Genomic DNA, 55,359 nt, shown 5'->3' with positions numbered 1-55,359 from the left:
GCGTCTCGCCACCGAATCCGTACGCCAATGACAAATTAGTTTGATATATGGAAATCATTTCACCGGGGAAGCGTGGTCCGTTCCGGGAGGTCGGGCCGCGCAAGGCCGGCGCCGCGCGCCGTCACCGGGAGGAAAGAAGTGAGCCACCGTCCTGACCACCGCCGCCGGTCCGGCGCCGGAGCGGGAGGCGCCGATGTCCGCGCCTGACCTGCTTCTTGAAATGCACGGGGTGACCAAGCTGTTCCCCGGCGTGCGCGCGCTGCACGACATCACCTTCGACGTCCGCGCGGGCGAGGTGCATGGCCTCGTCGGCGAGAACGGCGCGGGCAAGTCCACGCTGATGGGCGTCGCCTCGGGCGCGCTTTTCGCCACCGAGGGCCAGGTGCGCATCGCCGGGCAGGACATGGCGGGCGACCCCGAGCTGGCCCGCGATCTCGGCCTCGCCATCGTGCGCCAGGAACCGGCGCTGATGCCCGACCTTTCGGTGGCCGAGAACCTCTATCTCGGCCTGCCCAGATCCCTGCGCCCGCCCCTCGCCGGCCTCGCCGACCGGGCCCGCGGGCTGCTGACGCACTGGAGCGCGGACGTCGCCATCGACCCGCGCGACCATGTCGCCGCCCTCAACCCCGAGCAGCGTTTCATCGTCGAGATCGTGAAGGCGCTGGAATGCAAGCCGAAGGTGCTGGTGCTGGACGAGCCGACCGAGCGCCTGGCGACCGAGGACGTGGCGCGCCTGTTCGAGCGGGTGCGCGCGGTGACCGCCCGCGGCGCCGCCGTCGTCTGCATCTCGCACCGCATCCGCGAGGTGCAGGCCATCGCCGACCGGCTGACCGTGCTGCGCGACGGCGAGGGCCAGGGCGCCCATGACGCGCGCGCCCTGTCCGAGGACCAGATCGTCTCGCTCATCGTCGGCGGAGAGCTGGACCGCACCTTCCCCGCCAAGGCCGCCCCGGGCGAGCATCGCGTGGTCCTGTCGACCCGCGACTTCTCCGGCCCCGGCTTCTCGGGCGTCTCGCTCGACGTGCGCGAGGGCGAGATCCTCGGCCTCGCGGGCATCGACGCCAACGGCCAGCGCGAGTTCATGCGCGCGCTGGCGGGCATCAACCCGGGCCGCGGCGGCGTCGCGCTGGGGGGGCGCGCCGGTCTCGATCCGCTCCAGCCAGGGCGCCAGGGGGCTGGGCATCGCCTACCTGCCCGGCGACCGCCACCGCGAGGGGATCTTCGCCGAGCTGTCGGTGCGCGAGAATTTCTCCATCCGCTCGCCGCGCCAGGACGTGCGCGCCGGGCTGATCAGCGGGCGCAGCGAGGCGCGCTGCACCCGCGAGGCGATCGCGCAGTTCGCGGTCAAGACCCCGGGCGGCGAGACGCCGATCGGGTCCCTCTCGGGCGGCAACCAGCAGAAGGTGGTGCTGTCCAGCGTGCCGGCGTCGAAGCCGCGGGTGCTGCTGGTGGACGAGCCGACCCAGGGCGTCGATGTCGGCGCGCGGGCCGAGATCTACCGCAACCTGCGCGAGACGGCGCGCAGCGGCGTCGCCGTCATCGTCGTGTCCTCGGACGCGCAGGAGGTCGCGGGGCTGAGCGACCACGTCGCCGTGTTCTCGCGCGGGCGGGTCGTGGACATGCTGTCGGGCGACCGGGTGAGCGAGGACGAGATCACCGCCTCGGTCCTCAAGTCCACGGAATCGCGCGACAGGCGCCGCAAGACCGTCGGCGCCTTCTGGAAATGGGCCTCGGGCAATGTCGCGCCGCTGGTGATGGCGGCGGCGGCGATCCTGCTGCCGGGGGCCGTGGCGGGGACGTGGAACCCGTTCTACGTCTCGCCGCGCAGCCTGTCGGGGATGATGACCTTCGCCGCCACCCTGGCGCTGGTCGCCTATGGGCAGCAGCTGCTGATGATGGTCGGGGGGATCGACTTGTCGGTCGGCCCGCTGATGGGGCTGGTGCAGGTGGTCGCCTCGTTCTTCCTTCTGAAGGATGTCGGGCTCGGCGGGCAATTGCCGGGCTGGGCGCTGATGCTGCTGGTCGCGGCGGGGGTCGGGGTCGTCAACTGGGTCCTGGTCGAGGGGCTTCGGATGCACCCGATGGTCGCCACGCTGGCCACCTTCATGGCGGTGCAGGCGGTGTCGCTGATCCTGCGCCCGACGCCGCAGGGAATGATCGACGGCGCGATCATGAAGGCGCTGGGGACCAGGATCGGCATCTTCCCGGTCACCTTCCTCGGGGCCGCGGCGCTGGCGGTGATCCTTGAATTCGCGCTCTATCGCCGGGCGCTCGGCGTGTCGCTGCGCGGGCTCGGCTCGCGCCCCGAGGCGGCGCGCACGGCCGGCATCCGCCAGCTGCGCGCGCGGCTGCCGGCCTATGTCGGCCGCTCGGTGCTGACCGCGGTCGCGGCGATCACGATGATGGGCCAGGTCGGCATCGGCGATCCGCGGGCCGGGATCACCTACACCCTCGGCTCCATCGCCGCGGTGGTGATCGGGGGCGCGAGCCTGTTCGGCGGGCGCGGGTCCTTCATCGGCGCGCTGCTGGGGGCGATCTTCATCGTGCAGGTCAACTCGGTCACCGTGTTCCTGCGCCTGAGCCAGGAGTGGCGGCAATACCTGCTGGGCTTCCTGATCCTCGCGGCCGTGGCGCTCTGTTCCAAGAGCCGAGAGAAAGTGGTGCAGGCATGAGCATGACCCTTGAGCGGACCGAGCCGCGGGCCGCGCGCCCGCTGGACGGCCTGAAGGCGACGCTGTTCAACGAGTTCTCGTGGATCTGGGGCGGGACGGCGGCGCTGTTCCTGCTGTGCGTCGTCGTGGCGCCGGGGGTGGTGAAGCCCGCCGCCATCAGCTCGATGCTGCCCTTCGCGGCGATCCTGGCGATCACCGCGGTGGGGATGACGGTGGTGATCCAGCAGCGCGGCCTCGACATGTCGCTGCCGGGGACGATGACCATCGCGGGGCTGCTGTTCGCCAAGATCGGGTTCATGACCGGGTCGACCCTGCCGGCGGTTCCGCTGACGCTGCTGATCGCGCTGGCGATCGGCATCGTCAACGGGCTGCTGGTGGCCAAGGTGAACATCACGCCGATCGTGGTGACGCTGGCGACCAACGCGATCCTGATGGGCGCGGTGCGGGCGGTGTCGGGCGGCAGCCCGATGACGGCGCCCGAGGAGCTGGCGGTGTTCTCGCACTCGACGCTGCTCGGGGTCCCGATGACGCTGATCCTCGCGGTGCTGTTCATCGTGGTGATCAGCGTGGCGACGCGGCGCACGGTGTCGGGGCGGCGCTTCGTGGCCGTGGGCGCGAACCCGGCGGCGGCGACGGCGGCGGGGATCCCGATCCTGCGCTGCCAGGTGGCGACCCATGCCGTCGCGTCGCTGTGCTTCGCGGTGGCGGGGATGCTGTTCACGGGCTTCATCGGCTCGGCCTCGCAGACCGCGGGCGTCGACTACCTGCTGCCGGCCATCGCCGCGGTGGTGGTCGGGGGCACGCCCTTCTCGGGCGGGCGCGGCAGCGTGATCGCCAGCGGCGTCGCGGCGCTGTTCATGGCGCTGCTGGGGCAGATGGTGCTGGCGCTGGGGGCCGGGACGGCGGTGCAGCTGCTGGTGCAGGCGCTGGCGATCATCGTCGCGGTGTCGGTGCGGGGCCTGCCGACCTTCATCCGCGCGATGCGGGCCTGAGGCGCCGCGCCCCGGCGGCCCCTCCCGCCGCCGGGGCGCCTCCCCTGCCCGCCCCGGGCCCGCCTTGGGTCCGCCCCGGGCAAGCCCCGGGCCCCCCACTGCGGCGCCGTCCTGCGCGGCGGCGCCGCCTTTTCCCTTTTCACGACCCGACGACCGGAGACGCCGATGCTCTGCGCCATGGCCCTTCTCAGCACCGCGACCGACCTGACCGACGCCGCGGTGGACGCCGCCGCGGACGCCCTTGCGCGCCGCGGCGATCCCGGCGCCCAGGTGCTGGGCCGGGTGTTCAACCAGGTCGTCGACCGCAGCCAGAAGGGCATCGACCATGCCCGCGGCGGGCTCGAGGCCGACGCCATCACCCAGCATTTCTTCGCCGACCTGTCGGCGAGCATGACCGCCGCGCATGGCGGCGCGGTGGACATGGCCATGGGCCTGTCCGGCCCTGCGGTCGCCGAGACGAACCTGCTGCTGTGCCTGCAGAACACGGTGGCGCCGCCGCCGCCGCCGGGCGCGCATCTCAAGCGCATGTCGATCCTGCGCAAGCGCCCCGACGTGTCGCCCGAGGCGTTCCAGGAGCAGTGGTTCGAGCTGCACGCCCTTCTCGTCAGGCGCCTGGCGGGGCTGAGCGGCTATCGCCAGAGCCTCGTGCTCGACGGTCCGCGCGACGAGACCGGCGCGCTGCTGGCGGACGGGATGGTGGAGCTGTGGTTCCCCGACGCCGCCGCCATCGAGGCCGCGTTCCGCTCGGATGTCGGGACCACCACGATGACCCATGCGCGCGAGTTCATCGCCGAGATCTCCACCTGGCTGGTGCGCCCGGTGACGGTGTCCGGCGTCTCCTGACCCGGGACCCTGCGCAGGCGGGGGCCTGCGCGGGGGACCCGGCGCGGGGGGCGGCCGAAAGCGCGGCCGAAAGCGCGACGGAGGGCGCGATGACCCCGGATCTTCTGTTCTACGCCGTCGCCGCGGTCGCGGTGACGATCCTCGGGCTGTCCAAGGGCGGCTTCGCCGGAATCGGCATGGTCAGCACGCCGATGGTGGCCGCGGCGACCGACCCGATCACGGCGGCGGGGTTCATGCTGCCGATCATGCTGGTGCATGACCCGGTGGCGATGGCCATGTACCGGCGCAGCTTCGACGCCGGATCCTGCGCCGGATGATCCCCGGCGGCGCGCTGGGGGTGCTCGGGGCGTGGCTGCTGGCCGATGTCGCGCCCGAATGGGCGGTGCAGGCCGTGCTGGGCGCGGTCTCGCTGGTCTTCGCGCTCTGGCAGGGGGTCTTGCAGCTGCGCGGGGCGCCCGGCCTCGCGGCCGCGCATCGGCACGAGCGGGTTCTCGCCCTGTCCGCGGGGGCGGCGGGGGGCTTCACCAGCGCCATCGCCCATGCCGGGTCCCCGCCCTTCCAGATCTACGTCATGCCCAAGGGCCTCGCGAAGGAGGTCTAGGTGGGCGCCAGCGTGATGTTCTTCGGCGCGCTCAACGCCATGAAGGTGCCGAGCTTCGCCGCCCTGGGGCTGTTCTCGGCCGAGAGCCTCGCGGCCAGCGCGCTGTTCATCCCGCTCGCCCTGGCCTCGAGCTGGGCCGGCGCGCGGCTGGTCCGCCGGATCGACGCGCGCAGCTTCAACGCCGCGATCAACGTCATCCTGCTCGGCGTCGCGGTCGTGCTGCTGGCCCAGGCCTGGGCGGGGGCGCGGGCGGCGGGGGCGGTCTGAGGGCGCCCCGCGCCCCTGCCCCGCGCCCCTGCCCCGCGCGCGCGCCCCAACGCCAAGACCCAACGCGAAAAGGCCGCGGCGATCGCCGCGGCCTTTCCCGTTGTCCCGTCGCGCCCCGAAGGGGCCGCCCGTCACTGGTTGAACAGGGCGTTGAGCTTCTCTTCCGGCATCAGCGAGGACAGGTCCGCATCCGGCGGCGCGGTGTCCGAGCACTTGGGCATCACGCCGGTGGTGCTGTCGGCGTAGACATAGGGCGCCACGCCCAGCGGCTCGTCGAACTCGACCCCGTTATGGGCGGCCAGCGCCTGGCGCAGGGCGAAGCGCACATCGGCGGTGGAGCCGTCGACCGCGAGGTATTTCCACGCCGCGCCCGCCTCCGCCGCCTCGGTGTACATGCAGTTCAGCTCGTTGCTGGTGGCGATGGTGGCGATGGCGGGGACCCGCACGCCGGCCTGCTGGAACGCCTTGATGGTGGCCAGCGAGGTGACGCCGTAATCCGAGGCGATGGCGTCGATGCTGTCGCCGTACTTGGCGATCAGGCCCGCGGCCGCCTTCTGCGCATCGGCCGGGTTCCAGTTCATGGCGATGAAGTCATCGTCCAGCAGCTTCAGGCCCGGATACTGCGCGAGCCCCTCCTTGAACCCCTTGAGGAACGAGGCCGAGGAGGCCGCGCCCGCCGGGCCGCCCGACATCAGCACGTCGCCCTTGCCGTCCAGCGCGGTGTCGAGCCAGTCGGCGTATTGCCGGCCGATCGCCTCCGAGTCCTGGTACGGGTTCACCGCGTAATCCACGCCCGGGGTCCCCGACAGGACGCCGAAATACGGGACCATGGCGGCGCCGCCCTGGTAGGCCGCGCGGTAGGCGGGCATCGCCGCGTCGCCGAAATCGGTGAAGGCGAGGACGATTTCATAGCCCTGCAGCGAGTAGCCGTTGATCGCCGCCGCGTAGGTCTGCTGGTCGCCGCCCGCGTCGGTGTGGTCCTCGGCCGTCACGTTCGGGCACTTGGAGGCTTCGTCCTGCAGCTCGGCGAAGGTGATCTTGCGCCAGGTGTCCCCGCCCCAGCCGTCGACCAGCGCGACGCGGATCGGCGCGTCGCCGCAGAGCGGCGCGATGTCGGCGCCCTGGTCGACGCGGATCGGGCCGTCCCCGGCCATCGCGCCGCCCGCGGCGAAGGCCGCCCCCGCGACGGCCGCCAGCGCGGTTCCGCCCTTCAGCATTTTCATGGTTCCGGCCATCTGTTCCTCCCTGGACCTGATCCGTCGTGTCACGCCGCCGCCTTGATCATGTCCGCCGCTTTCTCGGCGATCATGATCGTGGGGGCGTTGGTGTTTCCGCTGGTCAGCGTCGGCATCGCCGACGCGTCCACCACGCGCAGGCCGCCAAGGCCGTGCACGCGCAGCGCGTCATCGACCACCGCCATGGAATCCGAGCCCATCTTGCAGGTCCCGACCGGGTGGTAGACGCTGTTGCAGTCGCTCTTGATGTAGGCGTCCAGCTCCTCGTCCGTCTGCTTGGACAGGCCGGGCGCGTATTCCTCGCCGCGGATCGCGTCGAAGGCGGGCTGGGACAGGATCTCGCGGTGCATCCGCAGCGCGTCGCGCAGCACCCGCAGGTCGTCCGGCACGGACAGGAAGTTGGGGTCGAGCAGCGGCAGCTCGAACGGGTCCGCCGATTTCGCCATCACCGTCCCGCGGCTCTGCGGGCGCGAGATGTTGAAATAGGGCATGCAGCCTTCCACCGGGATGATCTCCCGCCCGTGGTCGCGATACATGATGTTGTTGAAATGCGTCTGCACGTCCGGCGCGACGAGGTCCTCGCGGGTCTTGAGGAAGGACATCACCTCCACCCCGTGCCCCGCGACCGGGCCCTTGCCGGTGGTGCAGTGCTGCATGAGCGCGAGCGCGGCGGCGTAGGGCTTGGTCTGGCCGAGCGGCGAGACGGGCTTCGACAGGCTCTGCTTGACCGAGCTGGCGAGGTGGTCCTGCAGGTTGCGCCCGACGCCGGGCGGCGCGTGCACCGTCTCCACGTCGATCGAGGACAGGTGCTCGGGATCGCCGATGCCGGAGATCTGCAGGAGGTGCGGCGAGTTGAAGGCGCCGCCGCAGAGGATCACCTCCTTGTCGGCATGGACGGTCTTCTTCTCGCGCCCCTGGATGAATTCCACGCCGACGGCCCGGCCGCCCTTGACGATGATCTTCGAGACCATGGACTTCACGTGGAAGGTCAGGTTCTTGCGCTTCCTGATCGGCTTGATGCAGCAGCGCGAGACGCTGGAGCGGATGCCGTCGCGCACGGCGCCGTCGCAGGGGCCGACGCCGTATTGCTCGCCGCCGTTGAGGTCCTCGTTATACGGGACCCCCATCTGCAGGCAGGCGTCGCGATAGGCGACGCAGGGCTCGGCCAGGATGTCGTTGCGGGTGGTGGCCAGCGGGCCGTCGAAGCCGTGCTCGTCTTCGTCGCCGCCGCCGCCCCAGTTCTCGGCGCGCTTCATGTAGGGCAGGATGCTCCGGTAATCCCAGCCCTTGTTCCCCAGCTGCGCCCAGTGGTCGTAATCGGTGCGGTGGCCGCGGGTGTAGATCATGCCGTTGACGGTGGTGCAGCCGCCGATGCTCTTGGCGCGCGGCACGAACATGACCCGGTTGTCGACGTGCTTCTGCGGGACCGTGTGGTAGCCCCAGTCGAGCGCCAGCGTCTGCATCAGCCGGAAATAGCCCATCGGCATGTGGATCCAGGGGCTGGTGTCCCAGCCGCCGGCCTCGATCACCGTGACCTGGACGTTCGGATCTTCCGACAGGCGATTGGTCAGAACCGCGCCGCCGGATCCGGCGCCGATGATGATGCAGTCCGCCATTTGGCTCCCTCCCCGGAGGCCGCGCTCCCAGTCTGCGGCCCCTCTCCCTTTGGTCCGCATGCGCCGTGACGCATGACGTGCAATCTGTTTTCCTGATGCAAATCTTTTCGCCAATAATGAATGACCTGGCCAAGGAGCCCGCCGCCGGGGCGCGGGGCGGGCCGTCCGCGTCCGCCCGCCCGGCGCAGGGCGGTCGGCGGCGCGGGCGGGCCGGGCGGCCTGGCGCGGATTCCGGCGGCGGCGCGGGGATTTCGGGGGTTTCACCGGCGCTTCGGCCGCTTCCGGCGCCCGCCGGTTGCAAAATTCGCCCGGGGCGGCGGCGGCGCTTGCAGCCCGCGCCCGCGGGTCTATGCTCGGGGAACGCGAGGACGGGCCCGGGCGGGAAGGGCGCCGCGGACGCGGCGAATCGATACGCTGGATGATAATTCCGGCGCCATGAGCGAAGGGGGAGGAGAAGCGGCATGCGGGACGGCGCGCGCGGCATTCAGTCGATCGAGGTCAGCGGGCGCATCCTGCGGGCGCTGGTCGGCGAATCCGAACCGATGATGCTCAAGGACCTGGCGAAGGCGGCCGAGCTGGCCCCGGCCCAGTGCCATGCCTACCTGACCAGCCTGCGCCATGTCGGCCTCGTGCAGCAGGACCACGACACCGGCCGCTACCGGATGGGCCGCTTCGCGATGCGCCTCGGGGGGGCCTGGCTGCAAAGCTCGCCCCGCCCCGCCGCCGCCATCCGCCTGCTGCGCGCGCTGACGGACGAGCTCGACGCCATCACCATCCTCGTGGCCTGGGGCGCGATGGGCCCGACCATCGTGCATGTCAACGAGGGCGCGGACCCGACCGCGCTGAACCTGCGGCAGGGCGCGCTCTATCCCGTGACCGGCGCCGCCTCGGGGCGGATCTTCGGCGCCTTCATGCCCGAGGCGGAGACCGCGCCGCGGATCGCGCGGGAGCTGGAGGGCTACGCCCCCGACGCCGCCGCGCAGATGCGCGCGCGCTACGAGGAGCGGCGCGCGGCGATCCTGCGCGACGGCTACGATACCGCCGACGGGGCGCCGATCCCCGACATCAACGCCGTCTCGGCCCCGGTCTTCGACGAGGCGGGCGCGCTTGACTTCGTGATCTCCGTGATCGGGCGGCGCGGCAAGCTTGATGTCGGCCCGGACGGGCCCGCGGCGACGCGGCTGGCCGAGATCGCCCGGACGGTGTCCGGCGCCCGGTCCCATGCCGCGGCGGACTGAGGAAGGCGTGCGAGAGATGAGTGCAAGGACCGAAACCGCCGCGGCCGGGACCGGGGCGAGCAAGCCCGGACCCGCCCGCGGCCGCGCCGCCGCGACGAAATCCGAGGGCCGCGGCGTGCAGTCGATCGAGCTCGGGGCGCGGCTGCTCGCCGCCCTGGCGGACGAGGCCGAGCCGCTGATGCTCAAGGACCTTGCGCAGCTTGCGGGCGTCGCCCCGGCGCAGGCCCACGCCTATCTCGTCAGCTATCGCAAGATCGGGCTGGTGGACCAGGACGCGGAGACCGGCCGCTACCGGCTGGGGCGCTTCGCGCTCGATGTCGGGGTCGCGCGGATGCGCATGTCCGACCCGATGCGCCTTGCAAGCACGGCCGCCATCGAGCTGTCGGAGCGCACCGCGCTCAACGTCGCGCTGGTGGTCTGGGGCTCCTTCGGGCCGACCGTGGTGCAGGTGCAGGAAAGCGGCGCGCAGCTGAACATGAACACCCGCCCCGGGGTGGTCTATTCGATGACCGGGACCTCCTCGGGCCAGGTGTTCCACGCCTTCCTGCCGGAGAAGGTGGTCAAGGACGCGCTGCGCGCCGAGAAGCACGATGCCAAGGAAGATCGGCGCGTGGGCGAGGAGCGCTTCGTGTCGAAGAAGGACCTGGAGCGGATCCGCGCCCTCGGCTACGCGGCGATCGACAAGCCGCCGGTGCCGGGGATCTCGGCGATCTCGGCCCCGGTCTTCGACCATGCGGGGCAGATGGCGATGGCGATCACCATCATCGGCCAGGATCACTACCTGCTGCCGCGGGCCGAGGCGGAGTTCATCCCCGCGCTGCTCGAGGCGACGCGGGAGCTGTCGGCCGAACTCGGCTACGCCCCGGCGGGCTGAGCGGAGGGGCGGGGCGCGGGGGCCCGGCCCGGTCACGCGATCCCGGTCAGGCGATCCCGGTCACGCGATCCGGCGGGTCTCCACGAAGAAGGGCGTGATCTCCTCGAGGAAGCTCTTCGCGTGGACCTGCGTGCGCGCCACGATCTCGCTGGCATAGAGGCGCGCGGCGGTCGCCTCGTCGCGGAACCGGAACGCGACGATCCCGTCCACCGGCACGGCGTCATAGGGCGCGCTCTCCTCCCGCCCGCCATGCCAGCGGTCGACGACGACGTTCTGCGCATAGCCCGGCACGTCCGGCCAGTCGCGCACCATCGCGGCGTGGACCTCGAGCCATTCATGGCGGAACTCGGCGACGCTCATCCCCCGCTTGCGGCGCAGCAGCGTGAGGCGGGTCACGCAGGGCCCGTCCCCGGCGTCGAAGGGCACGACCTCGTGCGTCTCGCAGGCCACGAGATGCACGTCCCCCAGGAACGCCGCCTCGTCCTTGAGCGCGCCGCCGAAGGCGGGCGAGGCGATGGCGGCGCGCATGGCGCCGAGGTCGTCGAAATGCAGCTCGGACAGCCCGTCGAGCTCCCAGGCCCCGCGGGCGGCGGAGATGCCGAACTGGTCCCGGTTCACCACCCGGTGCTGCTGATAGGCGCGCAGCCCCGGCATCCGCGCGGCCAGCGGGCCGTGCGCCTCGCGCCAGTGGCGGTCGAACTCGGCCTCCGGCAGCCCGGCGGCTTTGCGGAGCAGTCCGAACCGGGCGATCACGCCCCGCCCCCCGCGGCCGCGTCTTCCAGCAGCCTGCGCATCACCGGCTCGCGCTTCGACAGCCAGGCGCCGTGCCGCTCGGGCCAGGCGCCGAAATCCGCGGCCCCCGACAGCGCCCGCGCAGCCTTCGCGGGCCAGTACGGATCCTCGAGCGCGGCGCGCCCGATGGCGACCAGATCGGCGCGCCCCGCGGCCACGATCTCCTCGGCCTGCCCCGGCGTGGTGATCAGCCCCACGGCCTGCGCAAGCACGCCCGCCTCGGCCCGCACCCGTTCGGCGAAGGGGACCTGGAAGCCGAAGCCGCGCGGCACGTTGGAGCGGCGCGTCTCCTCGGACAGCCCGCCCGAGGAGCAGTCGATCACGTCCACCCCCCGCCGCCTTCAGCGCCGCGGCCAGGACCACGGTGTCGTCCATGCCCCAGCCGCCCTCGGCCCCGTCGACGCAGGAGAGGCGGGCGAAGAGCGGCTTGTCCGCGGGCCAGGCCGCGCGCACGTCGCGGGCGATCTCCAGCGCCAGGCGCATCCGCCCCGCGCGGTCGCCGCCATAGCCGTCGGTCCGCCGGTTGGAGAGCGGCGAGAGGAAGCTCGCCGCCAGGCAGCCATGGCCGTAATGCAGCTCCAGCACGTCCATCCCGGCGGCGTCGGCGCGGCGGGCGGCCTCGACATGGGCGCGGCGGATGTCGTCGATCTCCGCCGCGCTCAGCTCCCCGGGCACGGTCCATTCCGCGCTCGCCGCGATGGGGCTGGGGCCGACCCGCCGCCAGGGACCCCCCGCGGCGTCGATCTCCTCGGGGCGCATCGCCTGCCCGCCATGCCAGAGCGGGTGCGACCAGGCCTTGCGGCCCGAATGGGCGATCTGCACGCCCATCAGCGCGCCGTTCGCGTGGACGAAATCGGCGATCCGCTTCAGCCCCGGCACGTGCGCGTCGCTCCAGATCCCGAGATCGGCGACCCCGACCCGGCTGCCCGAGCACACGGCCGCGCTCTCGGTCAGCACCAGCGCCGCGCCGCCGGGCGCGAACTTGCCGTAATGCACGAGGTGCCAGTCGGCGGCGAAGCCGTCCGCGCCCGCGTGCTGGCACATGGGAGAGATCACGACGCGGTTCTTCAGGGTGCGCCCGCGGATGGTCAGCGGGCGCAGCACGGCGGGGGCGGGGGCGTCGGGCATGGCCGCGTCTCCTTGGTCTTGTCGGTTCAGCGCATCGCCAGCGGCAGGTGCAGCACGATCGAGGGGACCGCGATCACCAGCGCCAGCGCCGCGACCTGGATCAGCACGAAGGGCGTCACGCCGCGATAGATCGTGCCGATGGAAATGCTCGGGTCCACGCCGCGCAGGTAGAACAGCGCGTAGCCGAAGGGCGGCGTCAGGAACGAGGTCTGGAGATTCACCGCCAGCGCGATGGCGAACCGCAGGATGACGTGGTCGGCCGGCATCCCGAAATCGAGCCCCGCCACGATCGGCGCCACGATGGGAATGACCGCCAGCGTGATCTCGACCCAGTCGAGGAAGAAGCCCAGCACGAAGACCAGCGCCATGATGACCGCGAAGGTCACGTAGGGGCTGACATCGCCGAAATGGAACAGGTCGGCCGCCATCGCGTCGCCGCCCAGCTTGCGGAACGCCAGGCTGAACACCGTCGCGCCGAGCATCACGAAGGCGATCATCGCCGTGGTCTTGGTCGTCTCGTACACCGCCCGCCGGAACGCCGCGAAGGACAGCCCCCCGGTGACCAGCGCCAGCAGCGTCGCGCCGAAGGCCCCGATGGCGGCCGATTCCGTCGGCGTCGCAACCCCCGCGACGATGGTCCCCAGCACCGACAGGATCAGCAGCATCGGCGCGGCCAGGTCGCGCAGCAGCGCCAGCGCCGCCGCCCCCGCGCCCAGCGTTTCGGTCCGCGCGGGCGCCGGCGCCCGCCCCGGGGCCAGCAGCGCCACCAGCGCCAGGTACCCGAAATACAGCCCCGCCAGGATCAGCCCCGGCCAGATCGCGCCCATGAACAGGTCGCCGATCGGCACCCGCAGCTGGTCCCCGAGGATGATCAGCATGATCGAGGGCGGGATCAGGATCCCCAGCGTCCCCGAGGCCGCCACCACCCCCGTCGCCGGCCGCATGTCGTACCCGGCCGCCTTCATCGCCGGCAGCGACATCATCCCCATCAGCACCACCGAGGCGCCGATGATCCCGGTCGAGGCCGCCATCACCACGCCGATCACGATCACCGCGAAGGCGTAGCCCCCCCGGCAGCCTCCCCGCCAGCGCGGCGAGCGAGCGCATCAGCCGCGCCGCGATCCCCGAGCTTTCCAGCATCGGCCCCATGAAGACGAAGAGCGGGATCGCCGCCAGCAGCCAGTTGGTCAGCGTGCCCGAGTAGATCCGCTGCACCCCCATCGACAGGAACACCGGCGGCACGTCCGCCAGCAGCGCGAACAGGATGCCCGCCCCCGCCAGCACGAACCCCACCGGGTAGCCCGTGAACAGCAGCGCCACGAGCGCGAGCAGCATCGACAGCGGCCAGGCGTATTCAGCGATCATGATCGGCATCCAGGTCCACGAGCCGCCCGCGCAGCAGCGCGTTCAGCACCATCCCCGCGCGCAGCAGCGCCCCCGCCCCCAGCGGCGCGAAGGCCGCCGGCAGCGCGCCCTTGATCAGCCAGTGCGCCGTCAGACCGCCCTGGTTCGACCCCTCGCCCGTGCGGAACGCCACCGCGGCGAAATCCGAGCCGTAGCGCACCGCCAGGATTCACAGCGGCGGCAGCAGGACGAGGTCCCCGAAGACCGAGATCGCGGCCCGCGTCCGCAGCGGCAGCCGCAGCGCGATGAAATCCACCGTCACGTGGCGCTCCTCGAAAAACGCCCAGACCCCGCCGAACAGCACCAGCAGCGCGAAGATGTACCATTGCAGGTCCACCAGGCTGTTGACCGTCAGCGCGCCGCCGACCACCGGCGCGCGCCCCTCCCAGTCCAGCAGCGTCGACAGGCCCGCCTGCGCCGCGATCACCGAGGCGACCACCGACAGGACCAGCGGCACGATCAGCCACGAGACGAGCTTGCCCGGCAGGCGCAGCAGCGCCGCGAGCCGTGATTTTCCAGGCGACATCGGCCCCTCCCCCGCATCCACGCGCGTCGCGGCGGACCCGGCCGGGCCCGCCGCTTCTGTCGTCACTCCGCGGGCGGGACCGCCTGCAGCGCGGTCCACTCGCCGACCGTCGCCATGTAGGCGCGCAGCGAGGCCAGGGCCTCGGCGAAGACCGGGTCGCCCGCGGCCATCTCGTCCATCACCGTGTTCGCGGTGGTGCGCAGGCCCTGCAGCACCTCGTCCGGGAAGCGGCGCAGCTCCGCTCCCGCCTCGCGGATCTTCGCGATGGCCGCGGCCTGCGCGTTCACCTGGTCGGCGAGGTTGAAGGTGACGTTGGCGCGGCAGGCCTCGATCATCGCGTCCTGCTTGGCCTCGCCGAGTTTATTCCACACATCCATGTTCACGATGATGGAATACCATGCGGCCTGCTGGTGCCAGCCGGGGAAGTAGTAGTACCTGGCCACCCGCTGGAACCCCATGCCGACGTCGAGCGAGGGGGCCGAGAACTCTGCGGCGTCGAGGCGGCCGGTCTCGAGGCTCAGGTAGATCTCGCCGGCGGGGACCATCCGGGTGTTGGCGCCAAGCGCGGCGAGGGTCTGCCCGCCGAGGCCGGCGATGCGCATGTTCAGCCCCTGGAAATCGGCGATCGTGTTGATTTCCTTGTTGAACCAGCCGCCGGCCTCCTGGACCGCGAGGTGGCAGGGCAGGAACTTCACCCCGAACGGGTCATAGGCTTTCTGGATGATCTCCATGCCGCCGCCGAGGAACATCCAGCCGAGCGCGACCTCGGGGGCCGGGCCGAAGGGCATGGAGCCGACGATGTTGGCGACGGGGATTTGCCCGGCCCAGTAGCCGGTCCAGTCGAAGCCCATGTCGAGCGCGCCCGAGCTGACGGCGCCGAACACCTCGAACGGGGGGCGCGAAATCGCCGGCGCCGTGGACGTCGATCTTCACCTCGCCCGCGGTCATCGCCTCGACGCTTCGGGCGAAATTCTGCGGGCTGTAGCCGATGGACGGCACGTTCAGGCCGAAGGTGCTCTGCAGCTCGTAAGTGTCGGCGTCGGCGGGGGCGGCGGCCATCAGCGCGGCGGCGGCGAGCGCGGCGAAGGTCTTCATGATCGGGTCCTCCCATGGATCCAGGCGCGGCCGTCCTGCGCATCACGGGTGGCGGCTCGTCTGGATTTTGATTATCCAAAAGCGAACAGAATTGCAAATGTTGAATCGGGAGACTCCCCTTCGCCCCGCGCGCGGCCGCCATGCCGGCCATGCCCGCCCGGCCTTCAGGCCCGGGGCGCCCGGGCGATGCCGGGCCAGGGGGGCGGGGCCCGGGATCGCCCCCCGCCCGCCCGCCGCGTCCGGCGCTTACGACCTGTTGACCTTTTTCGGTGCAGCTTGGGGGATGGCCGCCCCGCGCCCATCGCCGCCGCCCGCCGGGTCAGGCCCCCCGTTCCGCCCGCATCCCGCGGGCCGGCGGCCGCGCGCCCGCGCGGCGACCTGGCATGGCGACAGCGGGCATGGCGACAGCAGGACCCGGCGCAGGACATGGACCAGATGAGCGATCCGGCAGCCCGCCCCGGCGGCGACCCGGCCGCGGCGCCCGCGGAGGCCGTCGCCGCCCCGTTCATCCAGGCGGACCCGGACGCGGCGCCGACCGACGCGCCGCGGGACCGCAGCCGCCTCTACGGCGCGCTGATGCTCCTCATCAGCTGCGGCGCGCTGTTCGGCGCCCTCGCCGCGAACCTGCAGGATTTCCGGACCATGCGCGCCAAGGCGCAGGACCGGCTGGAGCGCATCGTCGAAGGCGCCGCGCTGCGCGTCGGCGCCGAGGTCGGCGCGACGCTGCGCCTCTCCAGCCTCGCCCTCCAGGGCGTCGCCGACGACTGGATCGACGACCCCGACGCCTTCGCCGCCCGGCACCAGCGGACCATCGCCTCGATCACCGCGACGCTCGAGACGGTGGATTTCATCGTGATCCTGGACGCGCGGGGCCGCATCCAGTGGTTCAGGAGCCCGAAGATCATCGGCCATGACCGCTCGGACCGCGCCTATTTCGCCGCGGCGATGCGCGGCGAGGTGTTCTTCGGCGACCCGCTGACCGCGCGCATGACCCGGAAGCGGGTGATGCCGCTGGCCGCGCCGATGCGGGACGCGGACGGGCGCATCCGCGGGGTGCTCGCCATCGCGCTGCAGACCGAGACCTTCGCCGCCGCCTTCGCCCAGCTCCTGGCCGAGTCCGGCGCCTCGGTCACGCTGCTCTCCTCGACCGGAGAGGCGTTCATCAGCCTGGGCGGCGACGAGACCCCCGTCTCCGAGCAGGATCGCGCCGGGCACGGAACCCGGGCCGAGCTGCTCGCCGCCCTGGCGCTCGGCCCCGACCTGCGCTGGACCGCGCGCACGGCGGTTCCCGAAAGCCCGTACGAGGTCGTGGCGGTCCATTCCGCGGCCCATGCCGCCGCCGACTGGCGCCGGACCGCGCAGCAGCGGCTGCTGTTCGCGCTGGCCCTCGCCGCGCTGGCGCTGTCGAGCTGGCGCGTGGTGAAGCGCAGCGAGGCCGCCCTGCGGGAGAAGATCCGCCTCGCGGGCGCGGCGCTGTTCGCGGCGCGCCAGAGCCACGCCGCCATCGACGCGCTGCTCGCCTCGGTCGGCGACGGGGTGGTGATCTCGGACGATGCGGGCGGCGTGCTGCGCGCGACCCCGCCGGCGCTCGAGCTGCTTCGGGCGCGCGACCCGGAACAGGCCCTGCCGCGCCTGTCCCGCGCGTTTCCCGAGCTGGGCAAGATGGGGCGCGCCGCGCAGGCGGACTTCCCGCCCCGCCCCCTGACCGTGCGCGGCGGGGCGACCCGCGACGTCGCCTGCTCGGCCCACCAGGTGTTCCTGCACGGGCGGGTCCTGCGGCTCTGCATCCTGCGCGACGCCTCCAACGCCTCGCGGATCGAGCGCAACCGCGCCGAGTTCATCGGCGCGATCCAGCACGAGATCCGCTCGCCGCTGCAGGCGATCATCGGCGGGATCAGGATGCTCAGGACGCTGCTGGGACAGGATGCGGGCGAAAAGCCGGCCAGGGTGCTGGACATCTCGGACCGGAATGCGCAGCGGCTGCTGAACCTCGTGAACGACCTGCTGATGCTGCACACGATCGACGAGGTCGGGCTGACCGTGGAGCTGCGCCCCACCCCGCTCAGGGCGGCGCTGGCGGAGGCGGTCGAGAGCATGGCCGGCTATGCGGGCGGCCTCGGTGTGACGCTCCGGCTCGATCCCGGCGCGGCCGAGGCGTCGGCGCTGGTGGATGCGGAGCGGCTCCAGCAGATCCTGGCCAACCTGGTCTCCAACGCGGCGAAATACACGCCCGAGGGCGCGGCCGTGGAGCTTTCGGTCCAGGCCTCCGACCGGGACGCGACGATCTCGGTGGCGGATCCCGGGCCCGGCATTCCGCTCCACCTGCGCCCGGTGCTGTTCGAGCGGTTCTCGCGCGAGCGGGGGGCGGCGGATGAAAGGCGGCCGAGCACGGGGCTGGGCCTCGCGATCACCCGGCAGTTGGTCGAGGCGATGAACGGAACCATCGCCTTCGAGACCCGGACGCGCGACGAGGCGGCGCAGGGCGCCACGGGGACGGTGTTCCGCGTGACCTTCCCGAGGGCGCGGGAGGCTGCAGGCGACGCGGCCCCCGGGGCGCTCGCGCCGTCCGCCTGACGCGGGCCGCCGGGGGATGACGCGCAAGGGGGCGCCGCGCCCGGGGGCGAGGGGGCGCCCCCGCCGCCCCCCCCCCCCGCGCCACCGCCCTTGACGCGGCGCCCCGGGCGTGGAGTGCACCTGCATTGATCTCGGCGTTCAATCGCTCGACGAAGATGCGTGCGCACGGGAGGGCGGCGATGATCGGCGGCCTTCGGGCCCGGGGGCCGAGGCTCCTGGCCTTCGGGCTGGCGGCGCAGGCGATGTGGACCGCCGCCTTCGGCATGTAGGAGGCGGGGCCGCTCCGGGGCCTCCTCCTCGGCGCCGCGATGCCGGCGATCCTGCTCGACCCCGCCTTCTCGGGCGCGGCGAAGGACGGCTCGGCGCCGCGAAGCGGGCGACGCCTGGTGATCGGCTTCGCCGCGGGCGCCATCCCGGCCCCGCCGGTGAACCTGCCGCTGCTGAAGGACGCGGCGCTGCTGGACCTCGCCGCCGCGGGGCGCCGCGCGCGACAAGATCCTCGAGGCGGCGGAGCGGCTCTACGCCCTCAAGGGCGTCGACGCGGCGTCGATCCGCCAGATCAACGCCGAGGCGGGGCAGAAGAACGGCTCGGCCGTGCACAACCATTTCGGCTCGCGCGAGGGGTTGATCGACGCGATCCTGGAATTGCGCACCGGCGCGCGCGACAAGCTGCGGCTGGAGATGCTGGACGCGCTGAAGGAGGGTGCGGGCGACGCGCTGCCCGCGATCCGCGGCGTGGCCGAGGCGATGGTCCGCCCGCAATTCGAGGAGCTGACCCTCGGGGCCCGCACCTGTCACCGGCGCTTCGTCAAGCAGGTCCACCAGCGGCACGAGCTGATGGACAAGGTGCTGTCCAACCGCCACGACCTCGGGCTGCGCGACTGCTTCCGGCTGATCCGCCGGCGGCTGCCGGAGGCGCCGACGCCGATCCTCCATCACCGCTGCATCCACGCCAACGCCAACGCCATCGACAGCGCCGCGAACCTCGAGGAACGGCTCGACATCGACCCGGACTCGCTGACCGAACAGCGGATCGCGCTGCACATCGAATGCTGCATCGATTCCATCGCCGGGGTGTTCACCGCCCCGATCTCCGCGGCCGCGGCGGCGCTGGTGGGCGACCGCGACAAGGCCTCGCCCGCGCTGGAACGCTGGCGCGACCGGGCGGTGATGTAGGGGGGGGCAAGGGGGGCGCGGCCCCCCCTTCGCTCAGAGGTCCCGGCGCTTCAGAGGTCCCGGCCCGGCGTCGGCTCGACGATGTTGAACACCGGCTGCGGCGCCGCGATCCAGCCCGACAGGCGGCGCAGCGCCCCGAGGTCGCCTTCCGCCGCGATCTCCCCCGCCTCGACGCTGTCGGGCAGGCTCCGGTCGCCGCAGACCGCCGCCGCCAGCGCCGCCTTGTCCATGCGCAGCGACAGCGCCGCCCCGGCCCGCGCCGGCCCCGGCGTCCAGGTCAGCGCGCCATGCTCCAGCGCCAGGACCCAGTCCTCCCCGAGATCCTCGAGCCGCAGCGCGATGCGCAGGCTCTCGTGCTGCGCCGCCAGCCCGTCGCGCCGCACCGCCAGCACGCCGAAGAGCTGCGCCGGGGTCAGCGCCGGCGCCGTCTCGCGGCTGATGGTGGAGTGCATGCGCAGCCCCGGCGGGCCGATCCGCAGCTCCTGCGCCGCATTGAGATACGCGTTGCGCCAGGCGGCGCTTTCGCAGCCATAACCCAGCTGCTCACAGGTCTCGGCCAGCAGCGCGCGGATGCCCGCGTGCCCCGGCTCGGCCAGCAGCGCGCGGTCCGGCGCCTCGGCGGCCCGGCGGTATTCCCCCGCCTCCACGTCCGCGCGCGCCCGCGCCAGCACCGCGTCGGCGCCGCCCATGTCGTCGAGCATCTTGCGCCCGCCCGCCCGCGGCGGCAGCGGGTCGGGATGCGCCGGGCCCGGCGTCATACCAGCCCGGGCAATGCTGGTAGATCGCCTTGGAGTTGCAGCGCAGCGCGCCGGAATAGCCGCGGGGGCGCCAGGCCGCCTCGATCGCGTCGGGCAGGCGGATGGTCTCGGCGATCTCGGTCGGGGCCATCCCGAGATTCATCATCCGCACCGCCTGGTCATGCACGAACCTGCAGAGGTCGCGCCGGATCTCCAGGTGCTCGCGCACCCGCGCATTGCCCCAGTTGGGCCAGCGGCGCCGGCCGACCAGCCCTCGGCCGCGTCCCCCCACATCGCCGGCGCCTCGTTGATATGGCCCGACCAGTCGAGCGTGTTGCGCACCTGCGCCCCGCGCAGCGGCAGCAGGTTGTGGAAGTTGCGGCAGGCGTTCTCGGCCATGTTCAGGACCTCGAGGTCCGGGGCCCAGATATGCATCTCCGCCGGGGCCCCGGTGTCGGGCGCCATCTGGAATTCGAAGCGCACGCCGTCGATGGTGCGGGTCTCGCCCGTCTCCCGGACCAGGTCGTTGGGGGCGAGCAGCGCCCAGGCGCCCATCGGCGTGGCTTTCCCGGGGCCGTTGTCCACGCGCCCCGGCGGCCCGGGGCGCAGCACGTGGCCGAGCTGGACATGCCCGCGGCGCAGCATGGCGGTCCCGACGGCGACGTTCTCGGACACCGCTTCTTCGAGGAACCGGTCCGGGGCGATGACCGGCGCCTTGCCCGAGGCGACGTCGGCGGGGTCCACCACCGCCTCGGCGGTTTCCAGCGAGGTGAGCGTGTCGATCAGGATCACGCCGGTTTCGCCCTCGACCAGGGTCATGTTCGCAAGGTCGGGCCCGCGGACCTGGCAGACCCCCGGAACCACCTCGAACAGCCCGTGGATGGCGTTGAGCCGCGCCTGGCGCCAGGGGCCGGGGTTGACGCTGTCGGGGGCGGTTCCGGCGTCGAGGAAGGCGCAGGGGCGCATGTCCCGGGCGGGGCGCTTGCGCGGGCCCTGCACGGCGCCGCCCTCGAGCGTGCCGAGGAAGCCGCGGCGCGCGTCGGCGACGTCCTGGCCGTCGTCGCGCGGCATGGGGAAGGCGGCGGTGCGGGCCGCCGCGTGGCGCGCGGCGGGCCGGGGGCGCGGCGGTCTCCGGCGCGTCGCTCCGCGGAGCGGGAGGCGTGGCGGTTCATGCTGCGCTCTTGGGGCTGGAGCGCCGACCACCTGCGCGCCGACGACCCGGGCGCCGACCACCTGCCCGCCGCCGACCCGGGCGCCGACGACCCGGGCGCCGCCGCCCGGGCGCATCGTCGCGCAAGGCTCAGACGAGGCCGACGCGGAACCGGTCCAGCACCTCGCCGAACCCCGCCGCGTCAAGCAGCGGCCCGCGCGCCTCCGCCGCCAGCCCGCGGGAGATCGCGCGCTCGAACACCACGATGTTCTCGCCCGTCGTCAGCCGCGAGGGGTAGAGCGCGCCGTCGAAGCCGCGCGGATCGGCGTGGATCTCGGCCCCGAGGCGCCGCCCCTCGGCCTGGTCGCGCGCGCGCACGGCGTCCGAGGCGATCCGGGCGCGCAACGGCGCGTCGCCGGTCAGATCGACCAGCGACAGGGCCCGGACCCGAAGCTCCACGACAGACCAGGCCTCCAGCTCGGCCATCGCCACGGGAAAGTCCTGCGGCCGGTCCACCGCCTCGTCGCGCAGGATCGTCTCGGCGAAGGCGGTCGCAAGGTCCCGCGCGGCATAGAGCGCGCGGAACGCCTGCCCGCCCGCCGCGCCCGGGGCGGGCACGAAGCGGCTGCCCCCCGGCCCGACGCCGAGCGGGTCGGGATGCGCCCAGCGGACAAGCCGGAGGAAGCGTCGGTCGGTGATCTCGATCCGCGAAAACGGCCGCGGCGGCCCGGCGGTCATGCGCGCGGCCCCGGGTCACCCGAACGCGGCATGGCCGCGCGCGGCGGCCTCGGCGATGATCCCGTCCGTCTCTCCGCGCGCCAGCGCCTGCCAGCGCGGCGCGCCATCGGCGCCCGGCCCGCCCAGGAACCGCCAGGCGGCCCAACCGTCCCCCAGCGCGGCGATGACCTCGGAAAGGCCCGGAAGCGGCGCGCCGGTCGCGTCGATCTGCCAGTCGGGATAGCGCAGCCGCCGCGCCCCGCCCGAGAGCGCGAACAGCCGCCCCGCCTTGCGGTCGAGGTCCACCGCCTGGCGCGACTTGCCCATGCGGGCGCCGAGTTCCGCGCCCGTCAGCATCCCCGGCCCCGCGAGGATCCGCGCCGCGGCCTCGGCCCCCCGGGCGCGCGCGGCGGCGAGCGGGTCGGGCGCGTCCGCGCCGCCGTCGAGGTCGATTTCCACCCAGCCGCCGTCCAGCTCCAGCGCCAGAGTCTTCGCGTCGATCCGGCGCGCGGCGTCGGCGAGGGCGTTGATCCGCTCCTTCTGCGCCCGGGTCATGCGGCGGTCGGCGAGCAGCGCGGGAAGCCCGTGGCGGGTCGTCTCCCGGGGCTGCGCGTTGGACTGTCTTTGCATCGGGTGCGCTCCGCGTTGGAAGGGGCCTCGGGAACAAGGTGGGGCCTCGGGCGCGTTTCGTCAAGTTCGTCAAGCCGCGGCGGGGCCCCCGGCAAGCGACCCCGAGAGGCGCCCCCCGGCACGCGGCGCCCGATCAGGCCGCGCCGCCCGGCCCCTCCAGCAGCGCCTCGGCGGTGTCGGCATCGGTCACCAGCTCGGTCGCGTAGCCGCCGGCCAGCGCGGCCCGGATCGCCGCGCGCTTGGCCGGGCCGCCGGCGATGCACAGCCGCGCCGGGATCGCCTTCAGCTCGGCCAGCTCCAGCCCCATGCGGCGGCCGGAAAGCGGGCCCTGCACCTCGGCCCCGGCCGCGTCGATGAAGCGGCTCATCACGATCCCCACCGCGCCCGCCTCGAGATAGGCGGCGGCGATGGTCTCGGGCATGTAATGGGGGTCGACGAAGCCCAGCTCCCGGTCCATCTCGCCCACCCCGAACACCACCGCGTCGCAGCCGCGCGCGGCGGCCAGCTGCCGCGCCACCCCCGGCTCCCGCGCCAGCGCGTCGCGCATCTCGCGGCTCGAGAGCAGCGCCGGCGCGTCCAGGTTCTCGGCCCGCGCCCCGGTGCGCGCGGCGATCAGCGTGGTGCAGAACTCCGGCGAATGCTCGGCATTGGACTGGGTGCTGCCCGCCACCTGCACCACCCGCAGGCCCGGCGCGCGCATCTCGGGCAGGCTCAGCGCCATGCGGCTGACCGTGCGCCCCCAGGCGACGCCGAGCGCGGCCCCGTCCCGCACGTGGCGGGCCAGCGCGTGGCCCCCGGCCAGCGCGATCCGCGCGCGCTGCGCCTCGGGGTCCGGGTCCGCCGGGACCACGTGCGCCCCCGCCAGGCCCCAGCGCTCGGCCAGCCGCCGCCCCAGCCCGACGCCGGTCAGCAGGTCGGGCGCCAGGCTGATGCGCACCAGCCCGCGGCGGCGCCCCTCGGCCAGGTAATTGGCGATGGTCGCGCGGCTCAGCCCCAGCGCGCGGGCGACCTCGTTCTGGGTCCGCCCCTCGCCATGATACAGCCACACGGCCCAGGCCACGGCGTCGCCGCCGAATTCGATCGGCGGCAAGGGCGCGGAGGCCGGGGAGGAGTCGGGGGCGGGGGCGTCGGGGCTGCTCATGCCCATGTTTCTGCCGCGGCGGATGACAATGGTCAACCCCGGCTGGCATTTGCAGTTGACATATGCCACCCCCTTCCGACATTTTCCACCGGACGCCGCGACGGGGCCGCCGACCGCCCTGCGCCCCACCTGGCAACGGAGGACGCCATGACCCCCCAGGAAACCGCCCTGCGCGAAGAGATCGTCGCCCGGGCCCGCGAGATGAACGCCAACGGCCTGAACCAGGGCACCTCGGGCAACATCTCGGCCCGGCTCGACGACCGGATGCTGATCACCCCCTCGGCCACCCCCTATGACACGATGACCCCCGACATGATCGCCTCGGTCGGCATCGACGACGCCTCGGGCAAATGGGACGGGCCGAAAAAGCCGTCGACCGAGTGGCGCTTTCACCAGCGCATCCTGCGCGAGCGGCCGGACATGCAGGCCGTGGTCCACGCCCACCCCAACTACTGCACCGCGCTGGCGATGCAGCGCCGCGGGATCCCGGCCTGCCATTACATGATCGCCGCCTTCGGGGGCGTGGACGTGCGCTGCTCGGGCTACGCCACCTTCGGCACCGAGGCGCTGTCGGACCTGGTGCTCGAGGCGCTGGAGGGCCGCACCGCCTGCCTGATGGCCAATCACGGCATGGTCGCGCTCGGCGAGAACCTGGCCAAGGGGATGTGGCGGGCGGTCGAGCTGGAGACCATCGCCCGGCAATACGTGACCACCCTGCAGCTGGGCGAGCCCCGGATCCTGTCGGATGCCGAGATCGCGGACACCATGGCCGGATTCTCGACCTACGGGCTGCAGACCGAGGACGCCTGAGCGCGTCCCCCTCGACCGCTGACGGCCCCACAGGGCCGCCGGCCGCGACCGCCCCCGGCACGGGCCGCCGGGGGCGGTTTTTTGTGTGCGAACGCCCCCCCGCCCCCGGCACGGGCCGCCGGGGGCGGTTTTTTGTGCGCGGACGGCCCCGCCCCGGCACGGGCCGCCGGGGGCCTTTCGCGCGCGTCCGGTGAGGCGCCGCACCGGCCGCCGGGAGCGGCCTTCCGTGCGCGAACTCCCCCGCCCGACGGCCCGGCGCCGACTCGGTTTCCTCCTGAAACCACCCCCGCGCCCCGCCGAAACGGCGCCGCGAGGCCGCCCCAGGCGAGAAAATCTTAACCCTTTCTCGCCGCCCCCGGGGCGCGCGAAGCCTGCATTTCCAAGCACCTGCGCGCTCTAACACTCCTGTAAGACATTATTTTGCAACGCAAAATTCAATCTCCCCCATTGGCGGCCAAATCGCCGCATGGAAGAAATTTCCCTGCCTGCAAAAAAATTCACTCCGCGCAGACGAGGGAAACGAGGGGCGACCAGGGAGGAGAACGGCATGGCGCAGGGTGGGCGTGGAGACGGGGATGACGGGCTGTCGGTGCGCGCCGCGTGGCTGCACTATGTCGGCGGGCTGACCCAGGCCGAGACCGCGCGGCGGCTCGGCGTCACCAACGTCAAGGCGCACCGCCTGATCGCCCGCGCCGCCCAGAACGGCGCCGTGAAGGTGGTCATCGACGGCGAGATCGCCGATTGCGTCGCCCTCGAAGCCCGGCTCTCCGCCCGCTACGGCCTCGACTATTGCGAAGTCGCCCCCGAGGTCGGCCCCGAGGACCCCGAGGCCCTGCCCCTGCGCGCCCTCGGCGCCATCGGCGCGCGCTTCCTGCAGCGCCAGGTCGCGGCGCAGGAGCACGCGCTGATCGGCATCGGCCATGGCCGCACCCTCGCCGCCGCCGTCGCCGGCCTGCCGCGCATGGGCGCCGGGACCACCAGCTTCGTCTCGCTCCTGGGGGGGCTGACGCGCAACGACGCCGCCAACCCCCATGACGTGATGCACCGCCTGGCCGAGAAGACCGGCGCGACCGCCTATGTCATGCCCGTCCCCTTCTTCGCCAACACCCCCGAGGACCGGGCCGTGTTCCTGTCCCAGCGCGGGGTGGCCGAGGTGATGGAGATGGCCGAGACCGCGCCGCTCAAGATCGTCGGCATCGGCTCGGCCCAGCCCGCCGCGTCCCTCGTCGCCGCCGGGATGGTGCGCGCCGAGGAGATCGAGGCGATCCGCGCCGAGGGCGGCGTGGGCGAGATGCTCGGCGTCTTCTACGCCGCCGACGGAACCCCGATCGAGACCGCGCTGACGGCCCGCACCGTCGCGGCCGGGCTCAGCGATCCCGGCCCCGCCCGGGTCGTCGCGCTGGCGGGCGGCGCGCAGAAGACCGACGCGATCCGCTCGGTCCTGCGCAGCGGCCGTCTCGGCGGCCTGATCACCGACGAGAGGACCGCAAAGGCCCTCGTCCAGGACTGACGACATCCACAGGGAGGAACACTGGATCTACGACAAGGAAAAGTCGCTTGTAGACGCTTACTTGCGCGGCACGGTCAGCCGCCGCGGGCTGCTGCGGGGCCTCGGGGCCATGGGCGTCACCGCCGCCGCCGCGGGAACCCTGGTCAACGCCGCCGCCACCCGGGCGCTGGCCCAGAACGGCTTCGACTGGAAGAAGCACTCGGGCAAGACCGTGAAGCTTCTGCTCAACAAGCGCCCCTATCCCGACGCGATGATCGCCAACCTGCCGAATTTCGAAGCGATGACCGGCATGAAGGTGGAATACGACGTCTTCTCCGAGGACGTGTATTTCGACAAGGTCACCGCCGCCCTGTCGTCCCGCTCGACCGAGTACGACGCCTTCATGACCGGCGCCTACATGACCTGGACCTAAGGCCCCGCGGGCTGGATCGAGGACCTGAACGAACACATCCACGACGACGCCAGGACCAACCCGGACTACAACTGGGACGACATGCTCGAGGGCGTCAAATCCTCCTGCGCCTGGAACGGGCGCCCGGGCGGCGCGCTGGGGTCGGACGACGCCAAGCAGTGGTGCATCCCGTGGGGCTATGAGCAGAACAACCTGACCTACGACGCGGGCGTGTTCAAAAAGGCCGGGCTGTCGGTGCCCAAGAACATGGACGAGCTGGTCGACACCGCCGCCGCCGCGGGCAAGGCGATGGACGGCGGCTACGGCATCGGCGTGCGCGGCTCGCGCTCCTGGGCGACGATCCATCCCGGGTTCCTGTCGGGCTACGCCAATTTCGGGCAGAAGGACCTGAACGTCTCGGGCGACGGGATGCTGTCGGCGGCGATGAACACCGACGTGTCGAAGAAATTCCACGCCCAGTGGGTGAAGATGATCCAGGACTCGGGCGCGCCCGACTGGTCGACCCACACCTGGTACCAGGTCGGCGCCGACCTCGGGGCCGGCAAGTCGGCGATGATGTTCGACGCCGACATCCTCGGCTACTTCATGAACGGGCCGGGCAACGCCATGGCCGGCGAGCTCGCCTTCGCGCCCTTCGCCGCCAACCCCGAGGCCGCGGGCCCGACCCCGAACATCTGGATCTGGTCGCTGGCGATGTCCTCCTATTCCAAGAAGAAGGACGCCGCCTGGTACTTCCTGCAATGGGCCACCGGCCCCGAGCACGCCCTGTTCGGCGCGACCCAGATGGATTTCGTCAACCCGGTGCGCAAGTCGGTCTGGGCCGATGCGGGCTTCCGCGACAAGCTCTCGAGCAGCTATCCGGGCTATGTCGACATGCATGACAGCTCCGCCCCCGGCGCGTCGATCAAGTTCACCGCCCAGCCGCTGTTCTTCGACCTGACCACCGAGTGGGCGGCGACGCTGCAGAAGATGGTGGCGAACGAGGTCCCGGTGGACGAGGGGCTCGACATGCTCGCCGAAAGCGTCGACCGCCAGCTGAAGGAAGCGGGCCTGGGCTGATCGCCCGCCCGCGCGGCCTCTCCATTTCCGATCCGACACATGCCGTCCCGGGCGCACGCGCCCCGGGACACGGGAGCCCTGTCCCATGACCGACGCGACCGCGCCCGCCCCTGACCGACGGGGGTTCCGCATCAGCCGCCGCTGGCTGCCCTATGTCCTGAGCCTTCCGGCGCTGCTCACCTGCATCGGCATCCTGGCGCCGTTCTTCACCGCGGTGGTCTACTCGCTGCAACGCTGCCGGCTGTCCCAGCCCTGGGCGCGCAAGTTCAACTGGGGCGAGAATTACCTCAACTTCCTCTCGGACCCGGCCTTCTGGAACACGCTCAAGGTCTCGATGACCTACGCGTTCTCGACCGTGGCGCTGGAGCTGCTGCTGGGCCTCGGGATCGCGCTGCTGCTGCAAAAGCGCACGCGGTTCAACAACTTCGTGTCGATCATGCTGCTGATGCCGCTGATGACGGCCCCGGCGCTGGCGGCCTTGATGTGGAAGCTGATGACCAACCCGGGCTTCGGCATCCTGTCCTATCTCGCCGGGCTGATCGGGCTCGAGGACTTCCGCTGGGCCTCGGACCCCGCCACGGCGATGCTGACCGTCGTGCTCGTGGACATCTGGGTCTACACGCCCTTCATCATGATCCTGCTGCTGGCGGGCCTGCGCTCCCTGCCCCGCCAGCCCTTCGAGGCGGCGGCGCTCGACGGGGTCCCGCGCCTCTTCGTCTTCTGGCGCATCACCCTGCCGATGCTGACGCCCTTCCTTCTGACCGCGACCCTGTTCCGGGTGATCGAGAGCATCCAGCAGTTCGACATCATCTACGCGATGACCCAGGGCGGCCCCGGCGACAAGCTGACCGTGTTCCAGGTCGAGGCGTACCTGAACTTCTTCCAGTCCACCAATGCGGGCCGCTCCGCCGCGCTGCTGATGATCCTCTGGGCCGTCACCTACGCGCTGTCCTTCATCTTCATCAAGAACTGGCTGCGGCTGCGCGAAAAAGCGCGCGGCGAAGCCTGAGGAGGGCCGAGACCATGCATTCCGTCCATCCCGTCGAGCGCATCCTGCGCGGCGCCGCCATCACCCTGGCGATCCTGTTCTTCATGTTCCCGATCTTCTGGATCGTGCTGATGAGCTTCCAGACCAACGAGACGATCCTGCGCGTGCCGCCCTCGGTCGTGTTCCAGCCGACGCTGGAGAATTACATGGCCCTGATCACCGGCAAGCTGGAGACGGCGGCAGGCACGCTGGAGATCGCCTTCATGGGCAACCTGGGCAACTCGTTGTTCCTGTCCTCGGCCGCCGTCGCCGTGGGGCTGGTGCTGGGGGTGCCCGCCGCCTACGCCTTCGGGCGGCTGAAGTTCCGCGGCTCGGAAGACATCGCCTTCACGCTGCTGTCGTTCCGCTTCGCGCCGCCGCTCCTCGTGCTGCTGCCGCTGACCATGTACTTCCAGGACATCGGGCTGGCGGACACGTATGTGGGGCTGATCTGGGTCTACCAGCTGATCGTGCTGCCGCTGATCCTGTGGATCGTGCGCGGGTATTTCGAGGACATCCCCGCGGACATCGAATACGCCTACCGCATCGCGGGCCATTCCTTCTGGGCCACCTTCCGGCGCATCGCCCTGCCGCTGGCCGGGCCCGGCATCGCCGCCGCCGCGCTCCTGGCCTTCATCTTCGCCTGGAACAACTTCGTCTTCGCGCTGGTCCTCGCCTCGGCCGACAAGCAGCCCGTCACCGTCGGCGCGCTGGCCTTCGTCACCGCCTCGGGGATCCAGTACGGCCAGGTCGCCGCGGGCATCGTGCTGTCGATCGCGCCGACCTTCGCCCTCGCCCTCTACGCCCAGCGTCACCTTGTCGAAGGGCTGTCCCTCGGCGCCGTGAAAGGCTGATCCCCATGTCCATCGACCTCATCGACGTCTCCAAGTCCTTCAAGACCGACACGGTGCTCGACCGCGTCTCCCTCTCGGTCGCGAGCGGCGAAACGCTGGTCCTGTTCGGCCCCTCGGGGGCGGGCAAGACCGTGCTGCTGCGCCTGATCGCGGGGGTGGTGGAGCCCGATTCCGGGAGCATCCGCATCGCCGGGCGCGACATGCACGAGGTGGAGCCGGAGCACCGGGGCGTCGGCATGGCGTTCCAGAACTTCGCGCTGTTCCCGCACATGGACGCGGCGGCCAACATCGCCGCCCCCCTGGAAGCCCGCCGCGCCGGGTCGGGCGCCATCAAGGGCGCCGTGGACCGGGTGGCGAAGATGCTCAAGATCGACCACGTGCTGCACCACAAGCCGAAAGAGCTCTCCAACGGCCAGAAGCAGCGCACCGCCCTGGCGCGCGCGCTGTCCGGGGAGCCCTCGGTGCTGCTGCTCGACGATCCCCTGCGCAACGTGGACGCCAAGCTGCGCTTCGAGATGCGGCTGGAGCTTCCGCGCCTGCTCAAGGACCGCGAGAGCACGGTCATCTACGTCACCCAGGACTACAAGGAGGCGATGGCCCTCGGCGACCGCATCGCGGTGCTCAGCCACGCGGGCCTGGTGCAGGTCGGAACGCCCGAGGAGATCTACCTCGCCCCCGCGAACACCGAGATCGCGCGCCTCTTCGGCGACCCGGTGATCAACCTGCTCGACGTCACCCCCGAGCGGGGCGAGCGCGGCGTGCAGGTGCGCCTCTCGGACCGGCCGCTGGCCATCGACCCGGGCTTCGCCCACGCCCTCGGCGCCCCCTGCATCCTCGGGGTGCGCCCCGAGGCGGTGCGCTTCGCCGATGCGGCCGAGCCGGGCGCGATCCCGGTCGAGGTCGAGGCCGAGATGTCGCTGAACGAGAAGACCGTGACCCTGTGCGCCACCGCGCGGCGGCGCGAGATCCTGGTCTCGCGCCCCGCCGGAACGCCGGGGCCGGACCACGGCGCCGCCCATATCGCCATCGACGCCGCCGGCGCGCTCCTGTTCGACCGCGAGAGCGGCGCGCGCATCGCCCCCGCCCCCGAGGCCGCCCGCATCGGAGAAGTCGCATGAGCCACCTGAAGCTCTCCGCCGTCGACAAGTTCTACGGGTCCGTCCACGCCGCCAGGGCCATCGATTTCGAGGTCGAGAAGGGCGAGATCATCGCGCTGCTCGGCTCCTCGGGCTGCGGCAAGACCACCACCCTGCGCATGGTCGCGGGCTTCGAGGAGGTCTCGGCCGGGACCATCTCCCTCGCGGGCCGCGAGGTCCACCGCCTGCCCCCGGTGAAACGCAACGTGGCGATGGCCTTCGAGGGATACTCCCTCTACCCCACCGTCACGGTGCGCGAGAACGTGGCCTTCGCGCTCAAGGCCGCGCGGCTTCCGGCGGAGGAGGTCGACCGGCGCGTGCGCGACGTGGCCGAGATGCTGGAGATCTCGGACATCCTCGGGCGCTACCCGACCTCGATCTCCGGCGGCCAGCAGCAGCGCGCCTCGCTCGCCCGCGCGCTGGTGCGCGACGCCGACCTGCACCTGCTGGACGAACCCATGGGCCAGCTCGAGCCGCAGCTGCGCACGCTGCTGCGCGGCCGGATCAAGCATTTCATCAAGGAGCGCGGGCTGACCGCGATCCTGGTCACCCATGACCAGACCGAGGCCAACGCGCTCGCCGACCGCATCGCGGTGATGGAGGGGGGCGTGCTGCAGCAATACGCCTCCCCGGCCGAGATCAAGGAGCGTCCCGCGAACCTCTTCACCGGCGCCTTCGTGGGCGAGCCGCCGATGAACGTGTTCCCCGCGACGGCCGAGGCCGGGGATGGCGCGATCCGCCTGAACCTCGGGGGCGGCACGGAACTGCGCTATGCCGAGGCCGACTTCGCCCCGGCGGTGCGCGAGCGGATGCTCTCCCACGGCAAGGTGGTCCTTGGCGTGCGCCCCTATGCCGTGCGCCGGGCCGAGACCGGGGCCGGGGCCGGGGCCGGGGCCGGGACGGGCGCCGTGGCGGTGGTGACCGTCAACCAGTGGCTCGGCGACCAGTCCCACGTGGCCGCCAGCTTCGCGGGCGCCTCGATGGTGTTCGTCGAACATGACCGGGCGCCGCTGGCCCCCGGCGACCGCATCGCGCTGCACCTGTCGCCCGACGACCTGCACCTGTTCGACCCCGCCACCGGCGCCGCGATCAGCCACGGGGCCCGCCCGGCATGAGCGGGCCGGGCGAAAACGGGCGCGGCGGCGCGGGGGGCGACGGGCGCAACGGGGGCGCGGGGGGGCGAGCTGCTGATCGGCCTCGACGCCGGGACCTCGGTCATCAAGGCCGTGGCCTTCGACCTCTCGGGCCGTCAGGTCGCGGCCGCCGCGGTCCCCAACCGCTACGTCACCCGCCCGGACGGCGCGGCGGTGCAGGACCAGGACGCCACCTGGGCCGACGCCGCGGACGCGCTGCGGGCGCTGTCCGGGAAGGTCGGGGGGCTGGCCGCCCGCGCCGCCGCCCTCGCCGTCACCGCGCAGGGGGACGGGACCTGGCTCGTCGGCAAGGACGACGCGCCGGTGGGCGAGGGGTGGATCTGGCTCGACAGCCGCTCCGCCCCCACCGTGCGGGCGCTGCGCGCGCAGGGCGCCGACGCGGCGCGCTACGCCGCCACCGGGACCGGCCTCAACTGCTGCCAGCAGGGCGCGCAGCTGGCGCATATGCAAAGCCGCCTGCCGCACCTGCTCGAGGGCGCCGAATGCGCCCTCCACCCCAGGGATTTCCTGTTCCTGCGCCTGACGGGGCTGCGCGTCTCGGACCCGTCCGAGACCTGCTTCACCTTCGGCGATTTCCGCACCCGCACCCATGACGAGGCGGTGATCGACGCGCTCGGCCTGCGCCCGCTGCGCCGCCTTCTGCCCGAGATCATGGACGGCGCGCGCGACACCGCGCCCCTCTCGGCCGCAGCCGCCGCCGCCACCGGGCTGCGCGCGGGCCTGCCGGTCAGCCTCGGCTATGTCGACGTCGCCTGCATGCTGCTGGGGGGCGGGATCTTCACCGGGACGGGGGCGGCGGGCTGCTCGATCATCGGCTCCACCGGGATGCATGCGCGCTGCATCGCGCCGGGCGATTTCACCCCCAACCCGGACCGCACCGGCTATGTCATGCTGCTGCCGATCGAGGGGCGCGCCGCGCAGCTGCAGTCGAACATGGCCGCCACGCTCAACATCGACCGGCTGCTCGACCTCGCCGCGGACCTGCTGGCCGATTTCGGCGCGCCGGTGGACCGCCCCGCCCTGCTGGGGCGCCTGTCGCGCTGGCTGGAGGCCGCCGAACCGGGGCGGATCCTCTACCATCCCTATATCTCCGAGGCCGGGGAGCGCGGCCCGATCGTCGAGGACGCCGCCCGCGCCTCCTTCATCGGGCTGAATTCGGGCCACCGCTTCCCCGACCTCGCCCGCGCGGCGGTCGAGGGGCTCGCCCTCGCCGCCGCCGATTGCTACGCCGCCATGGGGCCGGTCCCGGCCGAGATCCGCCTCTCGGGCGGGGCCGCGCGCTCGGACGGCTTGCGCGGCATCCTCGGGGCCGCGCTCGGCGTCCCCGTGCGCCGCTGCGAGCGGGAGGAGGCCGGGGCCGCGGGCGCCGCGATGACCGCCGCCGTCGCCATCGGCGCCTACCTGGACATGCAGGCCTGCATCGACGCCTGGGTCGCCCCGCTGCTGACCCGGCCCGAGGCGCCGGACCCGGCGCTCTCGGCCCTCTACACCGCCCTGAAACCGCATTACCTGGCCGCGCGCGACGCGCTCCCGCCCGTCTGGCGCGGGCTGGCCGCAACCCGGGGGACCCCGTGATGACCAAGCGCATCGCCGTGATCGGCGACCGATTCATGCTGCCCGAGGTGTTCGAGGACAAGCTGCGCGCGGCCTGCGGCGCGGGCGTCGAGATCCGCCGCCTGCAGCAGCCCTGGCCGGACGAGCCGATGGAGCACGGATACGCCGTGCCGGGCATGGACGGCCTCAAGGAATACATGGGCGCGGCCGAGGAGGTGACCGCCTTCATCGGCGACGCCGAGATCCTGGTCACCCACCTCGCCCCCATGTCCCGCGCCATGTTCGAGGCGCTGCCGGGGCTGGAGATGATCGCCGTCTCCCGCGGCGGGCCGGTCAATATCGACATGAAGGCCGCCGGGGAGCATGGCGTGAAGGTGGTCAACACGCCGGGGCGCAACGCCTCGGCGGTGGCCGAGTTCACCATCGGCGCGATCCTGGCCGAGACCCGCCGCATCCGCGAGGGGCACGAGGCGCTGCGCGCCGGGACCTGGCGCGGGGACCTCTACCGCGCCGACGTCACCGGGCTCGAATTGTCCGAGATGACCGTGGGCCTCGTCGGCTACGGCGCCATCGGCAGCCGCGTCGTGAAGCTGCTGCGCCCCTTCGGCTGCCGCATCCTGGTCTGCGATCCTTACGTGCAGCTCGCCCCCGAGGACGCCGCCGCGGGGGTGGAGCTGGTCGGCTTCGAGGAGGTCCTGGCGCAGTCCGACGTGCTGTCGATGCACCCGCGGGTGACGGAGGAGACGCGCGGCATGATGGACGCCGCCGCCCCCGCCGCCGACAGCCGGCCCGTCGACCTGCTGGTGATCGGCGGCGGCGTGAACGGCGCCGGGGTCGCCCGCGACGCCGCCGGCCGCGGCCTGTCGGTGGTGATGGCCGAAAAGGACGACCTGGCCGAGCACACCTCCTCGCGCTCCGGCAAGCTCGTGCATGGCGGCCTGCGCTATCTCGAATATTACGAGTTCCGCCTGGTGCGCGAGGCGCTGATCGAGCGCGAGGTGCTGCTCAACGCCGCCCCGCACATCATCTGGCCGATGCGCTTCGTGCTGCCGCACTCGCCCGGCGACCGGCCCGCCTGGCTGGTGCGGCTGGGGCTGTTCCTCTACGACCACCTCGGGGGGCGGAAGAAGCTGCCGGGGACCCGCAGCCTCGACCTGCGCCGCGACCCGGAAGGGGCGCCGATCAAGGACGCCTACACCAGGGGGTTCGAATATTCCGACTGCTGGGTCGACGACGCCCGACTGGTCGCCCTCTGCGCGCTGGATGCTGCCGAGAAGGGGGCCGAGATCCTGACCCGCACCGCCGTCGCCTCGCTGCGCCGCGAGGGCGGGCTGTGGCGCGCCACCCTGGCCGGCCCGGGCGGCGAAACGCGCGAGGTGACCGCCCGCGCCGCCGTCAACTGCGCAGGCCCCTGGGTCAATGACGTGATCGGGCGCGTGGCGGGCGGCAATTCCGCCCGCAACGTGCGGCTGGTCAAGGGCAGCCACATCGTCACGCCCAAGTTCTGGGACGGGCCGCAGGCCTATCTCGTGCAGAACCACGACCGGCGGGTGATCTTCATCAACCCCTATGAAGGCGACAAGACCCTGATCGGCGCCACCGACATCGCCCATGACGGCGCCCCCGGCGAGGTGGAGATCGACGCGGCCGAGATCGACTACCTGATCGCCGCCGTGAACCGCTATTTCAAGCAGCAGCTGCGGCGCGAGGACGTGCTGCACAGCTTCTCGGGGGTCCGCCCGCTCTATGATGACGGGCATGGCAACCCCTCGGCGGTCACACGGGACTACGTGCTGGACATGGACGACGCGGGGGGGCGCCGCTGCTCAACGTGTTCGGCGGCAAGATCACCACCTTCCGCAAGCTGGCCGAGGCGGCGATGGACCGGCTCGCGCCCCATTTCCCCGGCCTGAAGCCCGCCTGGACCGCTTCCGCCCCCCTGCCCGGCGGCGACATCCCGGGCGCCGATTTCCCCGCCTTCCTGCAAAGCTTGCAGGAGGCGCATCCCTGGGCGCCGCGCGCGCTGCTGCGCCACTACGCCCGCCTCTACGGCGCCCGCGCGGCGCAGGTGATCGGGGACGCGGGCTCGGTCGAGGATCTCGGGCCCCATTTCGGCGGGCTCCTCTACGCCGCCGAGGCGCGCCACCTGCGCGCCCGCGAATGGGCGCGGACCCCCGAGGACGTGCTGGTGCGCCGCACCAAGCACGGGCTGCACCTGGACGAGGCCGAGAAGGCCGCCTTCGCCGACTGGTGGCAGGGCGCGCTGGAGTTCACCGCATGAGCACCGCCGACACGCCCGCCGCCGCCCCCGGCGGCCCCGCCCCCGCCCGGCCCGCCGATTTCCCCGCCCTCGTCGCGCGCTCCGCCGCCCTCGGGCGCGACCCGCTGCTGGTGCAGGCCGCGGGGGGCAACACCTCGGTCAAGGATGGCGGGACCATGTGGATCAAGGCCAGCGGCACGCGGCTGGCCGAGGCGGAGGCGCGCGACATCTTCGTCCCCGTGGACGCCGCCGCCATCACCCGCGCCCTCGCCGCCGACCCCGAGGCCGCCGACCGCACCCAGGACTTCCTGCTGGCCGGGGGCGGGCTGCGCCCGTCGATCGAGACCTCGCTCCACGCCGCCCTGCCGCAGCGGGTGGTGCTGCATGTCCACTGCGTCAACACCATCGCCTTCGCCATCCGCGAAGACGCCGAGGCGGCGCTGGCCGAACGGCTCGCGGGCCTCGACTGGCGCTTCCCGCCCTATATCAAGCCGGGCGCGCGCCTCGCCGGCGCGGTGCTGGACGCGAGGGGCCCGGGCGCCGCGGTCGCCGTGCTCGGCAATCACGGGCTGCTCGCGGCCGGGGACAGCGTGGAGGAGGCCGAGGCGCGGCTGCGCGAGGTCTCGGCCCGCCTCGCCCCCGCGGCCCCGGCGGCGCCCCTCGCGCCCGACCTGCCCGCGCTGGCGGCGGCGGCGGGGGGCGGCTACGCCCCGGCGGGCGCGGCGGATCCGCTGCACACGCTGGCGCTCGACCCGCGCCTGCTGGCGGCGGCGACGGCCGGGAGCCTCTACCCCGATCACGTGATCTTCTGCGGCCCCGGCGCCGAGGCGCTGCGCCCCGGCCAGACCGCCGCCGGGGCCGCCGCCCGCCGCGCCGCCGCGGGCGCGCCGCCGCCGCCCTTCCTGCTGGTCCCCGGCGCGGGCGCGCTGCTGCGCGAGGGCGCCTCCGAGGGCGCGCTGATCCTTGCGCGCTGCCTGTGGGACGTGCTCTCGCGCCTCGCGCCCGGCGCCGCCATCCGCACCCTGACCCCCGCCCAGGACGCCGAGCTGCTCGACTGGGACGCCGAGAAATACCGCAAGGCCCTCAATGCCGACTGACGCAGATCCCGCCGCCGCGCCCGCCGCCGCGCCCGACCTGTTCCTCGGGCTCGACCTCGGGACCTCGGGCGCCCGCGCCGCCGCCATCGACGCGCGGGGCCGCGTGATCGCCGAGACCCGCGCCGCCATGGCCGATCACGGCGCCCGCCGCGCCGATTCCGCCGCCTGGAAGGGGGCCGCGCAGGCCGCCCTGCGCGCCGTCGCGGCGCAGGTCGACCCGGCCCGCATCAGGGGCGTGTCGGTGGACGGCACCTCGGGCGCCGTGCTGGCGCTGGACGCCGCGGGCGATCCGCTCGGCGACGGGCGGATGTATGACGAGCGGGCCGCGGACGCCGCCGCCGTCGCCCGCATCGCCGCCCTCGCCCCCGCGACCTCGGCGGCCCATGGCGCGACGAGCCCGCTGGCCCGCGCCATCGACCTCGCCGCCCGGCACGCCCCGGCGATGATCGCGCACCAGGCGGACTGGATCGCCTCGCTCCTCACCGGGCGGGTGGTCAGCGATGAAAGCAACGCGCTCAAGACCGGCTACGACCCCGTGGCCGGGGCCTGGCCGGACTGGATCGACGCGGCGGGCCTGCCGCGCGCCCTGCTGCCCGAAGCGATCCCCTCGGGCGCGGTCTCGGGCGCCGTCTCCGCGGCGGGGGCGGCCTGGTCGGGCCTCCTTGAAGGCACGCCGGTGGTGGCCGGGGCCACCGACGGCTGCGCCTCGTTCCTCGCCACCGGGGCCGCGGCGCCGGGCGACGGGGTCACGGCGCTCGGCACCACGCTGGTGCTCAAGATCCTGTCGGACCGGCCGATCTTCGCCCCTGAATACGGCATCTATTCCCACCGCGTCCTCGGGATGTGGCTCGCGGGCGGGGCGTCCAATTCCGGCGGCGGCGCGCTGCTGGCGCATTTCGACGCCGAGGCGCTCGCCGCCCTCTCGGCCGCCATCGACCCCGAGACGGACAGCGGCCTCGACTATCACCCCCTCGCGCGCCCGGGCGAGCGGTTCCCGATCAACGACCCCGCCCTCGCCCCGCGGCTGGACCCGCGCCCGCAAGGCGGCGCGGCGTTCCTGCACGGGCTGCTGGACGGGATCGCGGGGATCGAGGCGCTCGGCTACCGGCGGCTGGCCGAGCTCGGGGCCCCGCCGCTGCGCGCGGTGCGCACGGTGGGGGGCGGGGCGCGCAACGCCGCCTGGACCCGGATCCGGGAGCGGCGCCTCGGGGTTCCCATGGAACCGGCCCGCGCGGTCGAGGCCGCGGTCGGCGCCGCCAGGCGCGCCCGCGCCGGGGTGACGGGCAAGGCCGCGGGCGAAGCCGTGGGCGGGGCCGCGGGCGGGGCCGGGCGCGGGGGCCGCGCATGACCGAGATCCTGCCCGGCCTCGCGGCCCTGCATGGCCGCTTCGACGCCTTCCTGGTGGACCAGTTCGGGGTGCTGCTCGACGGGACCGGCGCCTACCCTTCGGCGCCCGCCGCCCTCGCCGCCCTCGCCGCCACCGGGGCGCGGGTGCTGCTGCTGTCGAACTCCGGCCGCCGGGCGCAGCCCAATATCGACCGGCTGCTGTCCTTCGGCTTCGGGCGCGGCAGCTTCGAGACGGTGCTCTCCTCGGGCGAGGCGGCGCACGGGATGCTGCGCGCCCGCATCGGCGGCGCGCTGCGCCCCGGGGCGCGGGTGCTGGTCGTCTCGCGCGTCGGCGACGGGTCCGAGACCGAGGGCCTGGACCTGGTTCCGACCGACGACCCGGATGCGGCCGAGCTGGTGCTGATCTCGGGCAGCCGCGGGGACGAGCTGGGCCTCGACGCCTATGCCGACCTGCTGCGCGGCCCCGCTTCGCGCGGGGTTCCCTGCCTGTGCACCAATCCCGACATGGTGATGCTGACCCCGGCGGGGCGCAGCTTCGGCCCCGCCCGCATCGCGCAGCTCTACGAGGGGTTCGGCGGCGCGGTGGAGATGATCGGCAAGCCGCACCGCCCGGTCTACGAGATCGCGCACCGAATGCTGGGCGCCCCGGACCCGGCGCGGGTGCTGTGCATCGGCGACAGCCCGGCGCATGACCTGAAGGGGGCCGCGACCCTCGGGTTCCGCGGCGCGCTGGTGCGCACCGGGATCCATGACGGGATCGACGACGCCGCGCGCCTCGCGCTCTGCGCCGCCGAGGGGGTGCGCCCGGACTTCATCCTGCCCCGCTTCGCCGACGGCTGAGGCCGGGGCGGCGGGCGGACGGGGCGCGGGCGGCTGGCGTCAGCCGTACCAGGAATGCGGGTCCAGCGCCTCGGCCAGCAGCGACAGCGCGGCGTGGACGCCCGCGCGGCTGGCGTCGCCGCCCAGGCAGATGCGCAGGGCTTCCTGCGGCGCGCCCTCCACCGTGAAGGCGTCGGCGGGCATCACCCCGATCCCGGTCGCGGCCAGCAGCCCCGCCGCCTGCGCCCGGCCCCGGCCCGGCGGCAGCCGCAGCCAGATGTTGAACGCGTTCGGGTCAGCGTCGAAATCCGCGCCCTGCAGCAGCTCGGCGGCGATCTTCTGGCGCGCCGCGGTCTCGGCGCGGATGAAGCGGCGGATCGCGTCCGCCGTGCCGTCCTGGATCCAGCGCGTCGCCAGCGCCATGCACAGCGGCGAGGGCATGACGTTGGTGGTCTTCAGGCAGCGCGCCAGCTTGCGCGCCGCCCGCGGGTCCGGCGCCACGGTATAGGCCAGCCGCAGCCCCGCCCCGATGCATTTCGCCAGCCCGCCCACGTGCCAGACCCGCCCCGGCGCCATGGTCGCCAGCGCGGGGGGCGCGTGCTGGGGGATGAAGCCATAGGCGTCGTCCTCGATCAGCGGCAGGTCCAGCTCCTCCAGCGCCGCGGCGATCTCCAGCCGCCGCGCCTCGGGGATGGTCCGCGTCGTCGGGTTGTTCAGCGTCGGGTTCAGGTAGAGCGCCCTGGCCCCGTGCGCGCGCGCCGCTTCGCGCAGCGCGTCGGGCAGGATGCCGTCGGCGTCGCCCTCGATCCCCACCAGCCGCAGCCCCAGCCGCGCGGCGATGCCGCGGATGCCCGCATAGGTCACCGCCTCGCACAGGATCACGTCGCCGGGTTTCGCCAGCTGCATCAGGATCGCGAAGATCGTCGGGTGCGCGCCCGGGGTGATGGCGACGCGCTCCAGGCTCGGGGCCATGCCGCGCATCGACAGCCAGGAGGACGCGGCCTCCTTGTCCACCACGCCCCCGGTGGCGGACTGGTAGCGCAGCAGCCCCACCAGGTCGCGGCTGACCGCCGCCAACCCGCCCTGCATCCGCGCCAGCAGCTCGGGGTCCTGCGGCTCGGGCGGCAGGTTCATGGTCAGGTCCCGGTCCTGGACGCGGCGCGGGTCCGCCGGGGCCTCGGGCGCCTTTCGCGCCGCCACGAAGGTGCCGCGGCCCACATGCGCCTCGACCAGCCCGCGCGCCCGCGCCTCGGCATAGCCGCGGGAGACGGTGGTGAAGTCCACCCCGATCCGCTCCGCCAGCCGCCGCTGGGGGGGCAGCCGGTCGCCGGGCCGCAGCCGCCCCGTCTCCACGTCCCGGGCGATGGCGTCGGCGAGCGCGAGGTAACGCGGCGCGCCGTCCTCGGCGGGGCCAGGGGTCCAGGTCATGCGCGCGTCTCTCGTCTCTCGGCCGGGTCGGGCGGTGGGGTCGGGACCGTATCGTTACCCCGCCCCGCCGGGAAATTGAAGCGCGATTGACTGCATTTTCCGCCGATTCAATTCCACAGAGTCGTTTCGTGCTTCAACGGCCTGCCCTTTTGCGGTGCAGCGCGGCGCTTTTGCGGGCGAAACGCCGCCCAACCCCCGGTTTTTTGTCTGGATTTTTGTATGCATCAATTGATGCGGTCAATTTCCCCGGCCCATCCTGCTGTCACAGGGGCCGGACGCGCCGTCCGCCCCGCCCCGGACAGCAAGAGGACCGACATGCCCGAGATCACCATCCCCAAGCACAAGGACGGCGACGTCTTCGTCGACTACGAGGAGAAAGTCTTCGAGGACGTCAAGGCCGAGCCGGGCGAGAAAGCCCTCGTGACCTTCCACACCGTCGCCTTCGAAGGCTCCATCGGCCTCGTCAACATCCTGAACGCGATTCGCCTCAATCGCAAAGGCTACGAGACCTCGATCCTGCTTTACGGCCCGGGCGTGACCCTCGGGATCCAGCGCGGCTTCCCCACCCTCGGCGACGAGGCGTTCCCCGGCCACCAGAACTTCGCCGTGAACCTCAAGAAGTTCATGGGCGAGGGCGGCAAGGTCTTCGCCTGCCGCTTCGCGCTCCAGGCCCTCTACGGCCATGGCGAGCCGTCGCTGCTGCCCGGCATCACCCCGATCGCCCCGCAGGACGTCCTCGATTGCATCCTTCTGCACAAGAAGGCGAACGCGGTCATCCTCGACACCTGGACCGTCTGACCCTGCCGACGACGCGCAGATTGAATGCAGACAATCCGGCCCCGCCCCCCCCGGGGCCGGACCCCAAGCGCCCCTCCCCCCGGCCCGCCAAGGAGAGCCCCCATGACCGACAGCACGGTCCGCGTCGCCGCGGTCCAGATCGCCCCCGAGCTGACCAGCCGCGCCGGCACCATGGCCCGGGTGCTGAACGCGATGGAGGAGGCCGCCGCGAAGGGCGCCGAGCTCGTGGTCTTCCCCGAGACCTTCATCCCCGCCTATCCCTATTTCAGCTTCGTCCTCCCCCCCGTCCGCCAGGGCGCCCCGCACATGGACCTGATGGACGAGGCGGTCGCCGTCCCGTCCCCGGAAACCGACGCGCTCTCCGACGCCTGCCGCCGCCTCAATCTCTGCGCCTGCATCGGCATCAACGAACGCGACGGCGGCTCGCTCTACAACGCCCAGCTCATCTTCGACGCCGACGGAACCCTCCTCCTCAAGCGCCGCAAGATCACCCCCACCTATCATGAGCGCATGGTCTGGGGTCAGGGCGACGGCGCCGGCCTTCGCACCGTGCCAAGCGCCGTCGGCCGCATCGGCGCGCTGGCCTGCTGGGAGCATTACAACCCCCTCGCCCGCTACGCCCTGATGACCCAGGGCGAACAGATCCACTGCGCCCAGTTCCCGGGGAGCCTCGTCGGCCCGATCTTCGCCGAGCAGATCGAGGTCACCATGCGCCACCACGCCCTCGAATCCGGCTGCTTCGTGGTCAACGCCACCGGCTGGCTGACCGAAGAGCAGATCGCCTCGGTCACCGAGGACCCCGCCCTCCAGCCCGGCCTGCGCGGCGGCTGCATGACCTGCATCATCTCGCCCGAGGGCCGCCACGTCGTCCCGCCGCTGACCGAGGGCGAGGGGATCCTTATCGCCGATCTCGACATGCGCCTGATCCAGAAGCGCAAGCGGATGATGGACAGCGTGGGCCACTACGCGCGGCCCGAGATCCTCTCCCTCCTCCACGACGCCTCCCCCGCGAAGACCCGCCACGAAACCCGCCACGAGATCCACAAGGAGGCGCAGGCATGACCGTCCACACCCTGATCACCGACCTTCAGACCCGCGGCATGCGCCTCGTCGATCCGCGCGCGGGGGCCGAGAGCCGCCGCGGCGGCGCCGGCCCCTCGGACCACAAGGCGGTCACCATCGACGGGATGACCGTCATGGTCCCCGTCCACACCGCCCCCGCCTTCGACAGCCCCTACCTGGTCGAGGCCCCCGACGAAAAGGGCCGCGCCCGCATCCTCAAGGACGGCGCCCCGCTGGCCGAGGCCGCCTTCCCCGCCAAACCCCGCTTCACCGACCTGTCGACCGCCGACGGCATCCCCTACGGCCATATCGCGCAGCTCCATTCGCGCGACGTGCTCGCCACCACCGTGCTGCAGACCTGCATCCGGTATGAGAGCCGCAAGAAGACCTGCAAGTTCTGCTCCATCGGCCAGTCCCTCGCCGCCGGGCGCACCATCGCCCGCAAGACCCCCGCGCAGCTCGCCGAGGTCGCGAAAGCGGCGGTGGAGCTCGACGGCGTCAAGCACATGGTCATGACCACCGGCACCCCGAAAGGCCCCGACCGCGGCGCCGCCGTGCTGGCGGAAAGCGCCGCCGCGGTGAAGGCCGCCGTCGACCTGCCGATCCAGGTGCAGTGCGAGCCCCCCGAGGACGATTCCTGGCTGCGGCGGATGCACGAGGCCGGGGCCGACAGCCTCGGGATGCACCTTGAAGCCGTCACGCCCGAGGTTCGCGCCGAGATCATGCCCGGCAAGGCCTCCGTCCCCCTCTCGAAATACTGGGACAGCTTCGAAGCGGCGGTGGAGGTCTTCGGCCGCGGCCAGGTCTCCACCTACATCCTCGCCGGGCTGGGCGACACGGAAGAGGCCATCCTGCGCACCGCCGAGCGCCTCTGCGCCATCGGCGTCTACCCCTTCGTCGTCCCCTTCGTCCCCATCTCCGGCACCCCGCTGGAATCCCGCCCCGCCCCGCGCCCCGAATTCATGGCCCGCATCCTCGCCCCCCTTGCGCAGATGATCCTCGCCTCCGGGATGCGCGCGACCGAGATCAAGGCCGGCTGCGGGCGCTGCGGCGCCTGCTCGGCCCTCTCGGCCTATGAAAAGCTGGGGATCCGGCCATGATCGTCGAGGATCCCCACGCCTTCATCTGCCCCGGCTACATCATCCGCGCCGCCAGCGCGGGGTGGGAGCATGGCGGCGCCGCCTCCCTCCGCCACCGGGTCTTCGTCGAGGAGCAGGGCCTTTTCGCCCCCCATGACCGCGACGCCATCGACCAGCGCGCCATCACCCTCGTCGCCCTCTCCACCATCGCCTCCGAGGCGGACGAGGTCGTCGGAACCGTCCGCCTGCACGCGGCGCGGCGGGGCGCGTGGTGGGGCTCCCGCCTCGCCGTCGCGCCGGGCTGCCGCCGGGTGGGGCCGCTGGGGACCGAGCTGATCCGCCTCGCGGTCGGCACGGCGATGGCCCGGGGCTGCGGGACGTTCCTGGCGCATGTGCAGGCCCGCAACATCCCCCTCTTCCGCCGCATCGGCTGGGAGGTGGAGGAAGAGGTCTCCCTCCACGGCGCCCCCCATGCGCGGATGCGCGCCCTCCTGCCCCGCTTCACCCCGGTCGAGGATCCCTGCGCCGGGCGCCTCGCTCTCGCCCGCCGCAGGCGCGCGTCATGACCGCCGTCGCCATGACCGGCTCGGCCCCCACGCCCGCCGCCGACCTCCCCGCCCTCGTCGCCCGCCTGCGCGCCCACCCGTCGATCCGCTCCAAGCTCTGCATCGCGGACGCCGCCCGCGCGCTCGGCCTCACCCCCGCCTCCCCCGGCGCGCCCGGGGACGACGCGGCGCTGATCCCCGCCGCCCATGGCTGGGACCTGCTGGCGGGCGAGGGCTTCATTCCCGCCTTCGTCGCCGACGACCCCTGGTTCGCGGGCTGGTGCGGGGTGATGGTCAACCTCTCGGACATCGCCGCCATGGGCGGCCGCGCCGTCGCCCTCGTGGACCAGGTCTGGGCCCCGGGGGCCGAGGCCGCCGCCCCGCTCCTGCGCGGTCTGCGCGACGCGTCCGAGGCCTATGGCGTGCCGCTGGTCGGCGGCCACACCAACCTTTCCGCCGCCGAGCCCGGCCTCGCCGTCTCGGTCATGGGCCGCGCCGCCGCCCCCATCCGCGGCGACGCGGCAAAGCCCGGAGAGGCGCTCATCGCCCTCGCCGACCACCGCGGCGGGTTCCGCAATTTCGACAACTGGTGCGCCGCGCTCGACGCCCCCCATGCCCGCCTGCGCGGAGATCTGGACCTCCTCCCCCAGCTCTCCGAAGCCGGCCTCACCCGCGCGGGCAAGGATGTCAGCCAGGGCGGCCTCGTCGGCACCGCGCTGATGCTGGCCGAGGCGTCGGGGGTCGGCCTGTCCATCGACCTGTCGGCGGTGCGCCCGCCGGAAGGCGTGCCGCTGGAACGCTGGCTGCGCGCCTTCCCCTCCTTCGGCTTCCTGCTCACCGCCGCCCCCGCCGACGCGCCCGAAATCCTCTCCCGCGCCCGGGCCCGGGGCCTCGCCGCCGACGTGATCGGCGCCGTCACGCCGGGGGCCGAGCTGCGCCTCCTCCACGGCCCCGCCTCCGCCCTGTTCTGGAACCACGCGGCCGAGCCCTATCTCGGCCTCGCCCGCCCGGAGGGTCTCCATGACTGACACCGCCCATGCCTGAAACCATCGTCACCTTCCGCTGGCCCGACGGGACGGAGGAGCCCTGCTACTCCCCCTCCTCCGTCATCGCCGAGATGTTCGCCCCCGGCGCCGCCTACCCGCTCTCCGACTTCCTCGCCCGCGCCCGCATCGGGCTCGAGCGCGCCTCGGGCCGGGTCGAGCGCAAATACGGCTTCCGCTGCAGCCGCGCCATGGCGTCGCTCGACCGGATCGAGGCCCGCGCCGCCGCCTGCCCCGAGGACGCGCGCATCCTCTGCGTCTCCATCCAATGAAAGGCCCCGCCATGAAGGACTTCGCCCCCACCCCCCGCCAGGAAACCGAGGTCGTCATCGTCGGCGGCGGCCAGGCCGGGCTCTCGGCCTCCGCGGAACTGCTCGCCCGCGGCATTCCCCACGTGGTGCTGGAAAAGGACGTCGCGTTCCGGTCGTGGAAGCGCGACCGCTGGGACAGCTTCTGCCTCGTCACCCCCAACTGGCAGTGCCGCCTGCCCGGCCATCCCTATGACGGCGACGACCCGGACGGTTTCATGCTGAAAGACGAAATCACCGACTATCTCGACCGTTTCCGCGCCCGCCACGACTTCCCCCTGCACGAGGGGGTGACCGTCACCCGCGTCGCCCGGGACGGCGCCGCCTGGAAGGTCGAGACCGACCGCGGCGACTGGATCGCGGGCCAGGTGGTCATCGCCACCGGCGGCTATGACGAGCCGATCACGCCCCCCTATGCCCGCGCGCTGGACCCGTCCATCACCCAGATGCACAGCCGCGACTACCGCCGCCCGTCGCAGCTGCCCGAGGGCGCGACGCTCATCGTCGGCACCGGCCAGTCCGGCGTGCAGCTGATGGAGGACCTCGTGCGCGACGGCCGCCAGGTGCATCTCGCCGTCGGCCCCGCCCCGCGCTCCCCGCGCAAGTACCGGGGCCGCGACGCCACCGACTGGCTCCACGACATGGGCCATTACGCCATGACCATCCGCGAGCACCCGGACCCCGAGGCCGCCGTCCACAAGACCAACCACTACATGTCCGGCCGCGACGGCGGGAAGGAGATCGACCTGCGCCGCTGGCATCTGGACCACGGCGTCGAGCTCTGGGGCTCGCTCACCGGCATGGACGGAACCGCGCTTTCCTTCGCGCCCGATCTGGCGAAGAACCTCGACGATGCAGACGCCAGTTACCTCGGCATCCGCGAGGCCATCGACGGCTGGATCGCCGCGCAGGGCATCGACGCGCCCGAGGAGCCGCCCTTCGAAAAGCTCTGGGCCCCGGCGCAGGAGCGCATCGCGGCCGACGCCGCCGCGCTCGGCATCACCTCGGTCCTCTGGTGCATCGGCTTCCGCCCCGATTACGCGTGGATCGAGGCGGACGTCTTCGACGCCAAGGGCCGCCCGGTCTATGACCGCGGCGTCACCGCGGCGCCGGGGCTGCATTTCCTCGGCCTCGGCTGGCTGAACACCTGGGGCTCGGGCCGGTTCCTCGGCATCGCCGAGGACGCCGCCTTCCTCGCCGACCGCATCGCCGAGCGGGCGGCCCGCGCCCCCGCCCGCACGGGAACCGGGGCATGAGCGCCCCCGGGGACCTGCGCGCGGCGGGGATGCTGGGGCGGATGACCCTCGGGATGCCGCACCTGTCGCCCTCGGGGCTGGCCGAGGACTGGGTCCTGCGCGAGGGCGGCGACCGCCACTGGGCGATGCTGTCGCGCGCCATGGGCCGGGCCGAGGGCGCGTTCGAGGACGCGCAGGGCCGGCCGCTCTACGCCGCCTTCTGCGCGACCGAGCTGGCGATGGACCCGCGGGACGGGCTCGGGGCCGCGCTGCTGGGGGCCGAGCTGTCGCTGCGCTCGACCCTCGGGCGGGTCTCGGCCGGGCGGATCGGGTCCGAGCATGTCCTCTCGGCGCGGGGACGCGCCGTCGCGCGGCTGCGCATGATCTCGGCCTTCGTGGCCCATGACCCGCGGGCGGGGCGGCTGGCCGCGCGCCCCCCGGCCGCCGCGATCGCGCCGCCGCCCGCCGGTCCGGGGCTGATGGCGCTCGGGGCGGCGGCGGGGCGGGAGGCGCGGCGCCTGCGCGCGGCCCCGCCGCCCGTCCCGCAGGCGGTGCTGCACCCCTGCCCCGAGCGGGATTTCAACGCGGTCGGGCTGCTGTATTTCCCGGCCTATTCGGCGCTGGCCGCCGCGGCGCTGCGGCGCGGCGCGGGCCGGGGCGCCGGGCCGTTCGCCCGGGTGCGGGCGCGCCGCGTGGTCTACCTGGGCAACCCCGCCGCCGGCGCGGCCGTGCGGGCCGCGAGCGCGGCGTCGGGCCGCCGGGCGCGCACCGTCCTGCACGCGCCCTGCGGCGCGCCGCTGGCGGCGGCGACCACGCTGGCGACCGCCCCGGCGCCGGGGGGCTGAGGCCCCCGGCGCAGCGGCCCGTCCGGCGCCGCCCTCAGGCCGCGCGCCCCGCCCCGTCCAGCGGCGTCGCCGCGCAGAACCCCCCGGCGCTGTAGACCAGCGAGCCGGGCGTCTCCTCGACCGTCAGCCGCGCGACATGGCCGATCAGGATCGCGTGGGTGGCGTGCTCGACCACCTCCTCCAGCACGCAGTCGAAGGCCGCGAGCGCGCCCGAGAGCATCGGCGCCCCGGCCTCTCCCGCCGCGTCCGGCCCCTCGATCCAGGCCCCCTCGTCGAACTTCTCGGCCCCGAACCGGCCCGCGCGGCCCGCGAACAGCGCCGCAAGCTCCACCTGCGCCTCGGTCAGGTAGTTGACGCTGAACCGGCCCGCGGCGCGGATCGTCTCCAGCGCCGGGCCGGCGCGGTTCACGCAGACCAGCAGCGACGGCGGCGCGTCCGACAGCGAGCAGACGGCGGTGGCCGTCAGGCCCGCGCGGCGCGCGCCGTCCCGGGCCGCGATCACCGCGACCGCGTTGGCGGGGCGGCGCATCGCCTCGCGGAACATCAGCCCGGGATCGGCCGCCGCGGGCGTGGTCGGATCGGGGTCGGGGGAGGCGCGCATGGGGTCTGCTCCCGCGAGGGGGGGGAAGGGACGGGTCAGTCGGAAAAGCCCGAGAGCCAGCGGTGGATCGCCTCGTGATGCGCGCGCATCGCGGCCTCGGCCTCGGCCGGGCTGCGCCGCTGGATGGCCGAGAGGATCGCGTCGTGGCGCCGCCAGCCGGTCTCCTCGGTGAAGGCCGGAAGCTGCATGCGAAAGCCGCCGTCGCGGGTGAAGCCGGTGACGGCGTCGACCAGCCAGGCGAAGAGCGAATTGCCGCTCGCCTCGGCCACCGCGCGGTGAAAGGCGATGTCGCCCTCGAGGTCGAACCGCGCCGGGTCGGCGGCGGCGTGGATGCGGGCGATGGCGGCGAGCTGGTCGGGCGTGGCCCGCAGCGCCGCCATCCGGGCGATCGCCGGCTCCAGCGTCAGCCGCAGCTCCCACAGCTCGGGCGGAGAGGTGTCGCGCAGCACCGCGGCGGGCGCCGAGGGGGCCCGGCCGGGGCGCGGGCGCGGGCGCGCCCGGCGGGGGCCTCGCCCGCCGCGCGCAGGGCGCGCAGGGCGACGCGCAGCTGGTAGCGGTTGACCCCGAGGCGTTCGGACAGGCGGCGTTCGGGCGGCAGCGCGCCCTCGCGGGTCAGGATGCGGCGCAGCTCGGTCTCGAGCGCCGCCCGGGCGCCGGGGGTCGTGGTCATCGCTCTCTGCGCTCCTGCACATGCCGCCGACGGGGGGCGGCGGGGGGTCGGGACTCAGCCAACCACGGCGCGGATGGTTCATCAACCCTTTTCAACCAAACCGGTGGGAATCAGCGATTCGGACCAGCATTTGGGTGGCGCCGGTCGGGCGCACTGATTTCGATAAAATCGCGTGCAGATGCGGAAAGCTTTCTTCTAACCATTGTTTTTAAACGATTAATCATCGATTCAGGCCGCGGAACGCCCGGTTTCCGAGCCTAGTAACCAGGCGCCCTTGGTTTGAAAGATCGCGCCTTGGGCAAAAAATTTGACTCCACCGGGTCATTTTGGTTGATAGATCTGCCAGCCATGGGTGAGCGTTTGGTTGCAACCCGGCGGTCCCCCCACGAGCCGCCCCTCCCCCCGCTGACAAGGAACCGACCATGGATGGCTCCCTCCCCACCCCCGCCGACGCCAAGACGTCCAACCTGCGCACCGGCGCCCAGTTCAAGGAAGGGCTGAAGGACGGCCGCCAGGTCCGGGTCACGGGCAAGAAGCTCGACACCGTGTTCGACGAACCCGGCCTCGCCGCGGGGATCGAGCTGATCGCCTCGATGTTCGACGACGCCTTCACCCCGGAATACGAGGACGCGACCACCTGCATCGACCCGAAGACCGGGCTGCGCTCCTCGCGCGCCTGGATGGAGACGCGGACGGTCGAGGACGTCAAGGGCCGCCGCAAGATGATGGAATACACCGCCGAGAAGACGGCGGGCGTGTTCGGCCGGCCGCCGGATCTCGGGCCGACCATCGTCATGGGCATCGGCGCGCAGGCGCCCCTGTTCAAGGACGTGAAGTCGGCCTTCGACGACTGCCGGCCCGATTTCTACGAGAACATCCTCGGCTTCATCGAGGAAGGCCGCGCCAGGCAGCTCACGGCCGCCGAATCCCTCACCGGCCCGCAGAACGACCGCTCCTCGCCCATGGCGCAGGCGGCCTCGCTGCTGAAGGTCGTGAAGACCACCAGGGACGGCGTCTACATCTCGGGCGCCAAGTCCGTCGCTTCCGTCGCCGCCCAGGCGGACGAGATCATCTTCACCAATCTCGGCTAACCGGGCGCCCCGCCCGAGGCCTGCATCTGGGGCTCGGTCCCCATCGCCTCCGACGGCATCAAGCTGGTCAGCCGCGAGATGCTGTCCGAACCCCATGCCGACCCGTTCGACCACCCGCTCAACCACAAGGGCGAAGAGGCCGACCAGCTCGTCATCCATGACAACGTCTTCGTCCCGAAACACCGCATCTTCAACCTCGGCGACGCCGACGTGCTCGGCCTCTCGGGCAAGGCGACGCTCTGGGCCCACTGGCACATCCTCACCCGCCTGATGGTGAAATCCGAGATCTACGTGGGCTGCGCCGAGATGGTGACCCGGATCCTCGGCGCCGACGGCATCCCCGCCGTGAAGGGGATGCTGGGCGAGATCGTCGAGTTCAACCGCGCCCTGAAAGCCTTCCTCGTGGCCGCCGAGGCGAACCCGCAGGAGATGCCCTCGGGCGTGCTCGGCCCGGACGTCTCGATGATCACCGCCGGGCGCCTCTACGGCGTCTCGCGCTACCCGAACGTCATCCACACCCTGCAGGACATGCGCGGCCAGGGCCTGGTGATGCGCTTCGGCAAGGCCTCCTTCGAGAACCCCGACATCAAGCACCACCTCGAGGAGCTGCTGCCCGGGCGCGGCTGCACGGGCATGGAGAAGGAGCAGCTGATGAACTTCATCTGGGACCTCACCACCTCGGGCCTCGCGGGCCGCGTCGCCCTGTTCGAGAACGTGAACGCGACCCCCGCCCCCCGCCTGCGCGAGCGCCTGTTCACCGAATTCGACCGCTCCGGCATGGTCGAGCGCGCCAAGCGCGTCGCGGGCATGTGAGGCCCGGCATGCAGTACAGCCAGCATGAAATGGTGCAGGTCTTCCGCGAACAGCTGGAGCTCTGCGCCCTGAAACAGGGGGAGACCTTCGCGGTCCTCTCCGAAGGCTCGATCCGGCGCGACTATGCCGAGGCCTTCCTGCTCGCCGCCCGGGATCTCGGCGTCGAGGGCTACCAGGTGAACGTGCCCCCCCGCCCCTTCCGCGACAACCGCCCCCTGACGGGGCGGACCGCGATCGCCGGCAACCGCGCCGCGATCGAGGCGCTGAAGAAGGCCGACCTGCTGGTCGACGTCATGGGGATGCTGTTCAGCCATGAACAGGACGAGATCTGCGCGACCGGGACCCGCATCCTCTTCGTGCGCGAACCCTTCGACATCCTCGCCCGCAACTTCCCCACGACCGAGCTGCGCCGCCGGGTCGAGCACGGCGAAAGCCTGCTCGGCCAGGCCCGCAAGCTGCGGATCTTCTCGGAGGCGGGCGCCGACTGCACCTTCGAGATGGGCGGCTACCGGGCGATGACCCAGTACGGCTACACCGACAAGCCGGGCCGCTGGGACCACATGGGCGCCGGCCAGGTCCTCTCCCAGGCCTGGGACGGCAAGGTCGATGGGACGGTCGTCATCCAGCCCGGCGACATCCTCAACTGCTTCCGCCGCAACGTCGAAAACCCGATCACCCTGACCATCAGGGACGGCGCGGTGCAGGACATCGCGGGCCCGGGCATGGACGCCGCCCTGCTGCGCGACTTCATGGCCAGCTTCGAGGACGAGCGCGCCTACGCCATCTCCCATATCGGCTGGGGCCTGCCGCCCTCGGCCCACTGGTACGACAACCAGCTCAGCCGCACCCGCGACGGAGAGATCGGGGTCAACAACCTGAGCTTCTTCGGCAACGTGCTGTTCTCGCTCGGCCCCAACACCGAGCTGGGCGGGACCAACGACACCGCCTGCCACGTGGACATCCCGCTGCGCGACGCCTCGCTGGAGCTGGACGGCCGGATCATCGTCGACCGCGGCCGCATGGCCGTGGACGCCATGGCCGCGTGACGGGGGGGGAACGCGCCATGAGCCTCGACGCCGCCGCGGCGGCCGGGACGGAGGCGGGCCAGCCCGCCGCCGCGCCCCGCCCCCGCCCCGCCCTGTCCGCGTGGGAACGGCAGAGCCGCCGCACCACGCTCTCGCTCCTGGTCCTGCCGGTGCTGGCGATGCCGGCGATGTTCGTCACGCCCCTCGTGGTCCTGATGTGGATGAGCGTCGACGCCGGCGACGGGACCGTCACGCTCGACGGCTATCGCGGGCTGATGGCGCCGGTCTACCTGCGCCTGCTGGGCTTCACGCTGGAGCTGTCCTTCTGGGTGACCGCCGCCTGCGCCGCGCCGGCCTGTCCCATCGCCTACATGATGGCCAACATCCCCGGGCGCTTCGCGAAATGGATGGCGGTGTCGCTGTTCATCTCGCTGCGGCTGTCCTTCCTGGCGCGGACCTTCAGCTGGATCGTGATCCTGCAGCGCAACGGGGTGGTGAACGACATCCTGACCGGGACCGGCCTGATCTCCTCGCCCCTGCGGCTCGTGTACAACGAGACGGGCGTCTATATCGGCCTGATCCACATCCTGCCGCCCTTCATGATCATCACCCTGGTCCCGGGCATGAAGGCGATCGACCCGGCCTATGCGCGGGCCGCGCTGTCGCTGGGGGCCTCGCCGTTCAAGGCGTTCCGGCAGGTCTACCTGCCGCTCTCGGCGCCCGGCCTGGCCGCGGGCGCGATGCTGGTCTTCATCCTCGCCTTCGGCTTCTTCATCACCCCGGCCATCCTCGGGGGCGGGCGCACGCCGACCATCACCCTCGCCATCCGCGATCAGATCCAGGAGCTGGGGGACCTCCAGCTCGCCGCCGCCACCGCCATGGCGCTGCTGGTGATCTGCCTCGCGATCCTGCCGGTGTTCAACCGCGTCGCCGGGGTGGACCGCATCTACAAGGGAAAATCCTGATGGACGTGCCGACCACCCCCCGCGCGCGCCGGGTCCTCGGGATCTACGGCTGGACGCTGCTGCTGCTGGTGATGGCGCCGGTGCTGATCATGATCCCGGTCAGCTTCGGGCCCGGCGCCGCGCTGTCCTTCCCGCCCGAGGGGCTTTCGTTCGAGTGGTACGAGAACCTCGCGACCGACCGGCGCTGGAGCCGGGCGGCCCTGCTCTCGCTCCAGGTCGCCGCGATGGCCACCGGCTTCGCGATCCTGATCGGGGCGCCCGCGGCGCTGGCGGTGCACCGCACCCGGGGACGCCTGGCCGAGCTGCTGAAGATCTTCTTCATCGCGCCGATGATCGTGCCGATCATGGTGATCGGGGTCGGGTTCTACATGATCTTCGCCCAGCTCAGGCTGCTGGGGGTCGCCTGGCCGCTGGCGCTGGCCCACGCGATGATCGTGCTGCCCTTCGTGGTGATGCCGCTGGTCGCGCGCCTCGCCTCGCTCGACCCCGCGCTGGAACGGGCCTCGGCCTCGCTCGGCGCCGGGGCGCTGCGCACCCTCTTCACCGTGACCCTGCCGCTGCCGGCCCCCGCGATCCTCGCCTCGGCCGTCTTCGCCTTCATCTTCTCGTTCGACGAGGTGGTGCTGGCGCAGCTGCTGGCCGGTCCGCGCTTCGAGACGCTGCCGCGCAAGATCTACGAGAGCATCACCCAGAACGGCCTCGACAAGACGATCACCGCCATCGCCTCGGCGCAGTTCTTCCTGGTGGCGGGGCTGCCGCTCCTCGACGCGGCCCGGCGCCGGATCCGCCTGCCGCGCCGGGCGGCGGCGGCCGCCGCGCCCGGGGTCGGGCGCCCGCCGCGCTCGCTCTCCGCCGCCGCGACGGCCGAGGCCGCGCCGCCCGTCCCCCGGGCCGCGCTCCGCTCCCCCGCGCCGACCGATTGCGAGCCGCCGCTGCTCGCCCCTTCCACCGCCCAGAGGCCCCCCATGCTCGACACCTCCGACGCCCGCGCGCCCGCCGCCCCCGCCGACATCCACGGCTTCGGCATCCAGTTCCAGGGCCTGTCCAAGTACTACGGCGACAAGGCCGCGGCCTCGGACGTGAACCTGACGATCAAGCCGGGCGAGTTCATGACCATCCTCGGGCCCTCGGGCTCCGGCAAGACCACGCTGCTCATGCTCATCGCCGGGTTCATCGCCCCCGACGCCGGGCGGCTGATGCCGGGGGACCGCGACATCTCCCGCACCGCGCCGCACCAGCGCGACATCGGCGTCGTGTTCCAGTCCTACGCCCTGTTCCCGCACATGAACGTGCTCCAGAACGTCGCCTACCCGCTGCGCGCCCGCGGCGTGAAGAAGGCCGAGCGGGAGCGGCGCGCCCGCGCGGCGCTGGCCAAGGTGCACATGGAGGACTTCGCCGACCGCCGCATCAGCGACATGTCGGGCGGCCGGCAGCAGCGCGTGGCGCTGGCCCGGGCGATCAGCTTCGATCCGCGGGCGCTGCTGATGGACGAGCCGCTCGCCGCCCTGGACCGCGAGCTGCGCGGCCACATGCAGACCGAGATCCGCCGCCTTCAGCGCGAGCTGGGCCAGACGGTGATCTTCGCCACCCATGACCAGGAAGAGGCGCTGAACATGTCCGACCGGGTCGCGGTGATGAACCACGGCAAGATCCAGCAGGTCGCGACGCCGAAGGACCTCTACCAGCGCCCCGCCAACAGCTTCGTCGCCGGCTTCTTCGGCGAGAGCAAGCTGTTCCACGGCACCGCCGGCGGCGCGGCGCTGACCGTGGCCGGGCGCCCCCTGCCCCTTCCCGAGCGGCGCGAGGGCCGCGCGGTGCTGTGCGTGCGCCCCGAACAGGTGCGCCTGGCGCAAGCGGGCGACGCCGCCCCCGACGCCCACGCCCCCGACTGGGCGCTCGACGGGCGGGTGACCGACGCGCGCTTCCTCGGCGCCATCCTGCGGCTCGAACTCGAGACCGTCGCCGGCACGGTCGTCGCCACCCGCCGGACCGGCGGCGACGCGGCCGCCCCGGGCGTCGGGGCGCTGATGAAGGACCACTGGGATCCCGCCGCGGGCCACGTCATGGCCTCCTGATCGCCCCGTCCCGCCGCGCGGCCCCGGACCACGGGACGCGCGGCCCCCTCCTTCCCTCCCGCTCCTCCTCCTCCTCCCACCCTCTTCAGCAGGAACCCCCCACCATGAGCTTCGACACCTCCCGCCGCTCCCTCCTCGCCGGTCTCGCCGCCGCCGGCGGCCTCGGCGCCCTCCCCGGTTCGCTGCGCGGCGCCCTGGCCCAGTCCGTCGGCGACAAGCTCGCCGGCGACGGCGAGGTGATCGTCTGCACCTGGGGCGGCAACTATTCCGACATGATGCAGAAGATCTGGTTCGACCCGTTCAGCGATGCGACCGGCATCGGCGCCTCGACCACCGCGATCCCGGACATGGCCAAGCTCGAGGTCATGGACCGCGTGAACAACGTGGAATGGGACCTGATCGACACCAAGGGCGCGCAGATGATCCAGGCCGCCCGCAAGGGCCTGCCGGCGCCGATCGACTACGACCTCGTGTTCTCGATCGTGCCGAAGGAGGCGATCGACCCCGCCGCGATCCGCGCATACGGCATCGGCTCCGTCGCCTTCTCCACCGTCATCGCCTGGAACACCGACACCGTCGGCAAGGACGGCCCGCAGACCTGGAAAGAGGTGTTCGACACCTCCCGCTTCAAGGGCCGCCGCGCCCTCTACGCCCAGCCCCGCCCGACCTTCGAGATCGCCCTGCTCGCCGCGGGCGTGGCCCCCGAGGACATCTACCCGATGGACATCGACGAGGCGTTCGAGGCCTGCGACGCGATCCGCGACAAGGTCGACCTGTGGGTCGAGCGGACCTCGCAATGGGGCGTGCTGATGCAGAGCGGCGAGGTCGACATCGTCGGCGCCTCGCTGTCGCGCATGAAGGATGAACATGAAGGATGAAAAGGACGCCGGCCGCCCGACCGACTACCACTTCAACCAGTCGATCATCGAGCAGTCCTGCTGGACCGTCCCCGCCAAGGCGCCGGGCCGAGAGGAGGCGATGAAGCTGATCGCCTGGATGATGCAGCCCGAGGGGATGCGCGAATACGCCTCGGCCATGCCCTTCAACGTCGCCAACACCACCATCTACGGCGACATCCCCGAGACGCTGGCGAAGAACCTGCCCGGCTATCCCGAGAACGCCGCCAGGAACATCCAGATCGACGAGGCCTGGTGGGGCGAGAACGCCGAGGCGGTGCAGCTGCGCTGGCTCGACTGGATGTCCCGCGCCTGATCCCTTCCCCAGCATTGCGGCGGGGGTTTTCTGCTCCCCCCTGGGGGGGGGGGGGGGGGGGGGGGGGGGGGGGGGGGGGGGGGGGGGGGGGGGGGGGGGGGGGGGGGGGGGGGGGGG

52 protein-coding genes and 6 pseudogenes are annotated in these 55,359 nt (G+C 72.8%); 40 read left to right on the top strand and 18 right to left on the bottom strand.

Annotation, left to right across the window (positions count from 1 at the left end):
* Nucleotides 1-193: 193 nt before the first annotated feature.
* From ACQ5SO_RS05095 to ACQ5SO_RS05065, 7 genes and pseudogenes are all read left to right on the top strand, one after another.
* Nucleotides 194-643, top strand: a pseudogene (locus tag ACQ5SO_RS05095) (ATP-binding cassette domain-containing protein); the annotation flags it as partial.
* Between the two features lie 592 nt (nt 644-1,235).
* Entirely contained in the window at nt 1,236-2,672 is a 1,437-nt protein-coding gene (locus tag ACQ5SO_RS05090) for an ABC transporter permease subunit (RefSeq protein WP_430940492.1), read from the top strand.
* Nucleotides 2,669-3,664, top strand: coding sequence for an ABC transporter permease (locus ACQ5SO_RS05085; protein WP_430940491.1), 996 nt, complete (start codon nt 2,669-2,671; stop codon nt 3,662-3,664). The genes ACQ5SO_RS05090 and ACQ5SO_RS05085 overlap by 4 nt, the downstream gene beginning before the upstream one ends.
* Before the next feature lie 165 nt (nt 3,665-3,829).
* Nucleotides 3,830-4,507, top strand: coding sequence for an EthD family reductase (locus tag ACQ5SO_RS05080; RefSeq protein ID WP_430940490.1), 678 nt, complete (start codon nt 3,830-3,832; stop codon nt 4,505-4,507).
* Between the two features lie 89 nt (nt 4,508-4,596).
* Complete coding sequence (locus ACQ5SO_RS05075) at nt 4,597-4,824, top strand: hypothetical protein (RefSeq protein WP_430940489.1); 228 nt, start codon at nt 4,597-4,599, stop codon at nt 4,822-4,824.
* A complete protein-coding gene (locus tag ACQ5SO_RS05070; protein WP_430940488.1) occupies nt 4,821-5,108 on the top strand; it encodes a hypothetical protein in 288 nt (95 codons plus the stop codon). Before ACQ5SO_RS05075 ends, ACQ5SO_RS05070 begins: the two co-directional genes overlap by 4 nt.
* Complete coding sequence (locus tag ACQ5SO_RS05065; RefSeq protein ID WP_430940487.1) at nt 5,109-5,375, top strand: hypothetical protein; 267 nt, start codon at nt 5,109-5,111, stop codon at nt 5,373-5,375.
* 131 nt (nt 5,376-5,506) lie between these two features.
* On the opposite strand, the gene ACQ5SO_RS05060 is transcribed toward ACQ5SO_RS05065, so the two are convergent.
* Both ACQ5SO_RS05060 and ACQ5SO_RS05055 read right to left on the bottom strand, forming a co-directional pair.
* The gene (locus tag ACQ5SO_RS05060) at nt 5,507-6,610 is read right to left on the bottom strand and encodes a substrate-binding domain-containing protein (RefSeq protein WP_430940486.1); all 1,104 of its coding nucleotides are present in this window, start codon (nt 6,608-6,610) and stop codon (nt 5,507-5,509) included.
* A gap of 29 nt (nt 6,611-6,639) precedes the next feature.
* Nucleotides 6,640-8,226: a GMC family oxidoreductase gene (locus ACQ5SO_RS05055; protein ID WP_430940485.1), complete on the bottom strand. Its 1,587-nt coding sequence runs from the start codon at nt 8,224-8,226 to the stop codon at nt 6,640-6,642.
* Between the two features lie 461 nt (nt 8,227-8,687).
* On the opposite strand from ACQ5SO_RS05055, the gene ACQ5SO_RS05050 reads away from it, so the two are divergent.
* Together ACQ5SO_RS05050 and ACQ5SO_RS05045 are read left to right on the top strand one after the other, a co-directional pair.
* Entirely contained in the window at nt 8,688-9,464 is a 777-nt protein-coding gene (locus ACQ5SO_RS05050; protein ID WP_430940484.1) for an IclR family transcriptional regulator, read from the top strand.
* 16 nt (nt 9,465-9,480) lie between these two features.
* Nucleotides 9,481-10,338 (top strand): IclR family transcriptional regulator, encoded by an 858-nt coding sequence (locus ACQ5SO_RS05045; RefSeq protein ID WP_430940483.1) that lies wholly within the window; start codon nt 9,481-9,483, stop codon nt 10,336-10,338.
* Nucleotides 10,339-10,398: 60 nt separating this feature from the next.
* Here the strand turns inward: ACQ5SO_RS05045 and ACQ5SO_RS05040 are convergent, their stop codons facing one another.
* The 6 genes and pseudogenes from ACQ5SO_RS05040 to ACQ5SO_RS05015 form a co-directional block, all read right to left on the bottom strand.
* A complete protein-coding gene (locus tag ACQ5SO_RS05040; protein WP_430940570.1) occupies nt 10,399-12,258 on the bottom strand; it encodes an EthD family reductase in 1,860 nt (619 codons plus the stop codon).
* A gap of 26 nt (nt 12,259-12,284) precedes the next feature.
* Nucleotides 12,285-13,310, bottom strand: coding sequence for a TRAP transporter large permease (locus tag ACQ5SO_RS05035; protein ID WP_430940482.1), 1,026 nt, complete (start codon nt 13,308-13,310; stop codon nt 12,285-12,287).
* Between the two features lie 91 nt (nt 13,311-13,401).
* Nucleotides 13,402-13,593 (bottom strand): annotated as a pseudogene (locus tag ACQ5SO_RS05030) (C4-dicarboxylate ABC transporter); the annotation flags it as partial.
* 19 nt (nt 13,594-13,612) lie between these two features.
* The gene (locus tag ACQ5SO_RS05025; protein ID WP_430940481.1) at nt 13,613-13,822 is read right to left on the bottom strand and encodes a hypothetical protein; all 210 of its coding nucleotides are present in this window, start codon (nt 13,820-13,822) and stop codon (nt 13,613-13,615) included.
* 9 nt (nt 13,823-13,831) lie between these two features.
* Complete coding sequence (locus ACQ5SO_RS05020; protein ID WP_430940480.1) at nt 13,832-14,188, bottom strand: TRAP transporter small permease subunit; 357 nt, start codon at nt 14,186-14,188, stop codon at nt 13,832-13,834.
* A 62-nt stretch (nt 14,189-14,250) separates the two neighbouring features.
* A complete protein-coding gene (locus ACQ5SO_RS05015; protein ID WP_430940479.1) occupies nt 14,251-15,072 on the bottom strand; it encodes a TRAP transporter substrate-binding protein in 822 nt (273 codons plus the stop codon).
* A gap of 646 nt (nt 15,073-15,718) precedes the next feature.
* On the opposite strand from ACQ5SO_RS05015, the gene ACQ5SO_RS05010 reads away from it, so the two are divergent.
* Entirely contained in the window at nt 15,719-17,857 is a 2,139-nt protein-coding gene (locus ACQ5SO_RS05010; RefSeq protein ID WP_430940478.1) for an ATP-binding protein, read from the top strand.
* A 495-nt stretch (nt 17,858-18,352) separates the two neighbouring features.
* Nucleotides 18,353-19,033, top strand: a complete 681-nt coding sequence (locus ACQ5SO_RS05005; RefSeq protein ID WP_430940569.1) for a TetR/AcrR family transcriptional regulator — start codon at nt 18,353-18,355, stop codon at nt 19,031-19,033.
* Between the two features lie 50 nt (nt 19,034-19,083).
* Here the strand turns inward: ACQ5SO_RS05005 and ACQ5SO_RS05000 are convergent, their stop codons facing one another.
* The 6 genes and pseudogenes from ACQ5SO_RS05000 to ACQ5SO_RS04975 form a co-directional block, all read right to left on the bottom strand.
* On the bottom strand, nt 19,084-19,791 hold the full coding sequence (locus ACQ5SO_RS05000) for an alkyl sulfatase C-terminal domain-containing protein (RefSeq protein ID WP_430940477.1): 708 nt from the start codon (nt 19,789-19,791) through the stop codon (nt 19,084-19,086).
* A 1-nt stretch (nt 19,792) separates the two neighbouring features.
* Nucleotides 19,793-19,921 (bottom strand): annotated as a pseudogene (locus tag ACQ5SO_RS04995) (alkyl sulfatase dimerization domain-containing protein); the annotation flags it as partial.
* Nucleotides 19,922-19,932: 11 nt separating this feature from the next.
* Nucleotides 19,933-20,841: a hypothetical protein gene (locus tag ACQ5SO_RS04990; RefSeq protein WP_430940476.1), complete on the bottom strand. Its 909-nt coding sequence runs from the start codon at nt 20,839-20,841 to the stop codon at nt 19,933-19,935.
* Nucleotides 20,842-21,070: 229 nt separating this feature from the next.
* Nucleotides 21,071-21,658, bottom strand: a complete 588-nt coding sequence (locus tag ACQ5SO_RS04985) for an RES family NAD+ phosphorylase (protein ID WP_430940475.1) — start codon at nt 21,656-21,658, stop codon at nt 21,071-21,073.
* Nucleotides 21,659-21,673: 15 nt separating this feature from the next.
* Nucleotides 21,674-22,267, bottom strand: coding sequence for a hypothetical protein (locus ACQ5SO_RS04980; protein WP_430940474.1), 594 nt, complete (start codon nt 22,265-22,267; stop codon nt 21,674-21,676).
* Between the two features lie 133 nt (nt 22,268-22,400).
* On the bottom strand, nt 22,401-23,408 hold the full coding sequence (locus ACQ5SO_RS04975) for a sugar-binding transcriptional regulator (RefSeq protein ID WP_430940473.1): 1,008 nt from the start codon (nt 23,406-23,408) through the stop codon (nt 22,401-22,403).
* Between the two features lie 147 nt (nt 23,409-23,555).
* Here ACQ5SO_RS04975 and ACQ5SO_RS04970 point away from each other — a divergent pair, with 147 nt between their 5' ends.
* From ACQ5SO_RS04970 to ACQ5SO_RS04905, 14 genes and pseudogenes are all read left to right on the top strand, one after another.
* On the top strand, nt 23,556-24,218 hold the full coding sequence (locus ACQ5SO_RS04970; protein ID WP_430940472.1) for a class II aldolase/adducin family protein: 663 nt from the start codon (nt 23,556-23,558) through the stop codon (nt 24,216-24,218).
* 547 nt (nt 24,219-24,765) lie between these two features.
* A complete protein-coding gene (locus ACQ5SO_RS04965) occupies nt 24,766-25,728 on the top strand; it encodes a sugar-binding transcriptional regulator (protein ID WP_430940471.1) in 963 nt (320 codons plus the stop codon).
* A gap of 61 nt (nt 25,729-25,789) precedes the next feature.
* Entirely contained in the window at nt 25,790-26,140 is a 351-nt protein-coding gene (locus ACQ5SO_RS04960) for a hypothetical protein (protein WP_430940470.1), read from the top strand.
* Nucleotides 26,141-26,221: 81 nt separating this feature from the next.
* A complete protein-coding gene (locus tag ACQ5SO_RS04955; RefSeq protein ID WP_430940469.1) occupies nt 26,222-27,199 on the top strand; it encodes an extracellular solute-binding protein in 978 nt (325 codons plus the stop codon).
* 85 nt (nt 27,200-27,284) lie between these two features.
* Nucleotides 27,285-28,208 carry a carbohydrate ABC transporter permease gene (locus ACQ5SO_RS04950; protein WP_430940468.1) on the top strand — a complete coding sequence of 308 codons (924 nt, stop codon included), beginning with the start codon at nt 27,285-27,287 and terminating at the stop codon, nt 28,206-28,208.
* A gap of 14 nt (nt 28,209-28,222) precedes the next feature.
* Nucleotides 28,223-29,080 (top strand): carbohydrate ABC transporter permease, encoded by an 858-nt coding sequence (locus tag ACQ5SO_RS04945; RefSeq protein ID WP_430940467.1) that lies wholly within the window; start codon nt 28,223-28,225, stop codon nt 29,078-29,080.
* 5 nt (nt 29,081-29,085) lie between these two features.
* On the top strand, nt 29,086-30,198 hold the full coding sequence (locus ACQ5SO_RS04940) for an ABC transporter ATP-binding protein (protein ID WP_430940466.1): 1,113 nt from the start codon (nt 29,086-29,088) through the stop codon (nt 30,196-30,198).
* On the top strand, nt 30,195-31,331 hold the full coding sequence (locus ACQ5SO_RS04935) for an ABC transporter ATP-binding protein (RefSeq protein ID WP_430940465.1): 1,137 nt from the start codon (nt 30,195-30,197) through the stop codon (nt 31,329-31,331). The genes ACQ5SO_RS04940 and ACQ5SO_RS04935 overlap by 4 nt, the downstream gene beginning before the upstream one ends.
* A 69-nt stretch (nt 31,332-31,400) precedes the next feature.
* A complete protein-coding gene (locus ACQ5SO_RS04930) occupies nt 31,401-32,945 on the top strand; it encodes an FGGY family carbohydrate kinase (RefSeq protein ID WP_430940568.1) in 1,545 nt (514 codons plus the stop codon).
* Nucleotides 32,945-33,679: pseudogene (locus tag ACQ5SO_RS04925) on the top strand (NAD(P)-dependent oxidoreductase); the annotation flags it as partial. The gene ACQ5SO_RS04930 and the pseudogene ACQ5SO_RS04925, both read left to right, overlap by 1 nt.
* A pseudogene (locus tag ACQ5SO_RS04920) lies at nt 33,680-35,205 on the top strand (glycerol-3-phosphate dehydrogenase). It begins immediately after the preceding pseudogene.
* Complete coding sequence (locus tag ACQ5SO_RS04915) at nt 35,202-36,281, top strand: class II aldolase/adducin family protein (protein WP_430940464.1); 1,080 nt, start codon at nt 35,202-35,204, stop codon at nt 36,279-36,281. Before ACQ5SO_RS04920 ends, ACQ5SO_RS04915 begins: the two are co-directional and overlap by 4 nt.
* Nucleotides 36,271-37,629, top strand: a complete 1,359-nt coding sequence (locus tag ACQ5SO_RS04910; RefSeq protein WP_430940463.1) for an FGGY-family carbohydrate kinase — start codon at nt 36,271-36,273, stop codon at nt 37,627-37,629. The genes ACQ5SO_RS04915 and ACQ5SO_RS04910 overlap by 11 nt, the downstream gene beginning before the upstream one ends.
* A complete protein-coding gene (locus ACQ5SO_RS04905; RefSeq protein WP_430940462.1) occupies nt 37,626-38,468 on the top strand; it encodes a TIGR01459 family HAD-type hydrolase in 843 nt (280 codons plus the stop codon). Before ACQ5SO_RS04910 ends, ACQ5SO_RS04905 begins: the two co-directional genes overlap by 4 nt.
* A gap of 39 nt (nt 38,469-38,507) precedes the next feature.
* Here the strand turns inward: ACQ5SO_RS04905 and ACQ5SO_RS04900 are convergent, their stop codons facing one another.
* Nucleotides 38,508-39,875, bottom strand: a complete 1,368-nt coding sequence (locus ACQ5SO_RS04900) for a PLP-dependent aminotransferase family protein (protein WP_430940461.1) — start codon at nt 39,873-39,875, stop codon at nt 38,508-38,510.
* 315 nt (nt 39,876-40,190) lie between these two features.
* Between ACQ5SO_RS04900 and ACQ5SO_RS04895 the strand changes: the two genes are divergently transcribed.
* The 8 genes from ACQ5SO_RS04895 to ACQ5SO_RS04860 all read left to right on the top strand — a co-directional run bounded on the left by ACQ5SO_RS04895 (nt 40,191) and on the right by ACQ5SO_RS04860 (nt 46,790).
* On the top strand, nt 40,191-40,673 hold the full coding sequence (locus ACQ5SO_RS04895; RefSeq protein ID WP_430940460.1) for an MSMEG_0572/Sll0783 family nitrogen starvation response protein: 483 nt from the start codon (nt 40,191-40,193) through the stop codon (nt 40,671-40,673).
* 102 nt (nt 40,674-40,775) lie between these two features.
* Complete coding sequence (locus ACQ5SO_RS04890; RefSeq protein WP_430940459.1) at nt 40,776-41,735, top strand: Nit6803 family nitrilase; 960 nt, start codon at nt 40,776-40,778, stop codon at nt 41,733-41,735.
* Entirely contained in the window at nt 41,732-42,835 is a 1,104-nt protein-coding gene (locus ACQ5SO_RS04885) for an MSMEG_0568 family radical SAM protein (protein WP_430940458.1), read from the top strand. The genes ACQ5SO_RS04890 and ACQ5SO_RS04885 overlap by 4 nt, the downstream gene beginning before the upstream one ends.
* Nucleotides 42,832-43,380, top strand: coding sequence for an MSMEG_0567/Sll0786 family nitrogen starvation N-acetyltransferase (locus tag ACQ5SO_RS04880; RefSeq protein ID WP_430940457.1), 549 nt, complete (start codon nt 42,832-42,834; stop codon nt 43,378-43,380). The genes ACQ5SO_RS04885 and ACQ5SO_RS04880 overlap by 4 nt, the downstream gene beginning before the upstream one ends.
* The gene (locus tag ACQ5SO_RS04875; protein WP_430940456.1) at nt 43,377-44,387 is read left to right on the top strand and encodes a sll0787 family AIR synthase-like protein; all 1,011 of its coding nucleotides are present in this window, start codon (nt 43,377-43,379) and stop codon (nt 44,385-44,387) included. The genes ACQ5SO_RS04880 and ACQ5SO_RS04875 overlap by 4 nt, the downstream gene beginning before the upstream one ends.
* Nucleotides 44,388-44,395: 8 nt before the next feature.
* Complete coding sequence (locus tag ACQ5SO_RS04870; RefSeq protein WP_430940455.1) at nt 44,396-44,674, top strand: MSMEG_0570 family nitrogen starvation response protein; 279 nt, start codon at nt 44,396-44,398, stop codon at nt 44,672-44,674.
* A gap of 11 nt (nt 44,675-44,685) precedes the next feature.
* The gene (locus ACQ5SO_RS04865; RefSeq protein ID WP_430940454.1) at nt 44,686-45,966 is read left to right on the top strand and encodes an MSMEG_0569 family flavin-dependent oxidoreductase; all 1,281 of its coding nucleotides are present in this window, start codon (nt 44,686-44,688) and stop codon (nt 45,964-45,966) included.
* Nucleotides 45,963-46,790, top strand: coding sequence for a Pnap_2097 family protein (locus tag ACQ5SO_RS04860; RefSeq protein ID WP_430940453.1), 828 nt, complete (start codon nt 45,963-45,965; stop codon nt 46,788-46,790). The genes ACQ5SO_RS04865 and ACQ5SO_RS04860 overlap by 4 nt, the downstream gene beginning before the upstream one ends.
* Before the next feature lie 34 nt (nt 46,791-46,824).
* On the opposite strand, the gene ACQ5SO_RS04855 is transcribed toward ACQ5SO_RS04860, so the two are convergent.
* Genes ACQ5SO_RS04855 through ACQ5SO_RS04845 form a run of 3 tightly spaced genes read right to left on the bottom strand, consistent with a single transcriptional unit; the run spans nt 46,825 to nt 48,061 of the window.
* Entirely contained in the window at nt 46,825-47,391 is a 567-nt protein-coding gene (locus ACQ5SO_RS04855) for a flavin reductase family protein (protein WP_430940452.1), read from the bottom strand.
* Nucleotides 47,392-47,426: 35 nt separating this feature from the next.
* Nucleotides 47,427-47,840 carry a FadR/GntR family transcriptional regulator gene (locus ACQ5SO_RS04850; RefSeq protein WP_430940451.1) on the bottom strand — a complete coding sequence of 138 codons (414 nt, stop codon included), beginning with the start codon at nt 47,838-47,840 and terminating at the stop codon, nt 47,427-47,429.
* Complete coding sequence (locus tag ACQ5SO_RS04845; RefSeq protein ID WP_430940450.1) at nt 47,795-48,061, bottom strand: hypothetical protein; 267 nt, start codon at nt 48,059-48,061, stop codon at nt 47,795-47,797. Before ACQ5SO_RS04845 ends, ACQ5SO_RS04850 begins: the two co-directional genes overlap by 46 nt.
* A 422-nt stretch (nt 48,062-48,483) precedes the next feature.
* Between ACQ5SO_RS04845 and ACQ5SO_RS04840 the strand changes: the two are divergent.
* From ACQ5SO_RS04840 to ACQ5SO_RS04810, 7 genes and pseudogenes are all read left to right on the top strand, one after another.
* Nucleotides 48,484-49,332 (top strand): annotated as a pseudogene (locus tag ACQ5SO_RS04840) (4-hydroxyphenylacetate 3-hydroxylase N-terminal domain-containing protein); the annotation flags it as partial.
* 30 nt (nt 49,333-49,362) lie between these two features.
* A complete protein-coding gene (locus ACQ5SO_RS04835) occupies nt 49,363-49,965 on the top strand; it encodes a 4-hydroxyphenylacetate 3-hydroxylase C-terminal domain-containing protein (protein ID WP_430940567.1) in 603 nt (200 codons plus the stop codon).
* Nucleotides 49,966-49,973: 8 nt separating this feature from the next.
* Entirely contained in the window at nt 49,974-51,011 is a 1,038-nt protein-coding gene (locus ACQ5SO_RS04830; protein WP_430940449.1) for a leucyl aminopeptidase, read from the top strand.
* Nucleotides 51,012-51,028: 17 nt separating this feature from the next.
* A complete protein-coding gene (locus tag ACQ5SO_RS04825) occupies nt 51,029-51,955 on the top strand; it encodes an ABC transporter permease (protein ID WP_430940448.1) in 927 nt (308 codons plus the stop codon).
* Nucleotides 51,955-54,030, top strand: a complete 2,076-nt coding sequence (locus ACQ5SO_RS04820) for an ATP-binding cassette domain-containing protein (RefSeq protein ID WP_430940447.1) — start codon at nt 51,955-51,957, stop codon at nt 54,028-54,030. Before ACQ5SO_RS04825 ends, ACQ5SO_RS04820 begins: the two co-directional genes overlap by 1 nt.
* A 104-nt stretch (nt 54,031-54,134) precedes the next feature.
* A complete protein-coding gene (locus ACQ5SO_RS04815; protein WP_430940446.1) occupies nt 54,135-54,908 on the top strand; it encodes an extracellular solute-binding protein in 774 nt (257 codons plus the stop codon).
* Complete coding sequence (locus ACQ5SO_RS04810) at nt 54,898-55,242, top strand: extracellular solute-binding protein (RefSeq protein WP_430940445.1); 345 nt, start codon at nt 54,898-54,900, stop codon at nt 55,240-55,242. The genes ACQ5SO_RS04815 and ACQ5SO_RS04810 overlap by 11 nt, the downstream gene beginning before the upstream one ends.
* Nucleotides 55,243-55,359 lie beyond the last annotated feature (117 nt).

Origin of the sequence: Rhodovulum sp. DZ06 (assembly GCF_050586345.1) — a bacterium.
Classification (GTDB): domain Bacteria; phylum Pseudomonadota; class Alphaproteobacteria; order Rhodobacterales; family Rhodobacteraceae; genus JBOCEF01.
Note: the sequence above shows the minus strand (reverse complement) of the source record. Positions and strands in the feature narration are given on the sequence as shown.

Bases quoted from the DNA above. Each gene is read 5' to 3' on its own strand.
- ACQ5SO_RS05085 (WP_430940491.1), top strand. From the start codon at position 2,669: ATGAGCATGACCCTTGAGCGGACCGAGCCGCGGGCCGCGCGCCCGCTG.
- ACQ5SO_RS05080 (WP_430940490.1), top strand. From the start codon at position 3,830: ATGCTCTGCGCCATGGCCCTTCTCAGCACCGCGACCGACCTGACCGAC.
- ACQ5SO_RS05075 (WP_430940489.1), top strand. From the start codon at position 4,597: ATGACCCCGGATCTTCTGTTCTACGCCGTCGCCGCGGTCGCGGTGACG.
- ACQ5SO_RS05070 (WP_430940488.1), top strand. From the start codon at position 4,821: ATGATCCCCGGCGGCGCGCTGGGGGTGCTCGGGGCGTGGCTGCTGGCC.
- ACQ5SO_RS05060 (WP_430940486.1), bottom strand. From the start codon at position 6,610: ATGGCCGGAACCATGAAAATGCTGAAGGGCGGAACCGCGCTGGCGGCC.
- ACQ5SO_RS05055 (WP_430940485.1), bottom strand. From the start codon at position 8,226: ATGGCGGACTGCATCATCATCGGCGCCGGATCCGGCGGCGCGGTTCTG.
- ACQ5SO_RS05050 (WP_430940484.1), top strand. From the start codon at position 8,688: ATGCGGGACGGCGCGCGCGGCATTCAGTCGATCGAGGTCAGCGGGCGC.
- ACQ5SO_RS05045 (WP_430940483.1), top strand. From the start codon at position 9,481: ATGAGTGCAAGGACCGAAACCGCCGCGGCCGGGACCGGGGCGAGCAAG.
- ACQ5SO_RS05040 (WP_430940570.1), bottom strand. From the start codon at position 12,258: ATGCCCGACGCCCCCGCCCCCGCCGTGCTGCGCCCGCTGACCATCCGC.
- ACQ5SO_RS05020 (WP_430940480.1), bottom strand. From the start codon at position 14,188: ATGTCGCCTGGAAAATCACGGCTCGCGGCGCTGCTGCGCCTGCCGGGC.
- ACQ5SO_RS05010 (WP_430940478.1), top strand. From the start codon at position 15,719: ATGAGCGATCCGGCAGCCCGCCCCGGCGGCGACCCGGCCGCGGCGCCC.
- ACQ5SO_RS05000 (WP_430940477.1), bottom strand. From the start codon at position 19,791: ATGACGCCGGGCCCGGCGCATCCCGACCCGCTGCCGCCGCGGGCGGGC.
- ACQ5SO_RS04990 (WP_430940476.1), bottom strand. From the start codon at position 20,841: ATGCCGCGCGACGACGGCCAGGACGTCGCCGACGCGCGCCGCGGCTTC.
- ACQ5SO_RS04985 (WP_430940475.1), bottom strand. From the start codon at position 21,658: ATGACCGCCGGGCCGCCGCGGCCGTTTTCGCGGATCGAGATCACCGAC.
- ACQ5SO_RS04980 (WP_430940474.1), bottom strand. From the start codon at position 22,267: ATGCAAAGACAGTCCAACGCGCAGCCCCGGGAGACGACCCGCCACGGG.
- ACQ5SO_RS04975 (WP_430940473.1), bottom strand. From the start codon at position 23,408: ATGAGCAGCCCCGACGCCCCCGCCCCCGACTCCTCCCCGGCCTCCGCG.
- ACQ5SO_RS04970 (WP_430940472.1), top strand. From the start codon at position 23,556: ATGACCCCCCAGGAAACCGCCCTGCGCGAAGAGATCGTCGCCCGGGCC.
- ACQ5SO_RS04965 (WP_430940471.1), top strand. From the start codon at position 24,766: ATGGCGCAGGGTGGGCGTGGAGACGGGGATGACGGGCTGTCGGTGCGC.
- ACQ5SO_RS04955 (WP_430940469.1), top strand. From the start codon at position 26,222: ATGCTCGAGGGCGTCAAATCCTCCTGCGCCTGGAACGGGCGCCCGGGC.
- ACQ5SO_RS04950 (WP_430940468.1), top strand. From the start codon at position 27,285: ATGACCGACGCGACCGCGCCCGCCCCTGACCGACGGGGGTTCCGCATC.
- ACQ5SO_RS04945 (WP_430940467.1), top strand. From the start codon at position 28,223: ATGCATTCCGTCCATCCCGTCGAGCGCATCCTGCGCGGCGCCGCCATC.
- ACQ5SO_RS04940 (WP_430940466.1), top strand. From the start codon at position 29,086: ATGTCCATCGACCTCATCGACGTCTCCAAGTCCTTCAAGACCGACACG.
- ACQ5SO_RS04935 (WP_430940465.1), top strand. From the start codon at position 30,195: ATGAGCCACCTGAAGCTCTCCGCCGTCGACAAGTTCTACGGGTCCGTC.
- ACQ5SO_RS04915 (WP_430940464.1), top strand. From the start codon at position 35,202: ATGAGCACCGCCGACACGCCCGCCGCCGCCCCCGGCGGCCCCGCCCCC.
- ACQ5SO_RS04910 (WP_430940463.1), top strand. From the start codon at position 36,271: ATGCCGACTGACGCAGATCCCGCCGCCGCGCCCGCCGCCGCGCCCGAC.
- ACQ5SO_RS04905 (WP_430940462.1), top strand. From the start codon at position 37,626: ATGACCGAGATCCTGCCCGGCCTCGCGGCCCTGCATGGCCGCTTCGAC.
- ACQ5SO_RS04900 (WP_430940461.1), bottom strand. From the start codon at position 39,875: ATGACCTGGACCCCTGGCCCCGCCGAGGACGGCGCGCCGCGTTACCTC.
- ACQ5SO_RS04895 (WP_430940460.1), top strand. From the start codon at position 40,191: ATGCCCGAGATCACCATCCCCAAGCACAAGGACGGCGACGTCTTCGTC.
- ACQ5SO_RS04890 (WP_430940459.1), top strand. From the start codon at position 40,776: ATGACCGACAGCACGGTCCGCGTCGCCGCGGTCCAGATCGCCCCCGAG.
- ACQ5SO_RS04885 (WP_430940458.1), top strand. From the start codon at position 41,732: ATGACCGTCCACACCCTGATCACCGACCTTCAGACCCGCGGCATGCGC.
- ACQ5SO_RS04880 (WP_430940457.1), top strand. From the start codon at position 42,832: ATGATCGTCGAGGATCCCCACGCCTTCATCTGCCCCGGCTACATCATC.
- ACQ5SO_RS04875 (WP_430940456.1), top strand. From the start codon at position 43,377: ATGACCGCCGTCGCCATGACCGGCTCGGCCCCCACGCCCGCCGCCGAC.
- ACQ5SO_RS04870 (WP_430940455.1), top strand. From the start codon at position 44,396: ATGCCTGAAACCATCGTCACCTTCCGCTGGCCCGACGGGACGGAGGAG.
- ACQ5SO_RS04865 (WP_430940454.1), top strand. From the start codon at position 44,686: ATGAAGGACTTCGCCCCCACCCCCCGCCAGGAAACCGAGGTCGTCATC.
- ACQ5SO_RS04860 (WP_430940453.1), top strand. From the start codon at position 45,963: ATGAGCGCCCCCGGGGACCTGCGCGCGGCGGGGATGCTGGGGCGGATG.
- ACQ5SO_RS04855 (WP_430940452.1), bottom strand. From the start codon at position 47,391: ATGCGCGCCTCCCCCGACCCCGATCCGACCACGCCCGCGGCGGCCGAT.
- ACQ5SO_RS04845 (WP_430940450.1), bottom strand. From the start codon at position 48,061: ATGACCACGACCCCCGGCGCCCGGGCGGCGCTCGAGACCGAGCTGCGC.
- ACQ5SO_RS04830 (WP_430940449.1), top strand. From the start codon at position 49,974: ATGCAGTACAGCCAGCATGAAATGGTGCAGGTCTTCCGCGAACAGCTG.
- ACQ5SO_RS04825 (WP_430940448.1), top strand. From the start codon at position 51,029: ATGAGCCTCGACGCCGCCGCGGCGGCCGGGACGGAGGCGGGCCAGCCC.
- ACQ5SO_RS04820 (WP_430940447.1), top strand. From the start codon at position 51,955: ATGGACGTGCCGACCACCCCCCGCGCGCGCCGGGTCCTCGGGATCTAC.
- ACQ5SO_RS04815 (WP_430940446.1), top strand. From the start codon at position 54,135: ATGAGCTTCGACACCTCCCGCCGCTCCCTCCTCGCCGGTCTCGCCGCC.
- ACQ5SO_RS04810 (WP_430940445.1), top strand. From the start codon at position 54,898: ATGAAGGATGAAAAGGACGCCGGCCGCCCGACCGACTACCACTTCAAC.